At 72.3% G+C, this 54809-nt stretch carries 60 protein-coding genes; 27 read left to right on the forward strand and 33 right to left on the reverse strand.

Annotated elements, in window-relative coordinates:
• A partial coding sequence (locus VH969_RS05025; RefSeq protein WP_331971087.1) for a hypothetical protein occupies nucleotides 1-408 on the reverse strand: 408 nt, incomplete at its 3' end.
• A 146-nt stretch (nucleotides 409-554) separates the two neighbouring features.
• Between VH969_RS05025 and VH969_RS05030 the strand changes: the two genes are divergently transcribed.
• From VH969_RS05030 to VH969_RS05040, 3 genes are read left to right on the forward strand one after another with little or no spacing between them, the layout of a single operon-like run.
• Entirely contained in the window at nucleotides 555-1175 is a 621-nt protein-coding gene (locus VH969_RS05030) for a hypothetical protein (RefSeq protein WP_331971090.1), read from the forward strand.
• Nucleotides 1172-1609 carry a hypothetical protein gene (locus VH969_RS05035; RefSeq protein WP_331971093.1) on the forward strand — a complete coding sequence of 146 codons (438 nt, stop codon included), beginning with the start codon at nucleotides 1172-1174 and terminating at the stop codon, nucleotides 1607-1609. The genes VH969_RS05030 and VH969_RS05035 overlap by 4 nt, the downstream gene beginning before the upstream one ends.
• A complete protein-coding gene (locus tag VH969_RS05040; RefSeq protein ID WP_331971096.1) occupies nucleotides 1606-3129 on the forward strand; it encodes a multicopper oxidase family protein in 1524 nt (507 codons plus the stop codon). The genes VH969_RS05035 and VH969_RS05040 overlap by 4 nt, the downstream gene beginning before the upstream one ends.
• A gap of 26 nt (nucleotides 3130-3155) precedes the next feature.
• Here the strand turns inward: VH969_RS05040 and VH969_RS05045 are convergent, their stop codons facing one another.
• Together VH969_RS05045 and VH969_RS05050 are read right to left on the reverse strand one after the other, a co-directional pair.
• Nucleotides 3156-3440 (reverse strand): hypothetical protein, encoded by a 285-nt coding sequence (locus VH969_RS05045; protein ID WP_331971099.1) that lies wholly within the window; start codon nucleotides 3438-3440, stop codon nucleotides 3156-3158.
• Between the two features lie 62 nt (nucleotides 3441-3502).
• The gene (locus VH969_RS05050; RefSeq protein WP_331971102.1) at nucleotides 3503-4675 is read right to left on the reverse strand and encodes a pyridoxal phosphate-dependent aminotransferase; all 1173 of its coding nucleotides are present in this window, start codon (nucleotides 4673-4675) and stop codon (nucleotides 3503-3505) included.
• A gap of 189 nt (nucleotides 4676-4864) precedes the next feature.
• On the opposite strand from VH969_RS05050, the gene VH969_RS05055 reads away from it, so the two are divergent.
• The 3 genes from VH969_RS05055 to VH969_RS05065 are packed head-to-tail and all read left to right on the forward strand — an operon-like array spanning nucleotide 4865 to nucleotide 6397.
• A complete protein-coding gene (locus VH969_RS05055; protein ID WP_331971105.1) occupies nucleotides 4865-5227 on the forward strand; it encodes an ArsR/SmtB family transcription factor in 363 nt (120 codons plus the stop codon).
• A complete protein-coding gene (locus tag VH969_RS05060; protein WP_331971108.1) occupies nucleotides 5211-5732 on the forward strand; it encodes an SRPBCC family protein in 522 nt (173 codons plus the stop codon). The genes VH969_RS05055 and VH969_RS05060 overlap by 17 nt, the downstream gene beginning before the upstream one ends.
• Nucleotides 5732-6397, forward strand: a complete 666-nt coding sequence (locus tag VH969_RS05065) for a dihydrofolate reductase family protein (protein WP_331971111.1) — start codon at nucleotides 5732-5734, stop codon at nucleotides 6395-6397. Before VH969_RS05060 ends, VH969_RS05065 begins: the two co-directional genes overlap by 1 nt.
• Nucleotides 6398-6432: 35 nt before the next feature.
• Here VH969_RS05065 and VH969_RS05070 read toward each other — a convergent pair whose 3' ends face one another.
• Together VH969_RS05070 and VH969_RS05075 are read right to left on the reverse strand one after the other, a co-directional pair.
• Complete coding sequence (locus VH969_RS05070) at nucleotides 6433-7182, reverse strand: isocitrate lyase/PEP mutase family protein (RefSeq protein ID WP_331971114.1); 750 nt, start codon at nucleotides 7180-7182, stop codon at nucleotides 6433-6435.
• Nucleotides 7183-7348: 166 nt separating this feature from the next.
• Nucleotides 7349-7786, reverse strand: coding sequence for a MarR family winged helix-turn-helix transcriptional regulator (locus tag VH969_RS05075; protein WP_331971117.1), 438 nt, complete (start codon nucleotides 7784-7786; stop codon nucleotides 7349-7351).
• Between the two features lie 48 nt (nucleotides 7787-7834).
• Between VH969_RS05075 and VH969_RS05080 the strand changes: the two genes are divergently transcribed.
• The gene (locus VH969_RS05080) at nucleotides 7835-8215 is read left to right on the forward strand and encodes a DUF5313 family protein (RefSeq protein WP_331971120.1); all 381 of its coding nucleotides are present in this window, start codon (nucleotides 7835-7837) and stop codon (nucleotides 8213-8215) included.
• Nucleotides 8216-8218: 3 nt separating this feature from the next.
• Here the strand turns inward: VH969_RS05080 and VH969_RS05085 are convergent, their stop codons facing one another.
• Both VH969_RS05085 and VH969_RS05090 read right to left on the reverse strand, forming a co-directional pair.
• Nucleotides 8219-9211: an inorganic phosphate transporter gene (locus VH969_RS05085; RefSeq protein WP_331971123.1), complete on the reverse strand. Its 993-nt coding sequence runs from the start codon at nucleotides 9209-9211 to the stop codon at nucleotides 8219-8221.
• A gap of 3 nt (nucleotides 9212-9214) precedes the next feature.
• Complete coding sequence (locus VH969_RS05090) at nucleotides 9215-9835, reverse strand: DUF47 domain-containing protein (protein WP_331971126.1); 621 nt, start codon at nucleotides 9833-9835, stop codon at nucleotides 9215-9217.
• Nucleotides 9836-9984: 149 nt separating this feature from the next.
• Here VH969_RS05090 and lnt point away from each other — a divergent pair, with 149 nt between their 5' ends.
• Genes lnt through VH969_RS05105 form a run of 3 tightly spaced genes read left to right on the forward strand, consistent with a single transcriptional unit; the run spans nucleotide 9985 to nucleotide 12752 of the window.
• On the forward strand, nucleotides 9985-11589 hold the full coding sequence (gene lnt, locus VH969_RS05095; protein WP_331971129.1) for an apolipoprotein N-acyltransferase: 1605 nt from the start codon (nucleotides 9985-9987) through the stop codon (nucleotides 11587-11589).
• A 48-nt stretch (nucleotides 11590-11637) separates the two neighbouring features.
• The gene (locus VH969_RS05100) at nucleotides 11638-12396 is read left to right on the forward strand and encodes a polyprenol monophosphomannose synthase (protein ID WP_331971132.1); all 759 of its coding nucleotides are present in this window, start codon (nucleotides 11638-11640) and stop codon (nucleotides 12394-12396) included.
• The gene (locus VH969_RS05105; protein WP_331971135.1) at nucleotides 12393-12752 is read left to right on the forward strand and encodes a hypothetical protein; all 360 of its coding nucleotides are present in this window, start codon (nucleotides 12393-12395) and stop codon (nucleotides 12750-12752) included. The genes VH969_RS05100 and VH969_RS05105 overlap by 4 nt, the downstream gene beginning before the upstream one ends.
• A 142-nt stretch (nucleotides 12753-12894) precedes the next feature.
• On the opposite strand, the gene VH969_RS05110 is transcribed toward VH969_RS05105, so the two are convergent.
• The 3 genes from VH969_RS05110 to VH969_RS05120 form a co-directional block, all read right to left on the reverse strand.
• Entirely contained in the window at nucleotides 12895-13239 is a 345-nt protein-coding gene (locus tag VH969_RS05110) for an RNA polymerase-binding protein RbpA (RefSeq protein ID WP_331971138.1), read from the reverse strand.
• 245 nt (nucleotides 13240-13484) lie between these two features.
• Nucleotides 13485-14222 (reverse strand): thymidine kinase, encoded by a 738-nt coding sequence (locus tag VH969_RS05115; protein ID WP_331971289.1) that lies wholly within the window; start codon nucleotides 14220-14222, stop codon nucleotides 13485-13487.
• A 36-nt stretch (nucleotides 14223-14258) separates the two neighbouring features.
• Entirely contained in the window at nucleotides 14259-15683 is a 1425-nt protein-coding gene (locus tag VH969_RS05120; RefSeq protein ID WP_331971141.1) for an MFS transporter, read from the reverse strand.
• Between the two features lie 225 nt (nucleotides 15684-15908).
• Between VH969_RS05120 and VH969_RS05125 the strand changes: the two genes are divergently transcribed.
• Nucleotides 15909-16553, forward strand: coding sequence for a transglycosylase family protein (locus VH969_RS05125; RefSeq protein ID WP_331971144.1), 645 nt, complete (start codon nucleotides 15909-15911; stop codon nucleotides 16551-16553).
• A 42-nt stretch (nucleotides 16554-16595) separates the two neighbouring features.
• Here the strand turns inward: VH969_RS05125 and VH969_RS05130 are convergent, their stop codons facing one another.
• Nucleotides 16596-17270 (reverse strand): hypothetical protein, encoded by a 675-nt coding sequence (locus tag VH969_RS05130; RefSeq protein WP_331971147.1) that lies wholly within the window; start codon nucleotides 17268-17270, stop codon nucleotides 16596-16598.
• Nucleotides 17271-17337: 67 nt separating this feature from the next.
• Between VH969_RS05130 and VH969_RS05135 the strand changes: the two genes are divergently transcribed.
• Together VH969_RS05135 and VH969_RS05140 are read left to right on the forward strand one after the other, a co-directional pair.
• Entirely contained in the window at nucleotides 17338-17934 is a 597-nt protein-coding gene (locus VH969_RS05135) for an RNA polymerase sigma factor (RefSeq protein ID WP_331971150.1), read from the forward strand.
• Nucleotides 17927-18655 (forward strand): hypothetical protein, encoded by a 729-nt coding sequence (locus VH969_RS05140; protein WP_331971153.1) that lies wholly within the window; start codon nucleotides 17927-17929, stop codon nucleotides 18653-18655. The genes VH969_RS05135 and VH969_RS05140 overlap by 8 nt, the downstream gene beginning before the upstream one ends.
• On the opposite strand, the gene VH969_RS05145 is transcribed toward VH969_RS05140, so the two are convergent.
• The gene (locus VH969_RS05145; protein WP_331971156.1) at nucleotides 18652-19434 is read right to left on the reverse strand and encodes a glycerophosphodiester phosphodiesterase family protein; all 783 of its coding nucleotides are present in this window, start codon (nucleotides 19432-19434) and stop codon (nucleotides 18652-18654) included. The genes VH969_RS05140 and VH969_RS05145 overlap by 4 nt on opposite strands.
• 102 nt (nucleotides 19435-19536) lie before the next feature.
• Here VH969_RS05145 and VH969_RS05150 point away from each other — a divergent pair, with 102 nt between their 5' ends.
• From VH969_RS05150 to VH969_RS05160, 3 genes are all read left to right on the forward strand, one after another.
• Complete coding sequence (locus VH969_RS05150) at nucleotides 19537-19887, forward strand: hypothetical protein (RefSeq protein WP_331971159.1); 351 nt, start codon at nucleotides 19537-19539, stop codon at nucleotides 19885-19887.
• 60 nt (nucleotides 19888-19947) lie between these two features.
• Complete coding sequence (locus VH969_RS05155) at nucleotides 19948-21654, forward strand: putative bifunctional diguanylate cyclase/phosphodiesterase (RefSeq protein ID WP_331971162.1); 1707 nt, start codon at nucleotides 19948-19950, stop codon at nucleotides 21652-21654.
• A 107-nt stretch (nucleotides 21655-21761) separates the two neighbouring features.
• Nucleotides 21762-21959 (forward strand): hypothetical protein, encoded by a 198-nt coding sequence (locus VH969_RS05160; protein WP_331971165.1) that lies wholly within the window; start codon nucleotides 21762-21764, stop codon nucleotides 21957-21959.
• A 229-nt stretch (nucleotides 21960-22188) separates the two neighbouring features.
• On the opposite strand, the gene VH969_RS05165 is transcribed toward VH969_RS05160, so the two are convergent.
• Nucleotides 22189-22593, reverse strand: coding sequence for a VOC family protein (locus VH969_RS05165; protein ID WP_331971168.1), 405 nt, complete (start codon nucleotides 22591-22593; stop codon nucleotides 22189-22191).
• 100 nt (nucleotides 22594-22693) lie between these two features.
• On the opposite strand from VH969_RS05165, the gene VH969_RS05170 reads away from it, so the two are divergent.
• Nucleotides 22694-23686, forward strand: a complete 993-nt coding sequence (locus VH969_RS05170; protein ID WP_331971171.1) for a helix-turn-helix transcriptional regulator — start codon at nucleotides 22694-22696, stop codon at nucleotides 23684-23686.
• Nucleotides 23687-23756: 70 nt separating this feature from the next.
• Here VH969_RS05170 and VH969_RS05175 read toward each other — a convergent pair whose 3' ends face one another.
• Entirely contained in the window at nucleotides 23757-25508 is a 1752-nt protein-coding gene (locus VH969_RS05175) for an ABC transporter ATP-binding protein (RefSeq protein WP_331971174.1), read from the reverse strand.
• A gap of 52 nt (nucleotides 25509-25560) precedes the next feature.
• Complete coding sequence (locus VH969_RS05180; protein ID WP_331971176.1) at nucleotides 25561-27276, reverse strand: ABC transporter transmembrane domain-containing protein; 1716 nt, start codon at nucleotides 27274-27276, stop codon at nucleotides 25561-25563.
• A gap of 236 nt (nucleotides 27277-27512) precedes the next feature.
• On the opposite strand from VH969_RS05180, the gene VH969_RS05185 reads away from it, so the two are divergent.
• Nucleotides 27513-28397: a ferredoxin family protein gene (locus VH969_RS05185; RefSeq protein ID WP_331971178.1), complete on the forward strand. Its 885-nt coding sequence runs from the start codon at nucleotides 27513-27515 to the stop codon at nucleotides 28395-28397.
• Here the strand turns inward: VH969_RS05185 and trxA are convergent.
• The 6 genes from trxA to VH969_RS05215 form a co-directional block, all read right to left on the reverse strand.
• Nucleotides 28394-28735, reverse strand: a complete 342-nt coding sequence (gene trxA, locus VH969_RS05190; RefSeq protein WP_331971181.1) for a thioredoxin — start codon at nucleotides 28733-28735, stop codon at nucleotides 28394-28396. The two genes, VH969_RS05185 and trxA, sit on opposite strands and share 4 nt — an antisense overlap.
• Nucleotides 28732-29151, reverse strand: a complete 420-nt coding sequence (locus VH969_RS05195; RefSeq protein ID WP_331971183.1) for a MerR family transcriptional regulator — start codon at nucleotides 29149-29151, stop codon at nucleotides 28732-28734. The genes trxA and VH969_RS05195 overlap by 4 nt, the downstream gene beginning before the upstream one ends.
• A gap of 92 nt (nucleotides 29152-29243) precedes the next feature.
• Nucleotides 29244-29579, reverse strand: coding sequence for a YciI family protein (locus VH969_RS05200; protein ID WP_331971185.1), 336 nt, complete (start codon nucleotides 29577-29579; stop codon nucleotides 29244-29246).
• Nucleotides 29580-29689: 110 nt separating this feature from the next.
• Nucleotides 29690-31057: an SPFH domain-containing protein gene (locus VH969_RS05205; RefSeq protein WP_331971187.1), complete on the reverse strand. Its 1368-nt coding sequence runs from the start codon at nucleotides 31055-31057 to the stop codon at nucleotides 29690-29692.
• A gap of 144 nt (nucleotides 31058-31201) precedes the next feature.
• A complete protein-coding gene (locus VH969_RS05210; protein WP_331971189.1) occupies nucleotides 31202-31630 on the reverse strand; it encodes an NfeD family protein in 429 nt (142 codons plus the stop codon).
• A 35-nt stretch (nucleotides 31631-31665) separates the two neighbouring features.
• Nucleotides 31666-32478: a DUF3097 domain-containing protein gene (locus VH969_RS05215; RefSeq protein ID WP_331971191.1), complete on the reverse strand. Its 813-nt coding sequence runs from the start codon at nucleotides 32476-32478 to the stop codon at nucleotides 31666-31668.
• 81 nt (nucleotides 32479-32559) lie between these two features.
• On the opposite strand from VH969_RS05215, the gene VH969_RS05220 reads away from it, so the two are divergent.
• Both VH969_RS05220 and VH969_RS05225 read left to right on the forward strand, forming a co-directional pair.
• Nucleotides 32560-33081 (forward strand): RNA polymerase sigma factor, encoded by a 522-nt coding sequence (locus tag VH969_RS05220; RefSeq protein WP_331971193.1) that lies wholly within the window; start codon nucleotides 32560-32562, stop codon nucleotides 33079-33081.
• On the forward strand, nucleotides 33078-33986 hold the full coding sequence (locus tag VH969_RS05225) for a VOC family protein (protein ID WP_331971196.1): 909 nt from the start codon (nucleotides 33078-33080) through the stop codon (nucleotides 33984-33986). The genes VH969_RS05220 and VH969_RS05225 overlap by 4 nt, the downstream gene beginning before the upstream one ends.
• Nucleotides 33987-34097: 111 nt before the next feature.
• Here the strand turns inward: VH969_RS05225 and VH969_RS05230 are convergent, their stop codons facing one another.
• Nucleotides 34098-35060, reverse strand: coding sequence for a helix-turn-helix transcriptional regulator (locus tag VH969_RS05230; protein WP_331971198.1), 963 nt, complete (start codon nucleotides 35058-35060; stop codon nucleotides 34098-34100).
• Nucleotides 35061-35123: 63 nt separating this feature from the next.
• On the opposite strand from VH969_RS05230, the gene VH969_RS05235 reads away from it, so the two are divergent.
• Both VH969_RS05235 and VH969_RS05240 read left to right on the forward strand, forming a co-directional pair.
• Entirely contained in the window at nucleotides 35124-36272 is a 1149-nt protein-coding gene (locus VH969_RS05235; protein WP_331971200.1) for an epoxide hydrolase family protein, read from the forward strand.
• A gap of 11 nt (nucleotides 36273-36283) precedes the next feature.
• Nucleotides 36284-37411, forward strand: a complete 1128-nt coding sequence (locus VH969_RS05240) for a winged helix DNA-binding domain-containing protein (protein WP_331971202.1) — start codon at nucleotides 36284-36286, stop codon at nucleotides 37409-37411.
• On the opposite strand, the gene VH969_RS05245 is transcribed toward VH969_RS05240, so the two are convergent.
• On the reverse strand, nucleotides 37381-38181 hold the full coding sequence (locus tag VH969_RS05245; protein WP_331971293.1) for an Rv2133c family protein: 801 nt from the start codon (nucleotides 38179-38181) through the stop codon (nucleotides 37381-37383). The genes VH969_RS05240 and VH969_RS05245 overlap by 31 nt on opposite strands.
• A complete protein-coding gene (locus VH969_RS05250) occupies nucleotides 38178-38753 on the reverse strand; it encodes an Rv2134c family protein (RefSeq protein ID WP_331971205.1) in 576 nt (191 codons plus the stop codon). The genes VH969_RS05245 and VH969_RS05250 overlap by 4 nt, the downstream gene beginning before the upstream one ends.
• A gap of 131 nt (nucleotides 38754-38884) precedes the next feature.
• Here VH969_RS05250 and VH969_RS05255 point away from each other — a divergent pair, with 131 nt between their 5' ends.
• Together VH969_RS05255 and VH969_RS05260 are read left to right on the forward strand one after the other, a co-directional pair.
• A complete protein-coding gene (locus VH969_RS05255) occupies nucleotides 38885-40810 on the forward strand; it encodes a dipeptidyl-peptidase 5 (protein ID WP_331971207.1) in 1926 nt (641 codons plus the stop codon).
• Entirely contained in the window at nucleotides 40807-41718 is a 912-nt protein-coding gene (locus tag VH969_RS05260) for a S66 peptidase family protein (protein WP_331971209.1), read from the forward strand. Before VH969_RS05255 ends, VH969_RS05260 begins: the two co-directional genes overlap by 4 nt.
• Here the strand turns inward: VH969_RS05260 and VH969_RS05265 are convergent.
• Nucleotides 41715-42431, reverse strand: a complete 717-nt coding sequence (locus VH969_RS05265) for an MBL fold metallo-hydrolase (protein WP_331971211.1) — start codon at nucleotides 42429-42431, stop codon at nucleotides 41715-41717. The two genes, VH969_RS05260 and VH969_RS05265, sit on opposite strands and share 4 nt — an antisense overlap.
• A gap of 68 nt (nucleotides 42432-42499) precedes the next feature.
• Between VH969_RS05265 and VH969_RS05270 the strand changes: the two genes are divergently transcribed.
• A complete protein-coding gene (locus VH969_RS05270) occupies nucleotides 42500-43759 on the forward strand; it encodes an aminotransferase class V-fold PLP-dependent enzyme (protein ID WP_331971213.1) in 1260 nt (419 codons plus the stop codon).
• 73 nt (nucleotides 43760-43832) lie between these two features.
• Here VH969_RS05270 and VH969_RS05275 read toward each other — a convergent pair whose 3' ends face one another.
• Together VH969_RS05275 and VH969_RS05280 are read right to left on the reverse strand one after the other, a co-directional pair.
• Nucleotides 43833-44900, reverse strand: a complete 1068-nt coding sequence (locus VH969_RS05275) for a winged helix DNA-binding domain-containing protein (RefSeq protein ID WP_331971215.1) — start codon at nucleotides 44898-44900, stop codon at nucleotides 43833-43835.
• Nucleotides 44887-46023 carry an epoxide hydrolase family protein gene (locus VH969_RS05280; RefSeq protein ID WP_331971218.1) on the reverse strand — a complete coding sequence of 379 codons (1137 nt, stop codon included), beginning with the start codon at nucleotides 46021-46023 and terminating at the stop codon, nucleotides 44887-44889. Before VH969_RS05280 ends, VH969_RS05275 begins: the two co-directional genes overlap by 14 nt.
• A gap of 62 nt (nucleotides 46024-46085) precedes the next feature.
• Between VH969_RS05280 and VH969_RS05285 the strand changes: the two genes are divergently transcribed.
• The gene (locus tag VH969_RS05285; RefSeq protein ID WP_331971220.1) at nucleotides 46086-47045 is read left to right on the forward strand and encodes a helix-turn-helix transcriptional regulator; all 960 of its coding nucleotides are present in this window, start codon (nucleotides 46086-46088) and stop codon (nucleotides 47043-47045) included.
• Entirely contained in the window at nucleotides 47042-47470 is a 429-nt protein-coding gene (locus VH969_RS05290) for a HEAT repeat domain-containing protein (protein ID WP_331971223.1), read from the forward strand. Before VH969_RS05285 ends, VH969_RS05290 begins: the two co-directional genes overlap by 4 nt.
• Here VH969_RS05290 and VH969_RS05295 read toward each other — a convergent pair.
• The 6 genes from VH969_RS05295 to VH969_RS05320 form a co-directional block, all read right to left on the reverse strand.
• On the reverse strand, nucleotides 47451-47984 hold the full coding sequence (locus VH969_RS05295) for a GNAT family N-acetyltransferase (protein ID WP_331971226.1): 534 nt from the start codon (nucleotides 47982-47984) through the stop codon (nucleotides 47451-47453). The genes VH969_RS05290 and VH969_RS05295 overlap by 20 nt on opposite strands.
• An 11-nt stretch (nucleotides 47985-47995) precedes the next feature.
• Nucleotides 47996-49510 carry a polyprenol phosphomannose-dependent alpha 1,6 mannosyltransferase MptB gene (gene mptB / locus VH969_RS05300; protein ID WP_331971229.1) on the reverse strand — a complete coding sequence of 505 codons (1515 nt, stop codon included), beginning with the start codon at nucleotides 49508-49510 and terminating at the stop codon, nucleotides 47996-47998.
• Entirely contained in the window at nucleotides 49507-51015 is a 1509-nt protein-coding gene (gene mptB / locus VH969_RS05305) for a polyprenol phosphomannose-dependent alpha 1,6 mannosyltransferase MptB (protein ID WP_331971232.1), read from the reverse strand. Before mptB (VH969_RS05305) ends, mptB (VH969_RS05300) begins: the two co-directional genes overlap by 4 nt.
• Nucleotides 51016-51160: 145 nt before the next feature.
• The gene (locus tag VH969_RS05310; protein ID WP_331971235.1) at nucleotides 51161-52828 is read right to left on the reverse strand and encodes a dipeptide ABC transporter ATP-binding protein; all 1668 of its coding nucleotides are present in this window, start codon (nucleotides 52826-52828) and stop codon (nucleotides 51161-51163) included.
• Nucleotides 52829-52832: 4 nt separating this feature from the next.
• Entirely contained in the window at nucleotides 52833-53711 is an 879-nt protein-coding gene (locus VH969_RS05315; RefSeq protein ID WP_331971296.1) for an ABC transporter permease, read from the reverse strand.
• A 32-nt stretch (nucleotides 53712-53743) separates the two neighbouring features.
• Nucleotides 53744-54769 (reverse strand): ABC transporter permease, encoded by a 1026-nt coding sequence (locus VH969_RS05320; protein ID WP_414638428.1) that lies wholly within the window; start codon nucleotides 54767-54769, stop codon nucleotides 53744-53746.
• Nucleotides 54770-54809: the final 40 nt, after the last annotated feature.

Raw genomic sequence — 54809 nt, forward strand, 5'->3', positions numbered from 1 at the left:
TCGCTGCCAGGTGCGCTCGACGACGCCGTCGGGGTAGGAGGCGATGAGCAGGATTCCGGCGATCGTCGACAGCACCCCGCTGTACTGGTAGGCCAGGTTGGGCAACCAGAGCCAGCCGCCCGTCCCGTACCGGTCGGCGGCCTCCCGTATCAGGCCTTCGAGCGCCACGTTGACCGCGAGGGAGCTGCCCATCAGCAGCAGCCGCCGCGCCTGCGGGTGCTCGGGGCGCCTGCACACCACCCACACGCTGACCCCGTAGACCGGGGCGACGCCGACCACGAGCCAGGACAGCCCGCCGAGCAGGCCGTCCGCTGACGGGAAGGCCAGCTGGTTCCAGAACGCGACGAGCAGCCCGGCGCCGCCGAGCACGATGCCGGCCACGCGCGCCAACCGGTGCCAGGTGGTCACACGGGAATTGTGACGCTCCGCGATCACCGCGTCCACGGGGCTGGCCACGTCCGCACCCCGCGGTCAGCCCCCAACCCGATCTGCGCCCTGACCACGTTCCGTCACGCCGGTCGGCTACCTAGCGTTGCGAGCCGGAGGTGAGTCCCATGAACGACGCGTCGCCCGCGGCCGCGCGCTGGGCCGTGCTGTCCGGGCTGGCCGGCCTGTTCGCCAACGGCCTGCTGATCCTGTTCTTCGCGCTCGCCCGGCCGTGGGCCCGCGAGGTGTCCGAGTTCGCCTGGCTGGGGCCGGCCAACGACGCGCTGGTCGTGGTGCAGTTCGCGGCGCTGGTCCCGGTGGCCCTCGCCGTGCACGCCCGGCTGGGCGGCCGGCTCGGCCGGAGCGCGACGACCGCCGCGGTGACGGCGATGGTCGCCGCCGTGGCGCTGCAGCTGGCGCTGATCGCCGACGTGGTCGCGTTCGAGGCGCAGGTGTGGGCCGTGCTTGTCTGCTTCGTGGTGGCGTTCGGCTGGGTGCTCGCGGCGAGCCGGGCCGGGCGCGACGTGCTGCCGCGGCCGGCGGTGCGGCTGGGCACGACGGTCGGCACCGGCTTCCTCGCGGCGATCGCGCTCGCCGGTCTCGGGACGCTCCTGCCGCCCGGTCTCGGCCGGTACGCGTTGTGGGGGCTGGCGGGAGTCCTCGGCATGGTGGGCTGGCTGGGGTTCCCGGTGTGGCCGTTGCTGCTGGCCCGGGTGCCGGCCGCGCGATCGATGGCGGTGGTGAGATGAGTGCGACGGCTGCCGTCCCGGCGCCTCCGGTCGTGACCGTTCCGGCCGGACCGCGGCGCACGCTGACGGCCTTGCGGGTGCTGGCCGTGCTGCACTCGCTGTCCATCATCGCGCAGCCGACGTTCGCCGGGATGTACCTGGACGGTGACGTCGACGCGCTCACGCTCCACGAGATCAACGGGATGGTCCTCGCCGCGCTGGGCCTGGCGCAGCTCGCGGCGGCGATCGTCTACGTGTCGGCCGGGCGCGGGCGGGCGTGGCCGCTGTGGGCGTCGCTGGGGCTGGTGCTGGCCGAGCAGGTGCAGTCGGGGCTGGGGTACTCGTCGCTGGTCGCGATCCACATCCCGCTCGGGGTGTCGATCATCGCGATGCAGATCCTGCTGACCGTGTGGCTGTTCCGGGCGTCCGCGCGGCGCACCCGGGGGTCGTCATGACGTTGTCGCGGCGCGGGTTCCTCGGTGTGGCGGGCCTGTCGGTGCTCGGGGCGGCGAGCCTGGGCTCGCTGGTGCTGCCCGGCGCGGCGGGGCAGACGGCGGAGCTGATGCGCAGCCGGGCGCGGCTGCCGGAGCCGTTCACCGTGCCGCTGCCGATCCCGCCGGTGGCCCGCCCGGTGCGCTCGGACGCGTCCGCGGACTACTACGCGATCACGCAGCGGGAGGCGTCGGTGGAGATCCTGCCGGGGCTGCGGACGCGGATCATGGGCTACGACGGGATGTTCCCGGGCCCGACGATCGTGAGCCACAGTGGACGGCGGACGGTCGTGACGCATCGCAACGAGCTGCCGGTGCCGAGCGTGGTGCACCTGCACGGCGGCCACACGCCGGCGTCGAGCGACGGGTTCCCGACCGATGTCCTCGTGCCACCGGACTGGGACATGGCGCACGGGATGGGCGGCAAGGTCACCGTCGGGCAGCAGGACTACGTGTACCCGTGCGCGCAGCGGGCCGCGACGCTGTGGTACCACGACCACCGGATGGACTTCACCGGCCCAGCCGTCTACAGAGGACTGGCCGGCTTCCACCTGATTCGCGACGACGAGGAGTCCGCGTTGCCGCTGCCCCGCGGGGAGCGGGACATCCCGTTGATGATCACGGACCGGTCGTTCGACGAGGATGGCTCCTTCCTTTACCCCGCGAGGGATGCCACGATGCGGGTGCTGCCGGGTGTCGAGGACGACTACATGGAGGGCGTGCTCGGCGACGTGCTGCTGGTGAACGGCGCGCCGTGGCCGGAGCTGGCGGTCGAGGCGGCGCGGTACCGGCTGCGGATCCTGAACGCGTCGAACGCGCGGCGCTACCGGCTGTCGGTGCCGGGCGTGCCGTTCGTCCACATCGGAGCCGACGGCGGGCTGCTGGCCCGGCCGGCGACGCTGGACACGCTGACGATCGCCCCGGGCGAGCGGTTCGACGTGGTGCTGGACTTCTCCGGCCAGCGGCCCGGCACTTCGCTGACGCTCCAAAATGGACTGGGCAGCGGCCCGACGGCGTCCGTGCTGCGGTTCCGGGTCACCCGCCGCGGGCCGGACGACAGCCGGGTACCGGCGCGCCTGTCGTCGGTGCCGCGGCTGGACCCGGCCCGCGCGGTGCGCACGCGGGAGTGGCGGTTCACCCGCGGGGAGCTCGGCGACCACAAGGGCTGGCTGATCAACGACGCCTCGTTCGACGCCGGGCGGATCGACGCGGACGTGTCACTGGGGGAGCTGGAGGTGTGGCGCATCGTGAGCGACCTGCACCATCCGGTCCACGTGCACCTCGACCCGTTTCAGGTGCTGTCCCGGCAGGGCGAGCCGCCGCGCCCCGAGGACGCGGGCTGGAAGGACACGGTCGACGTCCTGCCGAACGAGTACGTGGACGTGGCCGTGCGGTTCACCGACTACGCGGGCAAGTACCCGCTGCACTGCCACAACCTGGAGCACGAGGACATGGCGATGATGGCGACGTTCCGGACGTCGTGAGCGACCTTGCGAGCGAACCACGTGCGCTACTCGCCGCGCATCTGGCGGCGGATCTCCTCGAGCTTGTCGCGCCCGGCGCGTTCACGGGCCTCGAACTGGTCCTCGACGGCCTTGCCCTCCGGGGTCTCGCCGGCCAGCTCCTGCGAGCCTATCGACGTGGCGACCCGGTTCTCGATGCGGTCGCGGACGTAGTCGAACGTCGGCACGCCCGCCTGGTTATAGTCGCTCGGCGGCACCTGGGGGAGCGGCTTGTCGAGCGCGGTGCCGTCCTCGACGATCTCGCCGTCGATCGGTTCGTCCGTGGCTGCCATGCCACCATTGTGCCCCGCTGAGCGACCCGCGCGAACGCGGCCGCCGGAGGTGTCGGGGCAGGTCAGGCGGAGCGGTCCGTGGCGTTGCGGCGCACGGCGAGCTCGTCCTCGGCGGCCCAGTGGCGGCGGCTGTAGTCGTGGATCCCGGTGACCAGGCGGGCCACATCCTGCTGCGGGCGGACCACGAGGCGCAGGTACTGCTTGCTCATGCCGAGCTTGTTGCCGCACTCGCGGATGAAGACCTGGTGCTCGTTGACGAGGTAGTCGCGCAGGTCGGAGCCGTCGACGCCGGCGGACAGCTTCACCAGCAGGAAGTTCGCCTGCGAGGTGAACACGGTCAGCTCCGGCAGCTGCGCGAGCTGCATGGCCATGCTGTACCGGTCGCGCGCGAGCAGCTGCAGGCTGCGGTGGTACTCCGCGCCGTGGTCGCGGAGCATGAACACGATCGTCTCGGCGAGGGAGTTGAGGTTCCACTTCGGCAGCGTCCGGCGCATCTTGCCGGCGAGGCCGGGGTTGGCGACGAGGTAGCCGAACCGGATGCCGTGCAGGCCGAAGTTCTTGCCGAGGCTCTTGAGCACGACGACGTTGGGCCGGATCGCGGCCTCGTTCGCCACCGAGGGCTCGCGCTCGACCTCGACGAAGTCGATGAACGACTCGTCGATCACGACCAGGTCGAGGTCGGCGAGCTCGTCCATGAAGCGGATGACGTCACGGCGGGAGACGTACCCGCCGTCGGGGTTGTTGGGGTTGCAGAGCACGGCCACGCGCGAGCGTCTGGCCCGGATGAAGCGGATGTACTCGTCGACGTTGAGCTGGAAGCAGTCGGCCTCGCGCAGCGGGAACATGTCGACGCGCTTGCCGGTCTCGAGTGGCTGGTCGGTCCAGCGGCCGAAGGTGGGGATCGGGATGGCGACGCTGTCGTGGACCCAGAGGTGGTCCATCCACGTGATGAGCTCGGTGGACCCGTTCGACATGGCGATCGTCGCGGGGTTGAGCCCGACCACGCGGGCGAGCTGGCCGGTGATCGTGTCCGCGTCGCTGGGGTAGAACTTCAGCACGGTCTCGAGGTTCGCGGCGAGCGCGTCGAACATCTCGGGCGTGGGGAAGTACGGGTTGCAGGGGATGCAGAAGTCCACCAGCTGCCGGCCGTGCTCGCCCATCCGCCGGGCGAGCTCGAAGTACGAGGGGCTGTGTGCGGACTGCTGGAACAGCCCTGCATCCACGCTGTTGCCCACGCGATCACGTCCGTTCTCTCGGTTTCACCACCACCCCATACGTACGGAACCGGCCAAGAGTTCACAAACAGGTAACGGCGCCACTCCGGGGCACTTGTGGCGAGCAGCCGGACAGTCCGACTCGGCATCCGTCCCCTCGTGTGCCGCGCTGGGGTGTCTCACATGCCGATATGGGCATATGATGGCGCCATGGCACGAGCGGCGACGACCTCGGACGCGTTCAACGCGATCGCCGAACCGCAGCGACGGGAGATCCTGGTGCTGCTGCGGGGCGGCGAGCGGCCGGTGACCGGCCTGGCGCGAGACCTGGGAATGACCCAGCCGCAGGCCTCCAAGCACCTGCGGGTCCTCCGGGAGGTCGGTCTCGTGCGGGTCCGCGGGGCGGGCAAGCAGCGGCTGTACGGCCTGGACGCCCGCGGGCTGCGGCCGGTCCACGAGTGGGTGGGCGGTTTCGAGCGGTTCTGGAACGAGAGCTTCGACCGGCTGGACGAGTACGTGCGGGAGTTGACGCAGGCAAGGCAGGAGGGCCCACGCGATGGCGACGACCGGTAGCGGCGGCGAGCCCGCGCACGCGACCGCGGACCGCGAGGTCGTGGTCTCCCGGGTGATCGGCGCCCCGCGGGAGCTGGTGTTCGAGGCGTTCACGCGAGTCCGGCACCTGTCGCGGTGGTGGGGACCGGAAGGGTTCACGACGACGACGCGGTCCTTCGAGTTCCGCGCGGGCGGGGACTGGGACTTCGTGATGCACGGGCCGGACGGGACCGACTACCAGGAGTGGGTCACCTGGACGGAGATCGTGCCGCCGGAGCGGATCGCGCTGGTGCACGGCGAGTCCCGCGACGACCCGAACGCCTTCGAGTCCGTCCTGACTTTCGAGCCGGCCGGCGAGCAGACCCGGATCGTGATGCGCGCGGTGTTCCCCACCAAGGAACTCCGCGACGAGGCGGTGGAGAACTACCACGCGATCGAGGGCGGCGAGCAGACCCTGCGCAACCTGGCGGCCTACGTCGCCGAACTCACCGGGACCCAGACCGCACCGAAGGGAGCGGAGGGCTGATGGCCGGGAAGGTGTTCTTCAGCGTGACGATGTCGCTCGACGGCTTCATGGCGCCGGAGGCCGTGCCCGTCGAGCACGTCTTCTCGCCCGAGGGTCGGACCGACCCGAGGGCCCGGCGCTGGATGACGAAGTGGTCGCAGCTGCAGGCGTGGCTGTTCCCGCAGCGGTGGTTCCGGGAGAACCTCAAGCTCGGCGAGGGCGGCGAAGAAGGACTCGACAACGACATCGCACGGGCGACGTACGAGCGCACCGGCGTGAGCGTCATGGGCAAGCGGATGTTCGACGGCGGCGAGCTGGCATGGCCGGACGAGGCGCCGTTCCACACCCCGGTGTTCGTCGTCACCCACACCAGGCGTGGCCCGTGGGAGCGGCCGGGTGGCACCACCTTCCACTTCGTCAACGACGGCATCTCGAGCGCCCTCGACCAGGCTCGCGAGGCCGCCGGCGACCGTGACGTGCGCATCGCCGGCGGCGCCGAGACGATCCAGGAGTACCTGGACAGCGGCCTGATCGACGAGTTCTCGATCACCCTCGCGCCCGTGCTGTTCGGCACCGGCATCCGCCTGTTCGACCGCGTGGACCCCGACCGCCTCGCGCTGGACCAGGTCCGCGCGGACGCATCGGCGCGGGTGACCCACCTGACCTACACCGTCGGGCACCGGTAGCCCGCGGTCCCGCGTCGCCGTCGCGGCGCCGGGCGTCAGCTGCCGAACCTGGCCAGGCGCGCCTGCATGTCCGGATAGGGCGTGGCCGCGGGCGCCGGCCGGCCGTCGCGGATGGCGGCGGCCACCGCGACCGCGGTGTCGATGGCCGCCCGGTACGGCAGCGAGCCCGTGCTGACGCGCCGCGCGCCGAGCCCGGCAAGCTCGTCCAGCGGGAGCACCGGCAGCACGTTGACCGGCACGGGGACCGCCCGGGTGAGCTCGCGGAGGGCGTCCCGGCCGATCGCGCCCGGCACGAAGACACCGTCCGCGCCCGCGTCCACGTAGGACAAAGCGCGCTCCAGGGTGGCCGGGATGTCCTGGCCGAACCAGTACGTGTCGACGCGCGCGTTCACGAACACGTCCGGGTCGCGCTCCTTGACCGCCGCCACCTTCGCGGCATGCACCCGCGGATCGACCAGCATCCCGGCCGTGCTGTCCTCGAGGTTGACGCCGGCGACGCCGAGCCCGGCGACGTAATCGGCCACCTCGGCCGGGTCGTCGGAGTACCCGTCCTCGACGTCGGCCGTGATGAAGCACGGCAGCGCCACCAGCCGCGCCACGAGCGCCCGCGTCTCCGCTCGCGCGGACCGGCTCCCGTCGGTGTGCCCGGCGCTCGCCCCGACGCCGAAGCTCGTCGTGCCGATCGCCGGGTAGCCGGCCTCGAGGAAGGCCAGCGCCGAGCCCACGTCCCAGGCGTTGGGCAGCACCAGCGGCCGCTCGCCGTAGTGCAGGTCACGGAAGCTCATGTCTGTTCCGCCTCCCCGGAATCAGCCCTGGGTCACGCAGAACCGGGTTGCCCTCGCTCCAGAAGGCCATCGCCCGCCGGACGTCCGTCGCGCCGAGCACCACCGATCCGACTCCCATGCGCACTGTGTAGCACCCGGGTACGACATCCGACCTCGGCGCCGAGCGTCATCGGTCGGTGGCGGCGAGCACCCGGGACAGCGCCTTGTGCAGCGACTCCAGCTCCGCCAGCGACATGCCGAGGGTCTCGACCACCTCGTAGGGGATCTTCTCGGCCTCCGCGCGCAGGGCGCGGCCGGCCTCGGTGAGCTCGACCTCGAGCTGCCGCTCGTCCGCGCGGGCCCGGCGGCGCGTGACGTAGCCGAGCGCCTCGAGCCGCTTGAGCATGGGGGAGAGGGTGGCCGGTTCGTGGCGCAGTGTCCGGCCCAGCTCGCCGACCGAGCGCGGCGAGGACTCCCAGAGCGCCAGCAGCACCAGGTACTGCGGGTGGGTCAGCCCGTGCGGTTCCAGCAGCGGCCGGTAGATCGCGATCACGCTGCGCGAGGCGACCGAGAGCGCGAAGCACACCTGCCGGTCGAGCGCGAGCGGGTCGGGGCCGAGGTCCATGATGCTTATCACCCTAATAGTTAGCGTACTAAATGTTAGTGTACCGGCATGTCACGACGACCGAACGCGTTCCAGTGGCTCTGGTACACATTCGGCGGGCGGCTCCCCGCCGGGCTGCACGACTGGGTCCTGCGCGACGTCACCGCCCGCACGTGGGTGTGGCGCCACGTGGCCCGGATGTCCGTCCTGGTGGCCCCGCTTGCGGCGGCCTGCCTGCTGGTGCCCGGCCCGCTGGGGCTGCGCGCGGCGATGGCGCTGCTGGTGGTGATCGTCGGCGCGTACTTCTCGCTGTCGTACGTCGAGGAGAGCAGCGACATGCGCGCAGTCAAGCACGGCCACGCCCAGGGCGCGGCGAAGGCGGTTCGCGACGCGCGCAATGAGTCGGCGGAGGCGCGCATCCGGGCGCGGTACGACGCCAACTTCCGCTGATGGTCAGATGAACAGCGCGATCAGGCCGTAGAAGATCGCGGCGACCGTCCCGGCGGCGGGGGCGGTCAGCACCCAGCCGATCGCGATGTCGCCGGCCACCGACCAGCGCACGGCGGAGCGACGCCGGGTCGCGCCCGCGCCCATGATCGCCGAGGTGACCACGTGGGTCGTGGACACCGGCGCGGCGAACACGAACGCCGTCGTGTACAGCACGGCCGTCGCGGAGATCTCGGCCGCGAACCCGTGCGCGGGCGTCAGGTTGAAGATCCGCCTGCCGAGCGTGCGCATGATCCGCAGGCCGCCGGACCAGGTGCCGGCCGCGAGCGCCGAGGCGCACAGCAGGATCACCCAGAACGGCACCGTGTAGTCGTCCTGGTAGCCGGTGAGCACGAGCGCCAGCACGATCACCCCCATGCTCTTCTGCGCGTCCTGCAGGCCGTGGCCGAACGCGAGCGCCGACGCCGACCCCAGCTGCGCGCGGCGCAGCACCCGGCCGACGCGATGCGCGTTCATCCGCCGGAATGCCCACATCAGCCCGACCATCGTCAGGTAGCCGAGTGTCAGGCCGACGATCGGGGAGACGACCATCGGGATCGCGACCTTGGTGACCACGCCCATCCACTGCACCGACGTGGACGAGGCCAGCGCCGCACCCACGAGCCCGCCGATAAGCGCGTGCGAGGACGAGGACGGCAGCCCGAAGTACCAGGTCGTGATGTTCCACAGGATCGCGCCCAGCAGCGCCGCGGCGACCACCGTCAGCCCGCCCGTGTCATGGGGCGTGGCGATGACGCCCTTCGCGACGGTGACCGCGACCCCCGTGCCGGCGAGCGCGCCGAGCAGGTTCATCACCGCGGCCACCGCGAGCGCGCCACGCAGCGAGAGGGCACCGGTGGACACCGCGCTCGCGACCGCGTTGGCCGCGTCGTGGAAACCGTTCGTGAAGTCGAACCAGGTGACCAGCAGGATGATGAGGATGAGCCCGAGGAGCTCCACCGGTCAGGACTCTTTCACCGCGATGGCGTGCACGACGTCCGCGACGTGCTCGAACGCGTCGGCCGCCGACTCGAGCTGGTCGATGATCTCCTTGAGCTTCATCACGGTCAGCGTGTCGAACTCGCCGCTGAACAGCTTGGACAGCAGCCGCCGGTAGACCTGGTCGGCGTCGTTCTCCAGCTCGTTGGTCTTGACCCAGTAGTCGTCCAGGTTCTGCAGCGTCGCCAGGCGCGGCATCGCCTTCGCGGTCAGCCGCGCCATCTCGTCGAGGATGTCGACCTGTGCGCGCATGCCGTCGGGCAGGATCTCCGGGGCGTAGAGCGCCGCGAGGTCGACCGCGGCGTCGATGAAGTCGATGACGTCGTCGAGCCGCACCGCGAGCCGGTAGATGTCCTCGCGGTCGAACGGCGTGATGAACGAGCGGTTCAGGTGCTCGAAGATCTCGTGCGTCGCGTCGTCGCCCGCGTGCTCGCACTCGTGCATCCGCTTGGCCAGCTCGGGCCACGCCTCGGCCGGGGCGGACGCGAACTCGCGCAGCACCGCCACGGCGGCGACCACGTTCGTGCCTGCGACGCTGAAAAGCTCGAAGAACCGGGTGTTGCGCGGTTTGAGACGCAAGCGCATCGAACGTTCCCCTCCACGGTGTGCGTGGAGTATGGCCGTACGTCATCTGTGCGAAACCTCGGGTCCTCCCTACCTTCGTCTGGTGGCGGCATGGCCGGCCGCGCGGTGTGCCCACGGGGAGTGAACAGGGCACGCCGTACGCTGATCTGGTGGTCGCACCCGCTGTCTCGCCGGAGTCGTCGCCGGATTCCCCGGACTCGTCCGGCATTCCGGAGCCTCCCGGCAAACCGGACCGGCCGCCGCGCTGGCACGTCCTGGTCCGGACGCTCGCGGCCGCGGCGGCCGGGGTGCTGCTCTACCTCAGCGGTCCGCCGCGCACGCTCTGGTGGCTCGCGCCGATCGCGTTCGCGGTCCTCGGTTGGGTGCTGGCCGGACGCCGCGCGCGGGCCGGGTTCGGCTACGCGCTCTGCTTCGGGCTCGGCTACCTCGTCCCGCTGCTCGCGTGGACCGGCGAGTTCGTCGGGCTCGTCGCGTGGCTGCCGCTCGCGCTCGCCGAAGCCGTGCTCGTGGCGCTGTCCGGCGCGGCCATCGCGGTCGCCACCGTGCTCCCGGCCTGGCCGGTGTGGGCCGCGCTGCTGTGGGTCGCGGGCGAGGCGCTGCGGTCGGTCTTCCCGTTCGGCGGCTTCCCTTGGGGCAACATCGCCTTCACCCAGCCCGAGGGCAGCTACCTGCCGCTGGCGGCGGTCGGCGGCACCCCGCTGATCGCGTTGGCCGTGACGCTGACCGGGTTCGGCCTCGCCGCGCTCGCCCGCCGGCTGGTGCGCCGCGAGCTGGGCGTTCGGCGGCTCGTCACGCCCGTGCTCGCCACGGTCGTGCCCGTCGCCGCCGCGTTCGGCGCGCTGCCGCTCGTCGGCACCGACGCCAACGACGGCGAGGCGACGGTCGCCGTCGTGCAGGGCAACGTGCCCCGCGCCGGCCTCGACTTCAACGCCCAGCGTCGCGCCGTGCTGGACAACCACGTCGCCCGCACCGTGCGGCTCGCCGACGACATCGCCGCCGGCCGCGAGCCCCAGCCCGACCTCGTGATCTGGCCGGAGAACTCCTCGGACATCGACCCCTTCCGCAACCCCGACGCATACGCCGGCATCGAGCGCGCCGCCAAGGCCGTCAAGGCGCCGATCGCGGTCGGTTCCGTGCTGGTCGGCGACGACGGCCTGCCGCGCAACACGATGCTGCTGTGGGATCCCGAGCGCGGACCGGTGAACCAGTACACGAAGCGCCAGCTGCAGCCGTTCGGCGAGACGATGCCGTTCCGCTCGTTCTTCCGCCTGTTCACCTCGACCGTCGACCGGGCCGGCCGGTTCGTCCCCGGCGACAAGGCGACGATCTTCGACATGGCCGGCGCCCGGATCGGGCTCGCCACCTGCTACGAGGTCGCGTTCGACGGCGTCGTGCGCGACTCCGCGCGGGGCTCGAACCTCCTCGCGGTGCCAACGAACAACGCCACCTTCGGGTACACCGAGATGACCTACCAGCAGCTCGCCATGGACCGCGTCCGCGCCGTCGAGCACGGCCGCGAGGTGGCTGTCGCGGCGACGAGCGGGGTCAGCGCGTTCGTGCGGCCCGACGGCTCGGTGAGCCGGCAGACCGGCCTGTTCACCGACGCGGCCCTGGTCGAGCGGGTGCCGCTGCGGTCAACGACTACGCTGTCCGATCGACTCGGGTCGAGCACGGAGTGGGTCCTCACGATCCTCGGGCTCGGCGCGCTCGCGGCCGCGGTCGTCGTGCGGCGGCGCCGGCCAGTCAGCAAGTAGACCGATGAAGCCGGCGTGCAGGGGCGCCGACGAGGAGGAGAACGACGTATGGCGGACCAGCTCGAGCCGGTGCTGGTGGTGATCCCGACCTACAACGAGCGGGACAACATCGAGTCGATCGTGACCCGGCTGCACGCGGCCCTGCCGAAGGCGCACGTCCTCGTCGTCGACGACGGCAGCCCGGACGGCACCGGCGAGATCGCCGACGAGATGGCGAAGAACGACGCCGACGGCCGGGTGCACGTCCTGCACCGCACGGAGAAGAACGGCCTCGGCGCGGCGTACGTGGCCGGGTTCCGGTGGGGGCTGGACCGCGACTACGCGGTGCTGGTGGAGATGGACGCCGACGGCTCGCACGCGCCGGAGGACCTGCCGCGCATCCTCGACGCCCTGACCGACGCCGACCTCGCGATCGGCTCCCGGTACGTGCCCGGCGGCAAGGTCGTCAACTGGCCGTTCCGCCGGTACTTCCTGTCCTGGGGGGCGAACGTCTACTCGCGTGTCGCGCTGGGCGCCAAGGTCAAGGACATCACGGGTGGTTTCCGCGCCTACCGGCGGGCGGCGCTGGAGAAGATCCGCATCGACAACGTGGCCTCGCAGGGCTACTGCTTCCAGATCGACCTCGGCTGGCGCACGATCGAGGCCGGGTTCACGGTCGTCGAGGTGCCGATCACGTTCACCGAGCGGGTGCACGGGCAGTCGAAGATGTCTGGCGACATCATCCGGGAGGCGTTGATCCGGGTGACCAAGTGGGGCCTGCGGCGGCGTGGTAACCAGGTTCGCGGCCTGTTCCGGCGCGGCGTATGACGCACGTCGTCGAGGGGGAGTGGCTCTGGGGCGACGACCTGGACGCCGTCGTCGCCGCGCCGAACTCGCATCGCGTGGTGTTCGAGAACGAGCACGTGCGCGTGCTGGAGGTGACCCTGGAGCCGGGCGTCCACGAGCCGGAGCACACGCACCGCTGGCCGAGCGTGATGATGACCGACGGCCGCGCGCGGATCCGCTACTACATCGGCGACGAGGTCACGTTCGAGTCACCGGATCCCTTGCCGCCGCGGGACGCGCTCACGGGGTCGTGGACGCCGCCCGAGGGGCCGCACTCGGTGGAGAACATCGACACGGTTCGCATGCACGCGATCCGGGTGGAGTTCAAGTCGGTCTGACTCGCCCAGGCTCGTTCGCCGGATCGGATTCGCCGGATCGGGCACGACGCCGACGTGCCCGGCTGTCAAAAGCCGAATGCCACGTCGGGACGGGCGGGTCCCTTCGTGGCATTCGGCGTTTGCAGGTAAGCCGCGGGAGGGCTTACGCGGAACGGCTCCTGCGGACCTTCAGCTCCTGCAGGCGCTCGTCGAGCAGGTCCTCCAGCTCCGGAATCGTGCGCCGCTCGAGCAACATGTCCCAGTGCGTACGCGGTGGCTTGACCTTCTTGGCCTCGGGCTCGGTGCCGTCGATCAGCTTCGAGGCGGTACCGTGCAGGCGGCATTCCCACACCGCCGGGACCTCGGCGTCGTCCGAGAACGGGACCTCGAACTCGTGGTCCTTCGGGCACGCGTAGCGGATCGTGCGGCGTGGGGCCAGATCGTGGTTACGATCGGTCTCGTAGCTGACCGCGCCAAGTCGGCTTCCACGGAGTACACGGTCGGCCATCGTGACGTCCTTTCGTTAGGTTCGAGGCTCCCGGCTCGAACCAGGGTGGTGCTCACCAAGAGCAACGTCTTCGCGTGCCATTTCGTTCCCGCCTGCCACACGCGGTTGCTCAGGGTGATCTCCGGCTTCCCCGCACCTCAAGTTTCCACTGTGAAGACCACCCTTAAACATGTTCGTGACGCACCTGTCTCAGGATTGGGTCAAGCATCACCCATCTGGTCGAGAGTGCTGCGCCTGATGGGCCCTTAGGCGAGACTGAGCTGTCCCTGGGCGGCGACCGTGGGGCCGAGATCGCCGATGCGGAAATGCCGCCGGCAGAGGACTTGATAACGCACGGTAGCCGTCATGGCGGAATGTGGAGACTCACGTTCCGTGTCGGCCACGAGCACCGTGTCGCCGGCCCGGATCACCTCGCCGTCGACCACCCGGGCGTTGAACCGCGCCGGCAGCCCGCACCAGCACAGCACGTCGACCTGCACCGGTTCCAGTTCGTCTGCCAGCTCGAACAACCGGCGCGAGCCCGGGAACAGGTGGCTGCGGAAGTCCGTCGCGATGCCGAAGCAGTACACGTCCACCTGCACGTCGTCGGCCAGCTCGGCGAGCTGGTCGACCTGCTCCGGCGCGAGGAACTGGGCCTCGTCGACGATCAGGTAGTCGACCCGCACGCCCTCCGCCCACCGCGCGCGGACCAGGTCGCGGACGTCGATGCCGGCGTGCACCTCGATGGCCGTGCGGGTGATACCGATCCGGCTCGTGATCTGCGCCTTGCCGGACCGGTCGTGGTGCACCAGCAGCAGGCCTCGGCGGCCCTGCCGCGCCTGGTTGTGATCCACCTGCAGCGCGAGCGTCGACTTACCGCAGTCCATCGGCCCGTAGTAGAACCGCAGGTGCCCGACCACCGGGACGGCCCGGCGCGACCCCGCGGCGGGCACCGCGGACAGCGCGTCGGTCGGGTCGGTCAGATCGGAAAGATTCCGGGGCATCGGCTCCACGAGCCGCCACCCTATCGACCGCCGCGGCTACAGGACTGCGGGCTCCGGGTTGCCCACCGCCTGGATCGCCCTGCGCACCGGCACGAAGAACATCAACACCAGGCCGACGAAGAAGAAGATCACCAGTGAGATGATCGCCGGCCGGTACGAGCCGGTGGCCCCGGCCATGAACGCGAACAGCGCCGGGCCCATCCAGGAGGTCGCCCGCTCGCCGATCTCGTAGATCGAGAAGTACTGCGCCTCCTTGCCCTGCGGCACCATCTGGCTGAACAGCGACCGGGACAGCGCGTTCGTGCCGCCGAGCACCAGGCCGATGCCCACCGCGAGCAGGTAGAACTGGATCGCCTGGCCGGCCTGCACGAAGTACGCGAACGTGATGACGACGACCCAGACCACCAGGCTGCACATGATCGTGCGCTTGGCGCCGAGCCGGCGGGCGACGACGCCGTGCAGCACGCCGCCGAAGAAAGCCACGAACTGCACGATGAGGATCGTGCCGATCAGCACCGTGTCGGAGAAGTGCAGCTCCTCGCTGCCGTACTGCGCGGACACGTTGGCCACCGTCGAGATGCCGTCGGTGTAGATCAGGTACGTGCCGAGGAAGGCGAGCGTCAGCGGGTACGCGCGGGCCAGCTTGATCGTGGACGCGAGCTCGCGGAAGCCGCCGCCGAGCACGCCGGTGCCGTGCTCGGCGCCGTGCGGGCGCTGGTGGTTGCGCAGCCGGCGCAGCGGGATCAGCGTGAACCCGGCCCACCACAGGCCGGACATCAGGAAGGCGATCTGCGCGGCGTTGCCCTCGGTCAGGCCGAGCGAGTCGTGCGCGAGGTAGATCGCGAGCTGCAACAGCAACGCGCAGCCGCTGCCGAGGTAGCCGAACGCCCAGCCGCGGGTGGACAGCGCGTCGCGCTCGTCGGCGGTCGCGATGTCGGGGATGAACGAGTAGTAGATGACCACCGACGTGCCGAAGCCGATGTTGCCGAGGACGAACAGGACGACGCCGAGCTGCCAGTCGGTGCCGCTCACCAGCGACATGAGCGCGGTCGCCCCCGCGCCGCCGAAGGCGAAGATCGCGAGCATGCGCTTCTTGTTCTGCGTCCGGTCGGCGATCGCGCCCATCAGCGGGACGATCAGCACCTGGATCACGGTCGCCACGGCCAGCAGGTAGCCCCACAGCGAGCCGGCCTGGAAATGCCAGCCGAACGCGTCGATCTGGCAGTTGACCAGCTTGTTCGCGCTGCCGTCGGCATCTTCCGGGCACGGGTTCGGGCCGTTGGTCGCGGTGTCCGCGATCGCGGCCTCGGCGGCCACCGCGGTGAGGTACAGCGCGCCGAACACGGTGATCACGGAGGTCGGGAACACCGAGTTGGCCCAGTCGTAGAACACCCAGCCGCGCTGTTCGCGGCGCCGGTCGGGCGCGTTGCCGACCGCCTCCTCGTCACCCACGACGCTCATCGCATCTTCCTCCGTCCCGGAACTGGCACGGGACCTTAGCGGTCGGCGAAGCACCGGTGATCGACTCGTGTGAGGTGATGCCAAACGGTGCTCTGCCGGCCGGGGAATGTTCGGCGTGTCGCTACCGAGTGCGACCGAAGAGGCGTGCGATGCTGATGAGTTGAAAGTTGCAGTTGTGACTTCTGTGAAAGATGTTTACCGTCGGCAGGCATGAACGGAAGACGCATGCTTGTCCGTTCCCTGCTGATCACCCTTCTGACGGCGATTGCCGCCTTCGGCGTGCAGGCCGTCCTCACCAACCCGGCGGCGGCCGACCCGCCCGCCGGCTCCTGGGCCCGGCTGCGGATGTGCGAATCCAGCGGCCGCTACGACGTCGCCGCCGCCCACGGCCACTACGGCGCCTACCAGTTCGACCTGCCGACGTGGCGCAGCGTCGGCGGCACGGGCTACCCGCACCGGGCCAGCCCGCGCGAGCAGGACTATCGCGCGCTCTACCTGTACCGGATGCGTGGCTGGCAGCCGTGGACCTGCGCCCGCATGCTCGGCCTGCGTGAGGACGCCTCGGCCCGCAGCAAGCGCGTGCCGACCTGGGCCGAGGCCGCCTACATCGGCAGCGGACACGCGCCGCCGCCGTCCGGCATGCCCGCGTGGCCGGGCAAGGTCTACGCCTACGGCGACTGCGACGCCCCGCTGCGGATCTGGCAGCTGCGGATGAACAGGTTCGGCTACGACTTCCAGGGCACCGGCTGCTACTACGCCGAGACCCGCGCGGCCGTACTCGCCCTGCAGCGCGCCAACGGCATCAAGACCTCCGGCCGCCTCGGGCCGAAGACGTGGCGCGCCGCCTGGAAGGGGAAGCCACCGGCATGAGTGCCGGGCGGCCCGTCCACGACAGCGGACCGCCCGGCGCCGCTACCGGTTGGCCTTCCCGTTCGAGCCGGCGTAGCGGCGGCCGAGCCAGACCGCGAAGCCGACCGTCGCCAGGCCCGCGAGCGCGACCACGGGCCACGGGAGCGACACGCCCGGCTCGTCCACAGTGGCCTGACTCTTCGTCGCCACCCGCGGCGCGGTCGTGGGCTCGACCACCGCGGGCACCCCGCCGGGCGCGGCACCTGCCGCGTCCGGCGCGGCTGGCGGGAACGACGGGTGGACGTCGCCCCACCCGTACGGCGCGCGCTCCTTCATCTCGCTCGGCGCGACGTGGACCGGCCCCGGCACGGTCACGGTCGCGACGAGCGGGTCGGTCATGAGCACCTCGTGGTCCGACCCGATCGTCCAGTCGCCGGCGAACGGGAACACGACCTCCGCGAAGTAGTGCCCGCGCGTCCTGGCGGGCGTCCCGGCGAAGGTCACCTTCGTGCCGTTCTTCGACGTGGCCACGAGCGCGGTCGGCCCGAGGTCACCGCCCAGGTACGGGTAGGACCCGTGCTGCAGGATCCAGTACCCGAAGGTGTACGTCACGCCCGGCTCGATGCGCGCGGGCGGCGGGTCGAGCAGCGTCTCCTCCCAGTTGCCGGCCTGCGCGGCCGACGTCACGAAGAGCCCACTGGTCAGCACGAGGACCAGCACCACGAGGATCCTTCTCATGCCCTGACTACACCGCGCGGCCCGGCGCGGTTCCGGTGGAACCCGCCGCGGCCCGGCGGTGTACCAGGTGTGGTCGAGGAGGACGCCCACGGACAACGAGACGACCGACGGGCCGGCAGACGCCGAGGCAGTGGCCCGGACCCGCGCCGGCGAGCAGGACGCGTACGCGATCCTGGTCGCCCGGTACGGCGCGCTCGCACACCGGACCGCCCACCTGCTCGGCGCCGGCGCCGACACCGAGGACGTCGTGCAGGAGGCGTTCGTGAAGGCGTACCGCTCGCTCGGCTCGTTCCGCGAGGGTGCGTCGTTCCGGCCGTGGCTGCTGCGCATCGTCGCCAACGAGACCAGCAACGCCCGCCGCGGCTACCGGCGCCGCCACGCGCTGGAGCTGCGGCTCGCCGAGCCGGACGTGGAACCCGTCGAGCCGGAGCGCGCCGCGGTCGCCGCCGACGACCGGGCCCGGCTGCTGGCCGCGGTCAACCGGCTGTCCTACCGGGACCGTCAGGTGCTGACCTGCCGGTACTTCCTCGACCTGAGCGAGGCCGAGACGGCGGAGGTGCTCGCCTGGCCGCGCGGCTCGGTGAAGTCGCGCCTGTCCCGGGCGATCGTCAAACTGCGCCGCGCGCTGCCGGCCCGGCTCGCGGAGGAGGTGGCCGGTGACTAGCGACGAGCGCGTCGAGGCCGCCCTGCGTGAGCTCGGCGGCCGGCTGGAGGTGCCCGAGCCGCCGGCCGGCCTGGCCGCCGCCGTCCTCGCCCGGCTGGACGAACCCGTACGCCGCCCGGCCCCGCGCGTGCTGCCGCGCCTCGTCGCGGCCGCCGTCGCCCTGCTCGTGGCGCTCGCCCTCGCGATGGCCGTCTCGCCGGCCGTGCGCGCGGCGGTGCTGGACTTCCTCGTCGGCGGCGTGGAGATCCACTACTCGCCGCCGCCGGTCGCGCCGACGACCTCGGACGTGCCGCAGCCGGGGGAGCGGGACATGTCGCTGGAGGACGCGCGGGCCGCGGTCCGGTTCGACATCCGGGTGCCGGCGCTGCTCGGCGACCCCGACTCGGTGCGGGTGATCGACAGCGCCGACGGCGTGCCGCGGGTCGTGTCGCTGCGCTACCCGGGCGCACGGGTGGACGAGTTCGGCGGCCGGATCTCCCCGGTCTTCGAGAAGTTCCTCCACGCCGGCGAGGCGGTCCGCACCGACGTCGACGGCGCGCCCGCGATCTGGATCCCCGCCCCGCACCCGGTCATCTACGTGGACGAGCACGGCGTCGTCCACGAGGAGGCCGCCCGCCTCGCGGCGAGGACACTCATCTGGGAGGAGCGCGGGCTGACCTACCGCATCGAAGGCGACCTCACGAGGGAACAGGCGATTGTCGTCGCCCGGTCACTGCGTTAGGCGACCGCCCACAGTCCGCGCTCGCGCAGCACGTCCCGCAGCACCGCCGGCCGGTCGGTCATCAGGCCGTCCACGCCGAGGTCGATCAGCTCGTGCATCTGGTCGGGCTCGTCGATGGTCCACACGTGGACCTCGATGCCCCGCTGCCGGGCCGCGGCGATCAGCCGCTTGTCGACGACCGTGAGCCGGCCGTGGCGCACCGGGACCTGCGCGATGTACTGCTCACCGCGCCGGCTCTGCACCCACGACGGCAGCCGGCCGCTCGCCCACAGCCGGGCGATCGCCTTGGTGCCCATGGACGTCAGCAGCCCGTCGCCCGCGCTCCGCCGCACCTTCGCCAGCCGCGCCTCGGAGAACGACGCCACGCACACCCGGCGGAACGCGTTGGCCTGCCGCAACGTGTCGATCAGCGGCTGGATCGCCGACTCCGCCTTCACGTCGATGTTGAAGAACGCGTCCGGTAACTCCTCGAGAAGATCCGACAGCCGGCTCACCGGCTCGCGGCCGCCGATCTTCGCCTTGCCGACGACCGACCAGGGCAGCCGCGCCACCACGCCGCTCGCGTCGGTCGTGCGGTCCAGCACCGGGTCGTGTTGCACGACGACGACCCCGTCGCTCGTCGCGTGCACGTCCGTCTCCAGGTAGTGGTAGCCCTCGTCGACCGCCCGGCGGAACGCCGACAGCGAGTTCTCCATTCCGGCCAGGTCGTCGTAGTGCCAGCCGCGGTGGACGAACGCACGCGGGTAGGGCCCGGAGAAGAACGCATGGCTGTCCTGCACAGCACCGAGTCTGCCTCAGCGGCGTGGCGGGTGGGTGCACGAACCACGGCGAGATAGCGTCTGGCACATGGCCCAGCGTCCGATTACTCCATACGGCCCACGATGATCACACCGGAACGGATCAAATCTCGGACCGATTCCAAACACTGTGGGTGGTGCGGAGTACCCCTTCCGGAGGATGGTCGCGTAGGTCGCCCGCGTCGTTACTGTTCGCAATCCTGCAGGCAGCGGGCTTACGAGCGACGGTCAGCCGTCCAACGCGGTGGCCTGCCGGAGGACGCCGTGGTGCTCTCGGCGGCCGAGCTGACCGATTTGCAGGACCGGCTGTTCCAGCTACGCTGCGCAGCCGAGGACGTGGTCACGGCAGCGGAAGACGGGGCCGCGCCCGGCGAGCTGAAGGACCTGGCGGCACAGGTGGTGCGCAGTGCTCATAGTTTGGAGCGGCTGCGCTGAGGGGTAAACGTCGTCTACTCTTTCGCGCACAGTTGCCGACTCAACAAATGAGGCGCCGGAATGAGCACCGAAAGCACCGTGGGTGCCGACGTGCTGGCCGCTGTGCTCGACGCGGCGGACACCGCGTTCGCCGTCACCGATCCACGTGGTCGGGTCCGCTGGGTGAACAAGCGCATGGCCGACCTGCTGGACCTCACCGTCGAGCAGCTCGCCAGCCGCTCCCTGCCGGCGCTCCTCGCCGGCATCCCGACCGAGCCCGGCCCCGACGGCGTCGTCATCTCGCTCGCCGCGGGGGAGGACGGGCACCGCTGGCTCGAGGCCCGCTGCACCGAGCTCCCCGGTGACCGCCTGCTGTACCGCGTCACCGACGTCAGCCGCTGGCGCGAGCTCAGCGTCGACCCCAAGCAGCGCGGCACCTGGCAGACCGAGCTCGTCCGCCTCGCCGACGAGGACCCGCTCACCGGTCTGCTCAACCGCCGCGCGCTGACCCGCGAGCTCGAACGCCGCCTCGCCCTCGGCGGCAACGGCGCCCTGCTCGTCCTGGACCTCGACAACTTCAAGGACATCAACGACCTGCGCGGCCACCCGGCGGGGGACCGGGTCATGTGCATGCTCGCCGACGTGCTGCGCGACCGCCTCGACAACGGACATGCGCTGGGCCGGCTCGGCGGCGACGAGTTCGCCGTCGTGCTCGCCGACAGCGACGAGCAGGAGGCGGTCGACCTCGCCGAAAGGCTGCGCAACGCGGTCGCCGCCGTCCCGCTCAGCGGCAACAACGGCGCCACCAGCCGCACCACGGTCAGCGCCGGCGTCGCCCAGTTCCGCTCCGGCGACAGCTGGCAGGCCGTCCTCGCCAACGCCGACCTCGCGCTGCACGCCTCGAAGTCCGCCGGCCGCAACCGGGTCACCGTCTACGAGCACGGCCACTACACCGACACCGCGCTGCGCGTGACCGTGCTCGACCGCGTCCGCGACGCCCTCGCCAACGGCGGGCTGGCCCTGCACGCGATGCCGATGGTCAAGCTCGGCAGCAACCGCGTCGTCGGCCACGAACTGTTGCTGCGCCTGGAAGACGGCCGCGAGCCCTACCTCGGGCCGGGAGAGTTCCTGCCCGCGGTCGAGCGGGGTGACCTCGTCTTCGACATCGACCGCTGGGTCGTCGGCACCGCCATCGACGCGCTCGTCTCGCACCCGTACCCGGGCCTGCGGTTCAACGTCAACGTGTCCGGCCGGACACTCGAGGACGAGCAGTTCGGCGACTTCGTCCTCGGCCGCATCGCCGCCGCCGGCGTGGCGCCCGGGCGGCTGGGCTTCGAGATCACCGAGACCGCGGCCGTGACGAACCTGGCCGCCGCACGCTCGCTGGCGCAGCGGCTGCGGGCCAGCGGCTGCCGGATCTCGCTGGACGACTTCGGCGCCGGCTTCGGCTCGTTCGTCCACTTGAAACAGCTGCCGATCACCGGCGTCAAGATCGACGGGGAGTTCGTCCGCGGCATCGACTACGGCAGCCGCGACACCGTGCTCGTGCAGGGCATCGTCGACATCGCCCGCGGGCTCGGCATCTCCGTGGTCGCCGAGTGGGTCGAGCGCTCGACGCAGGTCGACGCGCTGGCGCGGCTCGGCGTACGCGTCGCGCAGGGTTTCCACCTCGGCAAGCCCGAGCCGCTGACCGAGCTGCTGTCCCGGCCGCACGCGTCCTGGGTACGGCGGCCGCGGATGATCCCGTCGCCCGTCACCGAGGAGCGGCTCTCCGAGAACCGCGGCTGAGCGCACGCGTCCTCGTGCCGCTCGCCAGTCAGGCTCCACCGCTTGTCGAGTAGCCGGGGCGACGATGGGGAGCACGACGATGCTCAGTGGTTTTGGCGGTGCGCTATATGTCCCAGTCGATTGCGAAGTCCGACAGCAGCGCGGAGATCAGTGGCCTGCAGATCTGCATCCAGAACACCGACGTGCAGATCGACGCGGCCCTCGACGCGAACGACCGGCGCGCATTCCGCGTCTGGTGCCTTCGCCGCGCGTCGCTGATCGCCCGCGTGGAACGGGTCCTGGTCGAGGCGGCGAGGGCCGCCTGACGGCCCTATTTCGTCAAGTGACGAAATAGGGCGCTGGTGGCCGGATCCCGGTGGGGGGTCTTCAGGCGGCGGGTTCGCCGTGCCGGGCAGGAAAAGTCGTGCCGTGGCGGCGTTGCAGGGGCGCCGTCACGGACTCCGTTGGCCACGTTGGCCACGCCGTCCACAGAGGACTCGGCCGCGCTCGGAGATCATCTGCCACCGGTAAGTTCGATAATCTACATTATGTCAACTAACGGGAGGCGGCCGTCTCCCGCAGCACGTCCAGATAGTGCTGGTTGTACATGAAGCCCAGTACGTTGCCGAACGGGTCGGTCACCGACGCCGTCACGAACCCGCCGCCCCGCTTCGTCACCGGCTGGTGTTCCATGGCGCCCATGGCGAGCAGCCGGTCCAGTGTCGCCTGCACGTCGTCCACGGCCCAGTACATGATCTGCCCGGCCGGCTCGCCCGTCGGGTGTGGTTGGTAAGCCCGGTTGACGATGCCCAGTTCGTCCGCCGAGTCGCCTACGCGGAACTCGACATACCCCCCGGACACCTCGAAGTACGCGTCCACGCCCAGGAACTCCGCGTACCAGTCGCGCGCCGCGGCCAGGTCGTCGGCGTAGTAGTTGATCGTCGCGAAGCCTCGCAGCATCGGTCCGTTCCCTTCTCTCAGCGTCCTTCAGAGCCATTGAGAGCAATCATCCGGACAAAACTGCTCACGTACCGAGCACTTTCTCTGCGAGGATCGTTGCGTGCGCGCCGACCGCCTCGTGGCCACCCTGTTGCTGATGCAGTCGCGTGGCCGGGTCACCGCCGCGGAGGTCGCCGGCGAGCTCGAGGTCTCCGTGGCCACGGCCCGCCGCGATCTCGAGGCTCTCTCGGCCGCCGGCATCCCCGTGTACCCGCAGGCCGGGCGTGGCGGCGGCTGGTCGCTCATCGGTGGCGCGCGTACCGACCTCAGTGGACTGACCGCGGCCGAGGCACAGGCGCTGTTCCTGCTCGTCGGCCCGGCGGCAGCGGTCGCGCCGGAGGTCAAGGCCGCGCTACGCAAGCTCGTGCGGGCGCTCCCGCAGACGTTCCGGGCCGACGCCGAGGCGGCCGCCGGGGCGGTCGTGATCGACCCGGCGCGGTGGGGCGGCCAGGACCGCGACCGTCCCGTCACCGTGGAGGTGCTGCAGCGCGCGGTCGTGCGCCGCCGGCAGGTCCGGTTCGCCTACCAGGGGCGGGGGCAGGCCCGGACGTCGCGCGTCGTGGATCCGTGGGGCCTGGTCGACAAGGGCGGCGTCTGGTACCTCGTGGCCGGCACCGACCGCGGCCGCCGCACGTTCCGCGTCGACCGCGTCTCCGACGCCGAGATGCTCGACGAGCCGGCCGAGCGGCCGGACGACTTCGAGCTCGCCGAGGCGTGGCAGGAGGTGGTCGGTGAGGTCGAGCGGCGCCGCTCCCCCGTGTCGGCGATGATCTTGATCGAGCCGCGGTTCGTGCCAGTCCTGCAACGACAGTTCGGCCGGCACTGCGAGGTTCTCGGCGAGGAACCCGACGGGCGCGCCCGCGTCCGGCTCGCCGCGCACATGCCGCTCTCGATTGCCGAACGGATCGCGGGGTGGGGCCACACGGTCGAGGTCGTCGAGTCCGACCCCGTCCGTGACGAGCTCGCCCGTATCGGTGCCGAGCTCACGGCACGGTACGGCGAAAAGGCGACAAGTAGACACGACGACATGTCGCCGAATGGACAAAGGGACTGACCGGCCCGCGCTCGGTCGCTTTGATCAACTGACCATAGAACACCTTGCGGGATCGCGCATCCCCCACGCGTCACGCGCCGTGCCAGGACCGCCACAGCCTGGCGTACTCTCCCCCGGCCTCGACGAGCTGGTGGTGGTTGCCGAGCTCGGTGATCCGGCCGTCGGCCATCACCGCGACGCGGTCGGCGTAGTGCGCGGTGTGCAGCCGGTGGGCGATCGCGATCACCGTGCGGCCGGCGAGGACCGCGCCCATCGCACGCTCGGCCTGGCGAGCGGTGGCCGGGTCGAGCAGTGCGGTGGCCTCGTCGAGGATCACCGTGTGCGGGTCGACGAGGACGACCCGGGCGAGCGCGAGCTGCTGGGCCTGGGCGGCGTCGAGGGCGAGGCCGCCCGCGCCGAGCTCGGTGCCCAGGCCGGCGGGCAGCGTGTGCACCCACTCGGCGTCGACGGCGGCGAGCGCGCCGAGCAGGTCGGCGTCGGTCGCGGCCGGTGCGGCGATGGCGAGGTTGTCCCGGACGGTGCCGATGAACACGTGGTGCTCCTGGGTGACCAGGACGATCCGGCGGCGCAGCTCCTCCGGGGCGAGGTCGGCGACCGGCACGCCGCCGACGGACACCGTGCCGGCACGCGGCCGGTCGACGCCGGCGAGCAGCCGGCCGAGGGTGGACTTGCCGGCGCCGGACGGGCCGACGATCGCGAGCCGCTCCCCCGGCCGCACGGAGAGGTCGACGCCGTGGAGCACGTCGCGGTAGCTCGCGTGGTAGGCGTAGTGGACGCCCGTGACCTCGAGCCGGTCGTCGCGCGGGTGCCCGCCCGGCGGGACTTCCGTACCGGCCTCGGCCACGCCCTTGAGGCGGGCCAGTGAGGCGCTGCTCCGCTGCAGGTTCTCAACCCACATCAGCACCCGGTTGACCGGGTCGACGAGCTGCATCGAGTACAGCGCGGCCGACACGACCGCGCCGAGCGTCGCCTGGCCGTTCGTGTACAGCAGCCCGCCGGCGACGAGGACGACGCACGTCGACAGCATGTAGGAGAAGTCGACCTGCGGGAACAGCACGCAGCGCAGGAAGAGCGTGTACACGCGGGTGCGGTGCGCCTCGGCGACGCTGCGGTCGCCGGCCCGCACGCGGCGGCGCTGCAGGCCGAACGCCTCGACCGTGCGGGCGCCGTCGGCGGTGGCGGCGAGGGTCTCGGACATCTCCGAGTTCGCCGACCCCTCGGCGAGGTAGCCATCGCGGGCGCGGCGGACGTACCAGCGGCCGGTGAACCAGAGCGCGCCGACGCCGGTGGCCGCGCACAGCCCGAGCACGGGGTCGAGGAGGAAGACCGCGCCGAGGATGAACAGCGTCTGCAACGCGCCGACGAACACCTCGGGTGCCGCGTCGCGCAGCGCGCCGCCGACGACGGCGATGTCACCGGTGGTGCGGGCCATCAGGTCACCGGTGCCGGCGCGCTCCACCACCGAGGTGGGCAGCGCGAGCGTGCGATCGACGAACTCCTCGCGCAGCCGGGCCAGCGAGCGCTCGGCGAAGCGGTGTGCGAGGTAGTGCGCGAAGCGGGTGAGCACCACGTGCGCGATCGCGGCGCCGACGATCGCGAACGCCAGCATGTCCACAGTGGACGTGTCGGCTCCGTCGGCCTCGACGTGGTTGACGATGCGGCCGATCAGCCACGGCGCGGCGAGGCCGGTGGCGGCCGCGAGCGAGGTGGTGAGCAGGACGAGGACGGTGCCGCGCGGGTCGGTGGTGATCAGCTCCCGGTTGGCGCGGCGGACGGCGGCACGGCTCGCGACCGGCAGCTGCCAGGTGTGCTTCTGGGTCACCGTCTCACCCCGCGGCGACGCACGGAGCCGGCATTTCGGGGCGGCGGAACTGTCATACCAGCTCCTCCTCGCTGCCGCGGTACGCGAGGGCGCGGTAGCCGGGCTCGGTGGCGAGCAGGTCGCCGTGCGTGCCGGTGGCGGCGACCCGGCCGTCGACGAGGAAGACGACGCGGTCGGCGAGGTCGAGCAGCAGCGGCGAGGTGGCGATGAGCACGGTGGTGCGGTCGCGGCGGGTCTCGCGCAGCCGGGTGGCGATGACGGACTCGGTGTGCGCGTCGACCGCGGAGGTCGGCTCCACGAGGATCAGCACCTCGGGGTCGGCGAGCAGGGCGCGGGTGAGCCGCAGCCGCTGGCGCTGGCCGCCGGACAGGTCACGGCCCTGCGCCTCGATGTAGGACGCGAGGCCGTCGGGCAGGCCGGTCACGACGTCCTCGGCGACCGCGGTGTGGACGGCGGCGTGGATCTCGTGGTCGTCGTGGTCGGTCTCGGTGGCGACCGCGTGCCGCAGCGGGCCGGCGAACAGGTAGGCGTCGTTGTCGGCGACGAGGATGCGGCGGCGGACCTCGTCGACGGGCATGGTCGCGAGCGGCCGGCCGGCCCAGGTGGCGTCGGAGTCGACGTAGCGGCCGAGCCGGTCGGCGACGGCGAGCGCGTCGGCGGGCGACGCGGCGGCGACCGCGAGCAGCTCCCCCGGGCGGACGGTGAGCCCGGAGGCCGGGTCGTGGAGCTCGGCGGCCCGGGTCGGGCAGGGCGTGGCGGCGTGGTCGGCGACGGTGGGCCGCAGGGTCAGGACGCGGACGACGCGGCGGGCGGCGACGAGCCCGCGGTTGATGTCCTGGGCGCCTTCGATGAGGAAGTACACCGGCGTGGCGAGCATGGCGACGTAGCCGTAGACGGCGACCATCTCGCCGATGGTGATCTCTCCGGCGGCGGTCATCCGTGCCGCGAGCCAGGTGACGGCGGCGAGGAACAGGCTGGGCATGCCAACCGTGACGGCCTCGATCCAGCTGGACACCGCGCCGACCCGGTAGCCCTCGTCGCGCAGCGCGCCGGACTCGCGGCGGTAGCGCTCGGCGAATCGGTCCTTGCCGCCGATGCCGCACAGCACGCGCAGGCCCGCGACGATGTCGCCGGCGCGGGCGGCGAGCGCGCCCTGCTGCTCGCGGTAGGCGGTCTCGGTCTCCCGCATGCGGTTGAGCAGCGGGCCGAGTGAGAGCAGCAGGGCCGGGACGCCGAGCAGCACGACGAGGGCGAGCAGCGGCGAGATGCCGACGAGCAGCACGGCCACCGCGGCGTAGGCGACGACCGCGCCGACGCCGGGGCCGGTGGTGGTCATCGTGCGCATGATGCGGTCGAGGTCGGCGGCGCCGATGGAGACGACCTCGCCGGTGCTGACCCGGCGCGGCAGCTCGGCGCCGACGCGGACGGCGTGGCGGATCACGACCTCGACGGTGCGGAAGCCGGCGTCGAGCCGCACGAACGTCATCGTGCGGTGGCGCATGATCCCGATGACGGAGTTGACCATGCCGGTGAGCGCGATGAGGCCGGTCCACAGCCCGAGCCGGCCCATGTCGCGGGCCCGCAGCCCGTCGTCGACGGCGTGGGCGATGAGGTAGGGCGGCACGACGAGCACGAGCATCCACGTACTGCCGAACAGGACGCCGAGGCACACCCGGCCCGGTTGCTTTCTCACCAACCACAGCAGGTACCGCAGCGCGCTCTGAGTGTCCGGAACGCCGGGATCGGCGTGGGGAGCCTTGAGGCGCATGCTCTCCACCATATGGATCAGCGCCGGGACCGGTAATTCATTAACGGATCCGGCCGTTCGCGCGTAGCGACATCGAGCCGCGGTGCCGGTGGGCCACCGGACAGATAATCCGGATGGACGGGGGTACCTTGCTTGGGCGCGGACGGTGGCACGGACGCCGGACGTCCGGTTGGTTTCGCTGGGAACGACAACGAGCGCGCGGCCGCGACCGTGGCTCGCGTGAGAGTCTGGTGTGGATGGATACGGTGCGTTGCTCGGCTCTGGCCGAGGCGATCGGGGAGCCGCTGGCCGGGACCGCCGCGACGGCCCGGTCGTGGCTGTGCGTGGAGCAGACAGGCCCGTGGGGGCGCGACGCGCTCGCCACGAGCCATCTGGACTCCGGCGTCTCCCGTGACCTCGCGGCGCTCGCCGCCGGCACGGGCGTGCGGATCGTCCTGATCCGCCGGCCCGGCAGCCACCCCGACCGGCACCGCCCGGTCCCCCGGCACGTGTACCTCGCGCACACCGCGCCCGGCAACACGTGGCTGGAACGCACGATGGTCACCGACCCGAAGGCGCTGCTGGACCTCGACTTCACGCGTGCCGGTAACGGCGAGCCGGGCCTGCTCGGCGAGCGGGTCGCCGCTCCCCTGCTGCTGGTGTGCACCAACGGCCGCCGCGACGTGTGCTGCGCGCTGCGCGGCCGTCCGGTCGCGGCGGCGCTGGCCCGGCGGCACGGCGACGCGGTGTGGGAGAGCACGCACCTCGGCGGGCACCGCTTCGCGCCGACCGCGGTCCGCCTACCGACGGGCTACTCCTACGGCCGGCTCGACGTGGACTTCGCCGCGGGTTTGCTCGGCCGAGCAAGTGTGGTCACCGACAACTGCCGTGGCCGGTCGACGTGGCCGGCGGCCGGCCAGGTGGCCGAGCTCGCGGTGCGTGCGCGCACCGGCGAGCAGGACCCGGACGCGCTGCGAGTCGCGGCGGTCGAGGGCGAGGTGGTCACCGTCGACCACGTGGACGGCCGGCAGTGGCGGGTCACCGTCACCGAACGGGAGATCGGCCCGCCACGGCCGGCGAGCTGCACCAAGGCCCCTACCCCGGCGATCGCGCTCGAGGCTCTGGAGGTCCGGGCGAGCTAGCGCAGTCCGAGCGCCTCGTCGAGGTCGGCGAGCACGCGGGACTTCGGACGCGCGCCGACGAACGTGCGGACCGGCTCGCCGTCGCGGAAGAGGATCATCGTGGGCAGCGAGAGCACCTGGTAGGCGGTCCCGGTGCGCGGGTTCTCGTCGTAGTTGATCTTGCGGATGGCCAGGACGTCCGCGCGCTCCTCCGCGATCTCGGCGAGCACGGGTTCGATCATCTTGCACGGCGGGCACCACGTGGCCCAGAAGTCGACCAGGACGGGCTTGCCGCTGCGCAGCACCTCCTCGGCGAACGTCTCGTCGGTGACGGCGGCCAGGCTGGACGTGGTGGTCACGGAAGCTCCTTGCTCGGGTAGGCAACTGTGCACGGGTCGGCGACGAAACCCGGCCCGTCGTCGTGCCGGGCGAGCGCGTCGGCGAGCTTGCCGTGCAGTTCGGCGCGAATGGCACCGAGCCGCTCCAGGCAGGCGTCGACCTCGGCCAGCTTGCGCCGGTACACCTCGATCGAGTCGCCGCAGGCGTCGCCCGTCGAGTGCCCGGCACGCAGGCACTCGACGAACGGCCGGGTGTCGTCGAGGGTCAGGCCGATGTCCTGCAGCGTCCGGATCTCGGCGACCAGGCGCAGGTCGTCCTCGCCGTACTCGCGATAGCCGTTCGCCGAGCGCTGTGCCGTGAGCAGTCCCTGGGACTCGTAGAACCGCAGCGCGCGGGTGGTGGTGCCGGCGCGGCGGGCGAGCTCACCGATTCGCATACACCCGAGCGTAAACATTGACGCGCGCGTCAAGGCAAACCTCGTGCGCGGGGCGACCGTCGAACACGGTGAGCGGGCGCCGGCGGCAGCGGTCAGCCGGTCCAGAACGGGCGGACCTCGACCATGCCGAGCCTGGCCATCGGGTGCTTGGCGGCGACCTCGACCGCCTCGTCGAGGTTCGCGCACTCGACGATGTCGAAGCCGCCCATTTGTTCCTTGGTCTCGGCGAACGGACCGTCGGTCACGAGCGTCTCGTCACCGCGCACGCGCACGGTCGTCGCGTCGCTCGCCGCCCGGACGCGGTTGCCGGTCAGCCGGATCCCGCGGCGGGTCATCTCGTCAACCCACGGCCGGGCGTCGAGCTCCGCCGGGTCGTAATCGTCCGGGTCGAAGTGGCCTTCGGTGCAGATCAGCAGCAGGTACTTCATGGTTCCTCCGCTTCCTCGTCTACACCTACCCGACGAACGGCGACCACGCGTATCTACCGGTACGAAAAATCGGCGCCCCCGCGAACACGGGGCGCCGATCGTGGTGTCGCTCAGTACCGGGGCGGGTCCTCGTCCGACAGTTCGGTCGACTCCGACCCACCCGACCGGCCCGGACCGGCCGGCCGCGGCGGGGCCGGCGGCCGGGTCGGCGGAGGCGTCGACGTGTCGGGCGCGGGTGCCGGTGGAGTGACCGAAGGTGGCACGGACGGCGGACCCGGCGGCACCGACGGTGGCACCGTGGGCGGAGCCGGGGTCGGCGGTACGTCGGGCGTGGCCGACGGCGCGATGGCCGGCCGCACCGGCGAGGCCGACGGCGCGAACGGGCTCGGCACCTCCTGGCGTGCGACCGCCTCGGCCTCGCGCACCGCCTCGGCGACCTTCGGGTCGCTCGCGGTGTCGAACCAGCTCTTGATCTCGTCCTCGTCCTCGTCCTTGTACGCGGGTGGCTCGTAGGCGGGTGGCTCGTAGCGGAACACGCCGTCGTCACCAGGCGCGCCCAGCGCCTTGGCGAAGCCCTCGAGGGCCTTGCCGAAGTCGTTGGGCAGCATCCACACCTTGTTCGCGTCGCCCTGCGCCATCTGCGGGAGCGTCTGCAGGTACTGGTAGGCCAGCACCTCCGGGGTCGGCTTGCCGGCCTTGATCGCGTCGAACACCTTCTCGATGGCCTTCGCCTGGCCCTGCGCCTGCAGGTACCGGGCCGCACGCTCACCCTGGGCGCGCAGGATCCGGGACTGCCGCTCCCCCTCGGAGGCGAGGATCGCGGCCTGCTTCGCGCCCTCGGCGGACAGGATCTGGCTCTGCTTCTGCCCCTCGGCGGTCTTGATGGCCGCCTCCCTGGTGCCCTCCGCGGTGAGGATCATGGCGCGCTTCTCGCGGTCCGCGCGCATCTGCTTCTCCATGGAGTCCTGAATGGACGGTGGCGGGTCGATGGCCTTCAGCTCGACGCGGGCGACCCGGATGCCCCACCGGCCGGTCGCCTCGTCGAGCACGCCGCGCAGCTGCCCGTTGATCGAGTCGCGGGAGGTCAGGGTCTCCTCCAGGCTCATGCCACCGACCACGTTGCGCAGCGTGGTGGTGGTCAGCTGCTCGACGCCCACGATGTAGTCGGAGATCTCGTACACCGCGTCGCGCGGGTTGGTCACCTGGAAGTACACGACGGTGTCGATCGACACGGTCAGGTTGTCCTGGGTGATCACCGGCTGCGGCGGGAACGAGACCACCTGCTCGCGGCGGTCGATGCGAGCCCGTACCCGGTCGAGGAACGGCACGAGGAAGTTCAGGCCGGGCTCGGCCACCGAACGGAACCTGCCCAGCCGCTCGATCACCGCGGACTGCGCCTGCGGGATCACCAGGATCGACTTCACCACGATCGTGACGACGAACAGCACCACGATCACGACGATGATGAGGATGGTCAACGTGCCTCCACTCCGGCTCGGGTCGGCGCCTCCTGGTCGGCGCGCTGGAAGTAGATCACAAGATCGTCCCGAACCTGCTCATGCGAGCGCCGCGTCCACCGAGAAGATGGCCGCGATCACCTGAATGCCGTCTCACTCGCGCGATCACTCGCCTTCCGAGAGCACGACGGCGGTGGCGCCCGAGATCTCCACGATCGTCACCTCGGCGCCGGGCGAGATCTCCTTCTTGTCGTCGAACGCACGGGCCGACCAGAGGTCGCCGTCGAGCCGTACCTGGCCGCCGTGCTGGTTGACCGTCGAGACCGCGACGGCCTTGCGGCCGATCAGCGCGTCCGCGTTGGTGTGCACGAGGTCGCCGTGCAGCCTGCGCTTGAGCCATGGTCTGGCGAAGGTGACGAGCCCGATGGACACGACGGCGAAGACCACCGCGGCGATGATCGTGTTCCCGAAGATCCAGTCGGCGGCCGCAGCGAACAGCGCGCCGACGCCGACCATCAGCAGGAAGAAGTCTCCGGACAGGACCTCGGCGGCGATCAGCGCGATGCCCCCGATGAGCCATAGCAGCGCGGCCATGCCCCAATGATCTCAGAGTCCGGGCCTTACGGTCACTACTCCTCACCGGTCGTGACGAAGTCGATGAGCCGCTCGACGGCGCCGATGAGGGGTGTCTCCAGGTCTTTGTAGCTGCGCACGCGGGAGAGCACGCGGCGCCAGCCGTCGGCCGGATCGCCCCAGCCCAGCGCCTCGCACACGCCTTCCTTCCACGGCAGTCCGCGCGGCACGACCGGCCACGCGGCGATGCCGACGGCCGCCGGCCGGACCGCCTGCCAGATGTCCACGTACGGGTGACCCGTGACGAGCACGTGCGGGTCGCGCACGCCGTCGACGATGCGGGACTCCTTGCTGCCGGCGACGAGGTGGTCGACGAGCACGCCGAGCCGGCGGCCCGGCCCGGTGCCGAACTCCGCGACACGGCCGGGCAGGTCGTCGACGCCGTGCAGCGGCTCGACCACGACGCCCTCGACGCGCAGGTCGTGTCCCCACACCCGCTCGACGAGCTCGGCGTCGTGGATGCCCTCGACCCACAGCCTGCTGTCCCGCGCGGTGCGTGCCTGGTGGCCCTCGACGCGGACCGAGCCGGACGCGGAGACCGCCGTCTTCCGCGCCGGGGCGGGCGCGGGCCGGGTGAGGGTGACGGGCTTGCCGTCGACGAGGAACCCTGCCGGGGTGAGCGGGAACAGCCGGTGCCGGCCGTGCCGGTCCTCGAGGACGACGTGACCGTGCTCGAAGCGGGTGACCGCGCCGCAGAAGCCGCTCGCCGGGTCCTCCACGACGAGGCCTAGTTCGGCCACCACCTCGGGCACCGCCCGCCGGTTCGGCTTGCGGGCGAGGACGTCGTGGCCGTACCGGTCGAAGCTCACGGCCGCGACCCTACTGATCTTTCGCGGGAAACTTCGGCACGCGCCCGTCGGAGTGTCGGTCTCCCGGACGACTATGTCGGTGTGAGCACCCCAGGGGTGGCGCCCGATCCGGCACTCGGGTTGCTGGAGCTGTACGACGAGGCGTTGCCGCACGTCTACGGCTACCTGCTGGCCCGCTGCGGGGACGTGCCGCTCGCCGAGGACCTCACCGCCGAGGCGTTCCTCGCCGCCGTGCACGCGGTACGCAAGCCGGACGCGGCCGAGCCGTCCGTCGCGTGGCTGATCGGCGTCGCCCGGCACAAGCTCGCCGACCACTGGCGCCGCGTCGAGCGCGAGCAGCGCGGCATGCGGCTGCTGGACGGCGAGCTGGACACGGTCGAGGACCCGTGGGACGTCGCGGTGGACAAGATCCGCGCCCGCCAGGTCCTCGACGAGCTCGGCCCGCACCACCGGGCCGCGCTCACCCTGCGCTACCTCGACGGGCTGCCGGTCCCCGAGGTTGCCCGTCACCTCGACCGCACCGTGCACGCCACCGAGGCGCTGCTGGTGCGTGCCCGCGGCGCGTTCCGCCGCCGCTACGCCGGAGAGGAGGGCTCGTCATGACCGATCCGTTCGACGTGCTGCGCGAGCCCGTCACGCCGGCCGACCCCGACCCGGCCTTCGCCGCGCGGCTGCGGGAGCGGCTGACCCGCGCCGTGTTCGACCAGACAGGAGCAGACATGACTTCCCAGCTCACCCCGTCCGTCCAGCGCCAGGCGGCCTGGCCCGCGGCCCTCACCCCGTACATCGTCGTCGCCGACGCCCGCCGCGCGCTCGACTGGTATGTCGAGGTGCTCGGCGCCGAGCCGCGCGGCGAGATGTGGGTCAACGACGACAACACGGTCGGGCACGCCGAGGTCGGCATCGGCGACGGCGTGCTGATGTTCTCCGAGCGGTCCGAGCTGTGGCCCGACGTGCCCGTGCGCGCGCCGGACTCCCCGACCGAGTTCAGCCACACGCTGCACCTGCAGGTCGCCGACGTGGACGCGACGACCGAGCTGGCCCGCGCGCGCGGGGCGACCGTGGAACGCGAGCCGGCCGACCAGCCGTACGGGCGCGGCTCGGTGATCGTCGACCCGTTCGGTCACCGCTGGATCCTGCTGCGCCCGCCGGCCTGGGCCACCCGGTTCCGCCAGGGCGACGTCGCCCGCGTGACGATGATCGCCGAGGACTCCGACCGCGCGCGGGCGTTCTACGAGGCCGTCCTGCAGGTGCCGTTCACGCCGGGCAGCCAGCCGGGCGCGTGGCGGTCGGACGACACGACCCCGCCGATGGGCGTGTGGTCGCCCGAGGACGTCGAGCCGCAGATCCAGCTCTGCTACCGGGTCGACGACCTCGACGCCGCGCTCGACCGGGTGCGGGCCGCGGGCGGGATCGCCGGCACCGCCGAGCGGCGGCCGTACGGGCTGAAGGCGGAGTGCGAGGACGACCAGGGCGTGCGGTTCGAGCTCTGGCAGCCCGCGAACTGAACCGGCACCGGCACCGCGGCGCGGCCGCAGAGGCCGAGGGGCATCGCGGCCGGGCCCGTCCCGCCCGGGGTGGGGGTCGCGGGACGGGCCCGGCCCGTGCGCACGGCGACGTCACGAGGACGACGCGGCCGCCCGGCCGAACAACCCGGCCAGGACGTGGACCTGCTCGACGAGCTCAGGTGGCGAGAGCACCTCGAACTCGAAGCCGATCTGGGCGACGTAGACGGGGAACTCGGCCAGCGACGGGCCGCCGACGTGCAGCAGGCAGCTGCGCTCGTCGACGGCCTCCACCAGGCCGGCCGCCGGCGGGACCCGCTCGGCGGCGACCTCGGCGGGCGCGTGCAGGCGGATCGTGGCCTGATAGCGGTAGGGCGAGCTGGAGATCGCGCGGGAGATGTAGCCGGCGACGTCCTCGTCGGGTGGGTCGCGGGGCGGGAACCGCGGGCCGGGCGAGGGCGTGCCGGCGATCCGGTCCACCCGGAACGTGCGCCACCCGGCCGGCTCGCGGTCCCACGCGAGCAGGTACCAGCGGCGGCCCGTGCACGCGAGGCGTACCGGCTCGACCAGCCGCCTGCTCTGCGTCCCGTCCGCGCGGACGTAGCGCAGCCGCAGCGACTCGCGGTCGCGGCACGCGCCGGCCAGCACCGCCAGCAGACCCGGGTCGACGGTCGGGCCGCGGGCGGCGAGCGACACGGTCGCCGATCCCAGCGCGGCCACCCGGCGGCGCAGGCGCGAGGGCAGCACCTGCTCGAGCTTCGCGAGCGCGCGGACCGACGTCTCCTCGATGCCGGCCACCGTGCCGTTCGCCGCGGTGCGCAGGCCGACGGCGACCGCGACGGCCTCGTCGTCGTCCAGCAGCAGCGGGGGCATCGCCGCGCCGGCCTCGAGCCGGTAGCCGCCCGCGGCGCCGGGCGTCGCGGTGACCGGGTAGCCGAGGTCGCGCAGCCGGTCGACGTCGCGGCGCACGGTCCGCAGCGTGACGCCGAGCCGGTCGGCGAGCTCGCCGCCGGTCCAGTCGCGGTGAGCCTGCAGCAACGACAGCAGCTTCAGCAGCCGTCCGGAGGTCTCCCACACGTCTCGAATTCTCGCACGCATTGGTGACAACATCTGTCACCAATGGTCCGTAGCGTCGGGAGCATGACGAACACCGACATCCGCCCTTTCCGCGTCGACGTCCCGCAGTCCGAACTGGACGACCTGAACCGCCGCCTCGCCGCCACCCGCTGGCCCGACCAGCTGCCCGGCACCGAGTGGACCCGCGGCGTCCCGCTCGGGTACCTGCGCGAGCTGGCCGAGCACTGGCGCACGAGCTACGACTGGCGCGTCCACGAGAAGCAGCTGAACGACCTGCCGCAGTACGTCACCGAGATCGACGGCGCGACCGTCCACTTCGTCCACGTCCGCTCGCCGGAGCCAGGTGCGCTGCCGCTGGTCCTCACCCACGGCTGGCCCGGCTCGGTCGTCGAGTTCCTCGACGTGCTCGGCCCGCTGACCGACCCTGTCGCGCACGGCGGCGACGCCGCGGACGCCTTCCACGTGGTGATCCCGTCCCTGCCCGGCTTCGGCTTCTCCGGTCCGACCCGCGACGCCGGCTGGGACACCCGGCGGATCGCCCGCGCGTTGGCGGAGCTGATGGCGCGGCTGGGCTACGAGCGATACGGCGCCCAGGGCGGCGACTTCGGCGCGCTGGTCTCCCCCGACCTCGGCCGGGTCGACGGCGAACACGTGGTCGGCGTCCACGTCAACGCCGCGACCGTCGGGTTCATCCCGTTCGGCGGCGTCGACGAGGACACGCTGACCGACGTCGAGAAGGCGCGCTGGGCCCGCCAGCAGAAGTTCCAGCACGAGGGCAACGGCTACTTCCAGGTGCAGGCCACCCGCCCGCAGACGATCGCGTACTCGCTCACCGACTCGCCCGTGGGCCAGCTCGCCTGGATCGTGGAGAAGTTCAAGGAGTGGACCCACCCGGCCACGGACCTGCCCGAGGCATCGGTCGACCGGGACCGGATGCTCACCAACGTGATGCTGTACTGGCTGACCGGCACGGCCGGGTCGGCCGCTCGGCTGTACTACGAGAACATGCACGTCGGCGAGTGGCCCTACCGCACCGAGGTGCCGACCGGGGTCGCCGCGTTCGCCGAAGACATCCCGATCCGCCGGTACGCCGAGGAGACCAACACGATCACGCACTGGACCGACTTCGACACCGGCGGCCACTTCGCCGCCATGGAGGCGCCCGGCCTGCTGGTCGGCGACGTGCGAGAGTTCTTCCGCGGGCTGCGCTGAGGAGGGTTGCGGTGGAGGTCCTGAGCCTGCGGGCGATCAACCGGGCGACGCTCGCCCGCCAGCTGCTGATCGAGCGGGACGCGCGGTCGGCCGAGGCGGCGATCGAGCACCTGGTCGGCCTGCAGGCGCAGGCGCCGTTCCCGCCCTACACCGGGCTCTGGACCCGGCTCGCCGGCTTCCGTGCGGACGAGCTCGCGGACGCGCTCCTCGAGCGGCGCGTGGTGCGGGTCGTGCTCATGCGCGGCACCGTCCACCTGGTCACCGCCGCGGACGCGTGCTTCCTGCGCCCGCTGGTCCAGGTGATCATGGACCGGGACCTGCGGACGAACGCGCTGCACGCCCGCCACCTCACCGACCTCGACGTCGGCGAGGTCGCGGACGCGGCCCGGTCCGTCCTCGATGGCGAGGCGCTGACCGGGAAGGAGCTCGGCGACGCGCTCGCCGCGCGGTGGCCGGACGTGCCGCCCGGTTCGCTCGCCCACGCCGCGCGCGGGTTGCTGGCGTTGGTGCAGGTGCCGCCGCGGGCGGTGTGGGGCCGCTCGGGCCAGACGCGGTACCGCACCGCCGAGCACTGGCTGGGCCGGTCCCTCGACACCGCGCCGGACCCCGCCCGGCTCGTGCTGCGCTACCTGGGCGCGTTCGGCCCCGCGTCGATCGCCGACATCCAGACCTGGGCCGGCCTGACCCGCCTGCGCGAGGTGGTCGACCCGCTCCGGCCCCGGCTGAGGGTGTTCGCCGACCCGTCCGGTCGCGAGCTGTTCGACCTGCCCGACGCACCCCGCCCGCCGGAGGACCTGCCGGTGCCGGTGCGGTTCCTGCCGGAGTTCGACAACCTCCTGCTGTCCCACGCGGACCGGTCGCGGGTGATGAGCGAGGAGTTCCGCAAGCGGCTGTTCGGGGTGCGGAACGGCGTCTTCCCGGGCACGTTCCTGGTGGACGGGTTCCTGCGCGGCGAATGGCGCGTCACGAAGGAGCGGAAGTCGGCGACGCTGACGATCACGCCGTGGGCCAAGGTGTCCAAGAAGGACACCGCCGCGCTGGTGCGCGAGGGCCGGCGGATGCTGGAGTTCGCCGCCGCGGGCGCGGAGACCCGGGACGTGGTCCTGGGTCAGAACGCGGGCCAGGGAATGGCGCGGTAGTCCGCGTCCGGGGTCGGGAACTCCGCCTTGTGCTGGAACTGCTCGGTGCGTCTTTTCAACGAGCGGATCTCCGCTCTCGTCAGGTGCTCGCCGAGGTCGGCGGCCAGGGAGTCGTCCAGCGCCTCGCGCAGCGTCGCGAGCATCTCCAGCACGTCCCCGGGCAGCGGCTCGCCCACCCAGCCCCACAGCACGGTTCGCAGCTTGTGCTCGGTGTGCAGGCAGATGCCGTGGTCGACGCCGTAGACGTTGCCGTCCGTGCCGTGCAGGACGTGGCCGCCCTTGCGGTCCGCGTTGTTGAGCACCACGTCCAGCGCCGCCATCAGCCGCACGCTCGGGTGGTCGGAGTGCGCGAGCACCGCCGGATCGCCGAACCGGTCATGGGCGCGCAGCACCCGCCGCCAGCCGTTCGGCACGTCGTCGGGAGCCAGCACGTCGACGAGGTCGTCGCCTTCCTTCGTGTCCACCCAGAGCTGAACCATGCCCGGGCCGAACGGGCCCGCACGCAGCACGGTCGGTGGGATCAGGTGCAGGCCCGCGGCCTCGGACACCAGGTACGCGCCCACCTCGCGGCCGGCCAGCGTCCCGTCCGGGAAGTCCCACAGCGCCCGCTCGCCCGACACCGGCTTGTACACGCAGTGCGCGACCGCGTCCCCGCCGCTGATCTCGCAGAACAGCGTCGCGTTGGACGCGTCCACGAGGCGGCCCTCGACCTCGATTCGACCCCGGGTGAGCAGCTCGGCGACGGCCGGATCGGTCGGGAACAAGCTCAGTCCGTCTCGTCCTCGTCGGTGCGCCGGTACCCGTTCTGCCGCGGGCACACGTGCCCGGCCGGGTCCAGCGGCTCACCGCATAGTGGGCACGGCTTGCGTCCCGCGTTGATCACCCGGTCCGCGCGCTCGGCGAACGCCCGCGCCTCGGCCGGTGTCAGGAACACCCGCACCGCGTCCGGGCCCTCCTCGGTGTCGTCGAGCACCACCGACTCGTCGACCTCGCCCTCGGTGATCGCGAGCAGCTCGATCACGACCGCGCGCGTCTCGGAGTCCCAGCCGAGGCCCATGGTGCCGACCCGGAACTCCTCCTCGACCGGCACCCGGAGCGGGTCCGCGTCGACGAGATCGTCCGGCGTCTCGTCGGGCAGGTCGGCCCCGAACCGCCGGTGGACCTCCTCGAGCAGCGAGCCGATACGTTCGGCGAGCACCGCCACCTGCTGCTTCTCCAGCGTCACGCTGATGGTCCGGGCACTCTCGGAGGCCTGCAGGTAGAACGTGCGGTCGCCGGGCTGCCCGACTGTGCCGGCGACGAACCGATCGGGCTGGCGGAAGACGTGAATGACACGAGCCATGGCACCTCCGACACTACGGCAAACGACACGGTCGAGCAGGCCTGTTCCCCCGCCGCCGCCCGCACCAAGCTGGATCTTCGGCAACGTTATCGAAGGCCGTCCGGCGGGGCTGACCGGTTAGGGTTGCGCGCGTGGTGAAGATCGCACAGTACGGTGCCTGGGAGTCCCCGCTCACGGCCGATCTCGTGGCCGCCTCCGACGCCCAGCCCAAGTGGGTTGACCTGCACGACGGACGCGTCTGGTGGGCCGAGACGAGGCCGACCGAGGGCGGGCGCGTCGCGCTGCTGCGCGAGGGTGACGGCGGTGCACCCGTCGAGGTCCTGCCCGCGCCGTGGAATGTCCGCAACCGCGTGCACGAGTACGGCGGCCGCCCATGGACCGTGCTCGACGGGCGACTGCTCGTGTTCACCGAGTGGTCCGACCAGCGCCTCTACGTCCTCGACAGCAACGGCGACGGCGAGCCGCGGCCGATCACGCCGGAACCGGAGCGCCACCACGGCCTGCGCTACGCCGACCTCTCCCCCGGTCCCGACGGCGCATCCGTGCTGTGCGTCCGCGAGCGGGTCACCGGCGACGGGCCCACCGACATCGAGCACGACCTGGTCCAGGTCCCGGTCGGCGGCGGCGAGGTCCGCGTGCTCGGCGCGAGCCACCACTTCATGTCCGGGCCGCGGTGCAGCCCCGACGGCACCAAGATCGCCTGGATCGGCTGGGACCACCCCCGAATGCCGTGGGACGGCGCCGAACTGTGCGTCGCCACGCTCGGCGAGCCCGGCCACCGCGTGCTCGCCGGCGGCGAGCGGGAGAGCGTCTGCCAGGTCGAGTGGGAGTCGCCCGACACGCTGCTCGCGCTCACCGACCCCGACGGCTGGTGGAACCTGCACCGCATCGGGCTCGACGGCACCAGCCGCAACCTCCTGCCGTGCGCGGAGGAACTCGGCGGGGCATTGTGGACACCCGGGATGCGCTGGTTCGCCACGCTCGGCGGTGGCCGGCACGCGGTCCTGCGTTCCTCCGCGCACCTCGCCGTCCTCGACGAGCACACCGGCGACCTGACCGATGTGGACGCCGGCTTCACGTCATGGACGGCCGACGTGAAGGTGCACGAGGGCAAGGTGGTCACCGCGGCCGGCGGGCCGCACGCCGCGCTCGCCGTCGTCTCCGTCGACCTCGCCACCGGTGCGGCGACGTCGGTGGCGGCCGCGGCGCCCCCGCCGGTCGACACCGCGTACCTGCCCGAACCGCAGGAGCGCCGGTTCACCAGCCCGGACGGGCGCACGATCCCCGCGATCGTCTACCCGCCGCGCAACCCGGACTTCGCCGGGCCGGACGGCGCCGCGCCGCCGCTGCTCGTCCACGCCCACGGTGGCCCGACGGGCAAGGTCCGCTCCAGCCTCGACCTCGACGCCGCCTTCTTCACCAGCCGCGGCTTCGCCTACGTCTCGGTGAACTACGGCGGCTCGTCCGGCTACGGCCGCCCGTTCCGCGAGTCGCTCAACGGCCAGTGGGGCGTGGTCGACGTCGACGACTGCGCCACCGTCGCCGCCGCCCTGGCCGCCGAGGGCTCCGCCGACCCCGAGCGGCTCGCCATCCGCGGCGGCAGCGCCGGCGGCTGGACCTCCGCCGTGTCGATGACCACAGTGGACACCTACCGGTGCGCCACCATCATGTACCCGATCCTGGACATGCTCGCGTTCGTCGGCGAGACGCACGACTTCGAGTCCCGCTACCTCGACACGCTCGTCGGCACGCTGCCCGAACACCGCGACCGCTACTTCGACCGCTCGCCGATCAACCACATGGACTCCCTCGCCGGCCCGGTGCTGCTGCTGCAGGGCCTCGACGACCCGGTGTGCCTGCCCGCGCAGGCCGACCGGTTCGTCGCGGCGTTGGACGGCAGCGGCCTGCCGCACGCGTACCTGACCTTCGAGGGCGAGCAGCACGGGTTCCGCCGCGCGGAGACCATGGTCGCCGCGCTGCGCGGCGAGCTGTCCTTCTACGGCCAGGTGTTCGGCTTCGACACCCCGGGCGTGCCGAAGCTGGAGCTGCGTACATGACCCGTACCCGCCCCCGGCGGCTCGAGCCGGGTGACATGGTCGCGATCGTCGCGCCATCCGGCCCGCCCCCGCCCGAGCTCGTCGACTCCAGCGTCGCCGTGCTGCAGGACTGGGGGCTGCGGGTGCGGGTCGGCAAGCACGTCCTCGACCGCCACCCCGACCTGCCCTACCTCGCCGGCCAGGACGCGCACCGCGCCGCGGACCTGCAGGACGCGTGGTGCGACCCGGACATCGCAGCGGTGATCAGCGCGCGCGGCGGGTACGGCGCCATGCGCATGGCCGACCTGCTCGACTGGGACGCGATGGCGCAGGCGGGCCCGAAGGTGTTCACCGGCTCCAGCGACATCACCGCGCTGCACGCCGCGATCGGCGAGCGGCTCGACGTCGTCACGGTGTTCTCCGCCATCACCGCCGGCCCGTCGTTCGACCAGACCGCCCAGAAGTACCTGCGCGCAACGCTCTTCGAGCCGGAGTCGATGCTCGAGCTCACCGGCCCGGCCGTCGCCACGATGAACCACGGCTCGGCGACCGGCCTGCTCGTCGGCGGCAACCTCAGCCTGCTCTCCTCGTGCGTCGGCGCGGCCGGGCCCGCGCCGGACGGCTCGATCGTGCTGCTCGAGGACGTCAACGAGGAGCCCTACCAGCTCGACCGGATGCTCACCCAGTTGCTGCGCGCCGGCTGGTTCACCGGCGTCGCCGGCATCGCGCTCGGCTCGTGGTCCGGGTGCGGCGAACCGTCCGATGTGTACGCCGTGATGGCGGATCTCCTGGGCGGGCTGGGCATCCCGATGGTGTGGGAGCTCGGGTTCGGTCACGTCCCCGCACAGCTCACGATCCCGCTCGGCGTCGAGGCAACGCTCGACGCGGACGCCGGCACGCTGACCCTCGCCGAGCCGGCGCTGCGTTAGACGAGCGCGCGCGGGCGATGGGCCGCCACCGCGGCTCGCATCGCGTCGCCGGCACCCGCGACGACCGGTTCGCCGTGACCGAAGCACGCGATCTCCACGGCCAGCTCGGCGAGCCGCCGGAAGCTCGCGAGCTGCTGGTCCTCGTCCTGGTTGAACACGCCCAGCATGACCTCCCCCGCGGGCGTCGTGCCGATCGTGTCGCCGGTGAACAGCACCCGGTGCGCGGGCAGGTACACCGCCACGCTGCCCGGCGTGTGGCCCGGGATTCCGAGGATCCGCGCGCCGCCGCCGAAGTCCAGCTCGTCACCGTCGTGGAGCTCGATGTCCACCGGACACGGCGGCGTCGGCGGCAGGCCCAGCGCGCTGATCGTCTCCCAGAGGTGCGCGTCGAACTCGGTGAGCACCGGATCCGGCCGCACCGCGGTGCCGCGGACGAACGCGGCGTCGGCCTCGTGCACGTGGACCGGCGCGCGGTGCCAGTCGCGCACCTCGGCCGCCGAGCCGGCATGGTCCTCGTGCCCGTGCGTGATCACGATCCGGCGGATGGCCGACGTCCCGAGCCCCAGGCTCGCGACCGCCTCGGCGATCTCCGGGCCGGAGCCCGCGACGCCGGTGTCGACCAACGTCAGCTCGTCACCGTCCCGCCACAGGTACAGCTGGCCGAACTCCACGCGCACCAGGTACAGCGACGGCCGCAGCTCGATGATCTCCATGCGCCCCACGCTAGGCACGCCCGCACGGGCCGGCCCGCTTTTTCGCTGTGGGCGCATACGATCTCGGGATGGACGTGATGCGCCGCCGCAGCCTGCTCACCGCCGGACTCGTCACCGGCGCCGCGCTGGCCGGCTGCACCGCCGCCGAGCCCGTTCGCACCGCTGCCCCACTCGACCCGGCCGACTGGGACTCCGTGCGTGCCCAGTTCCCGCTCGACCCGGCCTTGGTCCACCTCGCCGCATTCGTGCTCGCCGCGCACCCCAAGCCCGTCCGCGACGCGATCGACCGGCACCGCGCCGGGCTCGACCGCGACACCGAGCACTACGTCCAGCAGCACGGCGACGGCGAGGACCTGGTCCGCAAGGCGGCTGCCCACTACCTCGACACCGACCCGGGCAGCATCGCGCTCACCGACAGCACCACGATGGGACTCGGGATCCTCTACTCGGGGCTGAAGCTCCGCCGTGGCCAGGAGATCCTGACGACCGAGCACGACTTCTACGCCACCACCGAGGCGGTGCGCCTGGCCGCCGAGCGATCCGGGGCCACCGTGCGCCGCATCGCGCTCTACGACGAGCCGTCCGCCGCCGGCGAGGCAGAGATCGTCGATCGCATCCGCGCCGCCATCCGGCCGCGGACCAGGGTCGTGGCGGTCACGTGGGTGCACTCGGGCACGGGCGTACGGCTGCCGATCCCGGCGATCGGCGAGGTGGTCGCCGAGGCCAACGCGGGGCGCGCGGCCGCCGACCGCGCGCTGCTGTGCGTGGACGGGGTGCACGGCTTCGGCGCGGTGGACACCGACATCGGCGACCTGCGCTGCGACTTCCTCGCCAGCGGCACGCACAAGTGGCTGTTCGGCCCGCGCGGCACCGGGCTGCTCTGGGGCCGCGACTGGGCCGCGCTCGCCGCGCTGATCCCGACGTTCTCCGGCGCAGACGACCCGGGGTCGGCGTTCACCCCCGGCGGCTACCACTCCTTCGAGCACCGCTGGGCCGTGCGCGAGGCGTTCGAGTTCCACGAGCGGATCGGCCGCGACCGGATCGCCGCCCGCATCACCGAGCAGGCCACCCAGCTCAAGGAGGGCCTCGCGAAGATCGACGGTGTCCGGCTGATCACGCCGGTCTCCCCCGACCTGTCCGCGGGCATCGTCTGTTGTGAACTGTCCACTATGGATGCCGTCGCGGCGACCGTGCGGTTGCGCGGCGAGCACAAGATCTCCGCGAGCGTGACGCCCTACGCCCAGCGGTACCTGCGCTTCGGCCCGAGCATCGTGACCACCCCGGAACAGATCGGCAGGACGATCAAAGCGGTCGCGGCGATCGTCTAGCGCGCCGCACCTCGCTGCCCGGTAAACCACGGCGACGCCGATCGGGCCACGACCCGGGCGAGCAGCGGGTGGCTCACGGCCACAGCAGCTCCCGCTCGAGGTCCGGCGCCGCGAACTCCAGCAGCCGCAACGCCTCCGCCTCGACGTCGTCCCGGTCGGCGGCCGGCAGGCGCTCGAACAGCTCCACCGAGATCGTCAGCCGCGTGCGCGCCCACCGCAGCCGCCACGCGCCGCGCACGGTGCCGTCGACCAGGACCGTCGGCCAGGTCGCCGAGCCCTCGCAGATCCGCTTGCGGTACTCGTCCGGCAGCACCCGGGTGCGGTCGACGTAGGCGAGGATCAGGTTGTCGAACTCCGGCAGGAACCGGACCGGCGCTGGCGTGTCCGGGTCGGGATACGTCATGTCGGGCAGGTCCAGCAGGTCGCCGTCGAGCCGCACCAGGTCCGGCAGTTCCGCCACCACCTCGCCGAGCCCCGGCACGCCCGACCACGCCTGCACGTCCCGCACCGTCGCCGGGCCGAACCCCGCCAGGTACCGGCGCACCAGCTGCGTCGGGTCCGGCGCGGCGAGCGGCCGGCCCAGCCACTCGGCCGCCAGGGCGAACGGCGTCGCCCCACCCCGGCGCCACGTCCCGTTCGGCGGCGGGTGCACCACCGGGACGAGACACTGCACCGACCACGCGAGCGCGTCCGGCGGTACGCCCGGCCAGCGCGGCGCCAGCAGGTCGCGCAGCTGCGGGCGGGTCAGCGTCCGGCCGGCCAGCAGCGCCTCCCCCGCGGCCGCCAGCTCGGCCAGGTCCACGCCCTCGGTCACCCGCCCGAACGCGGCCTGCCGCCCCCGCGCGAGCGTCGCCGCCACGAGCGGGCGCAGCCACAGGTAGTCAGCGGCCGCCAGCAGGTGCTGGGTCCCGCGCAGCGTCGACGACCGCACGACCGACCGGTCCTCCAGCAGCCCCGTCAGGTCGCCGAGCGCGAACCCGTCGAGCCGCGACCACAGGCCGAGGTAGGGCGCGTTGGACTCCTGCGCCTGCACGGCCACCAGCCGCCCGAAGGCGTCCAGGGTGGACACGCCGGACCGGCGGAGCAGCAGCTGCCGGTCCAGCGTCGTCCGGTTGAGGCGGCGAAGCTCAGCGGTGCGCACGGAAGAAGCCTCGCAGGTCTCCGGCGAGCAGGTCCGGCGCCTCCATGGCCGGGAAGTGCCCGCCCCGATCGTGCTCGGTCCAGCTCGTGACCGCGCCGTCCGGGTCGAGCATCGAGCGGACCGAGTGGTCGGCGGCGAACACGGACACGCCGAGCGGCACGCCGCCCGCGTTCAACGGCGCGGCCCCGGTCTCGCCGACGAACGCCTTGAACGCCTGCATGCCCTCGTAGCCGAACTGCGCCGACGACGCGCCCGAGCCGGTGAACCAGTACACGCTGACGTTGGTCAGCAGCCGGTCGACGTCCACCGCGTCCTGTGGCAGCGGTTTGGCCGGGTCCGTCCACGCCGCGAACTTCTCCGCGATCCACGCCAGCTGCCCGGCCGGCGAGTCGTTGAGCGCGAACGCCAGCGTGGACGGCCGGGTCGCCTGCAGGTGCAGGTAGCCGAGCCCCTCCTCCTGGAACGTGTTGAACCGCTCCGCCCGCGCCTTGTCCACATCGGACAGGCCGCCGGTCGGCAGCGGCGGACCGAACGGGACCGGCCCGGGCCCGGTGATGTGCGCAGCCACGACCCGGCCCGGCGCGACCATCGGCAGCATGCCGGTCACGCCGGCTCCGATGTCACCGCCGTGCGCCCCGAACCGCTCGTACCCGAGCTCGCCCATCACCGCGGCGAACGCGCTCGCGACACGGAACAGGTTGCCCCAGCCCGGCTCGCGCATCGGTGTGGAGAAGCCGAACCCGGGCAGCGACGGGAACACGAGGTGGAACTCGTCGGTCAGCAGCGGCACGAGGTCGAGCAGCTCGACGAACGAGCTCGGCCAGCCGTGGGTGACGAGCAGCGGCAGCGCGTCCGGGTTCGCCGAGCGCACGTGCACGAAGTGCAGGCGCTGACCGTCCACTGTAGTCGTGTACTGCGGGAACGTGTTGAGCCAGGCCTCCTGGGAGCGCCAGTCGTGGCCGGTGCGCCAGTAGCCGGCGAGGTCGCGGAGGTAGCCGACCGGCACGCCGCGTTCCCAGCCGACGCCGGACATGTCGGTCGGCCACCGGGTGGCGGCGAGGCGGGCGTCGAGGTCGTCGAGGTCGGCCTGCGGGATGTCGATGCGGAAGTTCTCGATGTCCATGTGCCGAGGTTAGGAGCTATCGCGGAAGGGTTCGTTCCGCGATTGGTGGCAGAATGTCACCCATGTTGGACACCTCGGCGCGGCTTCTGCGCCTGCTCTCGCTGCTGCAGGCGCGGCGCGACTGGACCGGCCCGGCGCTGGCAGAGCGGCTCAGCGTCTCCACCCGGACCGTGCGCAACGACGTCGAGCGGCTGCGCAACCTCGGCTACCCCGTGCACGCCACCCCGGGCGTGGCCGGCGGGTACCGGCTCGGCGCCGGCGCGCAGCTGCCGCCGCTGCTGCTCGACGACGAGGAGGCCGTCGCCGTCGCGGTCGGGCTGCGCACCGCTGCCGGCGGCACGGTCACCGGCATCGAGGAGACCTCGGTTCGCGCGCTCACCAAGCTCGAGCAGGTCCTGCCCGCGCGGCTGCGGCACCGGGTCAACGCCCTGCACACCGCGACGGTCCCGGTGCCCGGCGGTGGACCGACCGTCGCCGCCGAGGTGCTGACCACGCTCGCCGCCGTGTGCCGCGACCACGAGCGGCTGCGCTTCGACTACACCACCCACGACGGCCACGAGATCGTGCGGCACGTGGAGCCGCACCGGCTCGCGCACGCACGCGGCCGCTGGTACCTCGTCGCCTACGACGTCGACCGGGCCGACTGGCGCACCTTCCGCGTCGACCGGCTGCGCCCGAAGGTCCCGACGGGCCCGCGGTTCGCGCCGCGCGAGCCGCCCGGAGGCGACCTCGCCGCGTACGTGGCGGCGAAGCTCGGCACCGCGATGTGGCGGTTCCGGGCCACCGTCCGCGTGTTCGCCCCACCCGACGAGCTCGCGAAGCGGCTGCCGCCGGGCATCGAGCTGCTCGAGACGGCCGCCTCGTCGTGCGTGGTCGCGGTCGGCTCGGACACGCCGCAGATGCTGGCCGTCTACATCGGACTCCTGGACGCCGACTTCGAGGTGACCGGGCCACCGGAGCTCCTCGAGCAGTTCGGGATCCTTGCCGGGCGGTACGCCCGGGCGGCGAGAATCGGGTCATGACCGAACCGAGCCCGCGCACGCGGATCCTCGCCGAGTGCGCCCGGCAGGGCCGGCCCGCGGTGGTCGCCGGCTGCGTGCGCCTGCTGTCGGGCGGCGACGCCGACGACGCGTTCATCCGCGTGCTCGCCGGCCGGACCGCGCCGTGGTGGTTCGCGAACCGCGAGGACGAGGAGCTGCGGTACTGGCCGCGGGTGTGGGGCGCGCGAGGGCTGTTGTGGGCGTGGGAGGACAGCGCGCTGCCGGCGTTGCGCGGCGCGCTGCGCGATCCGGCGTGGCGGGTCCGCGAGATGGCCGCGAAGGTCGTCGCCCGCAACCTGGTGGGTGACGCCCTCGACGACGTGGCGTCCCTGCGCGAGGACCCCGTCCGCCGGGTGCGCGTCGCCGCCGGCCGCGCGGTGGCCACCCTCACCGCGAAGGGCGCGTGAGCTCCCAGATCACGTCGATGCCGACCTCGCCGCCGAACGCGGGCTCCCGCGGCGGCGTGCGCCGGGCGATCTCCGTGAACCCCAGCCGCCGCGGCACGCCGGCGCTCGCCGCGTTCGCCGCGTCGTGCCAGATCTGCACGCGGGCGACCCAGGGCAGCGCGAACGCCTCCTCGACGAGCAGGCCGGCCGCCGTCGTCGCGTAGCCGTGGCCGGTGTGCGCGGGGTGCAGCCAGTAGCCGATCTCCAGCGCGTCCGGCACCTCGTTGCGTTCCATCCCGGCGGTGCCGACCGGCGCGCCGGCCACGAAGATCCCGTACGAGTAGACCTCGCCGGCGGCGCGGTTCTCCGCGCTCCGGACGATGAAGGCGGCCGCGTCCTCGCGGGTGTACTCGTCGTCCGCCCACGACATCCACGGGCGCAGCGACTCCTGCGCCTCCGCCACCAGCCGGTGCAGCACGTCGACCTCGCCGGAGTCCCACGGACGCAACGTGACGTGCCCGCGCGACAGCGGCATCGGACGGCCGTTCAGGCGACCGGGCGAGCCGACCAGTGCAACGGATCCGGGCGGACCAGCGACACCGCGGCCAGCACCGACGCGGCGACCGCGAGCGCGATCCAGGCCCAGTTGTACATCATCTGCTGACCGTCGGCGGAGTACGGCGCCACCATGAACACCGACACCCCGACGAACACGGCCAGCTGGCGCGGCTTCCACGGCAGCCCGACCGCGAGCACCAGGCCCCACATCAGGTACCACGGCAGCAGCGTCGGCGACAGCAGCGCCACCGCGAACAGCGCGTACGCCGCCTTCCGCACCACGTCCGGGCCCTCGGCGGCGCGGGAGCGCCACCACAGCCGGACGAGGACGAGCACCAGGATGGCCTGGCCGACGAGCCTGGTGACCGTGATGACCACGGTCTCCGGCACCTGCACGGCGATGCCGATGATCGCGTGGACCAGCTCGCCCGCCGCGGTCGGCGCGCCCAGCCAGTTCACCAGCTTCGAGGACGCGTCGATGTGGTGGATCCAGCCCACGTTGACGCCGGCGGCCAGCGACACGGCCGCGAGCACCACAGCGAACACCACCACGGCGCACGCGCACGCCCGGGCGAAGTTGCGCCAGCGCGTCGACGACAGGTGCCCGGCCCACACCCACACGAGGAACGGCACGGCCACGAGCGCGCTCGCCTTGGTCGCGACCGCCAGCGTCACCAGCGCGAACCCGGCCACGTGCTTGCGGTCGAGCAACAGCAGCGTGCCGGCCGCCAGGAACCCGACCATCAGCAGGTCGTTGTGCGGCCCGCCCACCAGGTGCACCACCATCAGCGGCCCGGCGAACAGCGCCCACGCCGCCACCGGCAGCCGCCCGCCCAGGTGGCGCACCAGCCCCGGCAGCGCCCACAGCAGCAGGGCGAGGCCCGGCAGCAGCAGCACACGCATCAGCAGCGAGCCGACCAGGATGTTCGTCCCGGTCAGCCACACGGCGAACTTGGCGAGCAGGATGAACACCGGCCCGTACGGCGACGGCTGGTCGAGCCAGAACGGGTGCACGTTCTCCAGGAGCTCCGGCGAGGTCAGGATGCCCGGTCCGGCGGAGAACGGGTCGATGCCCGCCAGCGCCACCGCGCCCTGCGCCAGGTAGGAGTACACGTCGCTGGTGAACATCGCGGGCGCGAGCAGCATCGGGGCGATCCAGCACGCGGCCGCGATCAGCACCGGGCGGGTGCCGACCCGGCCGGCGAGCACCTGGCGGCCCAGCCGGATCCACGCCCAGATCAGCAGCACGTAGCCCGCGTAGACGACGATCGTGCAGAGCATCTTGCCGTGCCCGTAGCGCATCCACGAGAACACGCCGTCGGACATGATCGGGTCGTTCACGACGCCCGCGGCGGCGCCCAGGCCGCCGATCAGCATCAGCAGCGAGCCGATCGTCCCGAGGACGATCGTGCGTCTCGGAACGATGGTCTCGACCGTCGCGGGCGCCTCGGTAGCGGGCACGGTCTCGGCTCCCCCGGGAGCGGTCTCGGTGTCAGCGCTCAACGCGTCATCCCTACCGGCGTGAGTGGTTCGTCGTCCGGCCCGAACAGGTTCAGGGGGTCCGGCCGGAGCAGGGACACCCCGGCGAGCACCGACACGCCCGCGGCGAGTGCGATGAACAGCCAGTTGTAGAGGAGGTCGTCGCCCGCCGGCGTGTAGGTCAGCACGAGGAACACCGCCAGCGTCACCTGCACGGCGAGCTGACGGCGCTTCCAGGGCAGCGCGGCGGCGAGCATGAACCCCCAAGTCAGGTACCAGGGCAAGGTGGCCGGCGACAGGATCGCCACGGCCAGCAGCGCGATCGCGGCCCGCTTGACCGCGTCCGGGCCGCCGTCGCGGGCGCGCCACCACTGTTTGAACAGGATAACCGCCAGCAGGATGCCGCCGATGACGCGGAGTCCGTTGACGAAGTAGACCTTCGGCAGGTCGATCACCAGGCCGACGATGCGGTGGATGAACTCGCCGATCCCGGTGGGCAGCGACAGCCAGTTCACGATCGCGGTCGGCGCATCGAGCGCGGCGATCCAGCCGAGGTCCACTCCGGACACGAAGGTCGCCGCGGCGAACGTGACGACGAAGATCCCGATGGAGCAGGCGCACGCGCGCGCGAAGTTGCGCCAGCGGGTCGACGAGAGGTGCCCGGCCCACACCCACACGAGGAAGGGCAGGGCGATCGCGGCGGTCGCCTTCACCGCGACGGCGAGCGTCAGCAGCACCATGCCCAGGACGTGCCGCCGGTCCAGCATCAGCGCGGTCCCCGCCGCGAGGAAACCGACCATCAGCAGGTCGTTGTGCGGCCCGCCGATCAGGTGCACGACCGTCATCGGCCCGGCGATCGCGAGCCACAGCGCCACCGGCAGGCGCCCGCCCAGGTGGCGCACCAGCCGCGGCATGGCCCACAGCAGCAGGCCCACGCCGGTCACCAGGCCGAGCCGCATCAGCAGCACGCCGGCGATCATGTTCGTGCCGGTGATCGAGATGACGCCCTTGGCGAGCAGGATGAAGAGCGGCCCGTACGGCGCCGGGGTGCTCTGCCAGAACGAGTCGACGTTGTCCACCACCGGGTCGACGTCGAGGTTGCCGGGGCCGACCGTGAACGGGTCGAACCCGTGCAGCGGCAGGGTTCCGTAGGCGATGTAGAGGTACGCGTCGCGGCTGAACACCGGCGGCGAGAACAGCATCGGCACGATCCAGCACGCCGCCGCGACGAGCACCGGCCGGGACCCGACGCGACCGGCCAGCACGTGCCGGCCGAGCCGCACCCACGCCCACACCACCAGCAGGAACCCGGTGTACAGGACAAGCGTGGCGGCCATCCGCCCGTGGCCGTACCGGATCCACGACACCGCGCTGCGGCCGAGTAGCGGGTCCGACGCCAGGATCGCGCCCGCGCCGAGCGCGCTGACCAGGATCAGGACGCTGCCGGCCGTCCCGAGTGCGATCGTGCGCACCGGCATTGGGTGCGTGCGCACGGTGGGGTGCGCGTCGGTCGCGTCAACGGTGGTCACAGGAGGCGCCTTGGTGGTGGTGAACATGGCGGTCTGAGATTACACAGGGGCGCTGGTCTGTTTGCCGCAACGGCCCATTTGGGCGCACCCGGCGTGCCGGCCGCGACACCCCGGGTAATGATCATCCCGGGGAAGAGCCTAGCCCTCAGGCCTGGGTCGGCTGCGTGGTGGGCAGCGCGGCGAGCAGCGAGCGGGTGTAGTCGTGCTTCGGCTCGCGCAACACCTCGTCCACCGGGCCCACCTCGACCAGCTCGCCGCGGTACATCACGGCCACCCGGTCGGCGATGTTCCAGGCCAGGCCGAGGTCGTGCGTGATCACCAGCGCGGCCAGGTCCAGCTTGGCGCGCAACCGCAGCAGCAGCGCCAGGATCTCGCCGCGCACCGACGCGTCCAGCGACGCCACGGGCTCGTCGGCGACCAGGAGGTTCGGCTCCAGCGCGAGCGCCCCCGCGATCACCACGCGCTGCCGCTGGCCACCGGAGAGCTGGTGCGGCAGCAGCGGCATGAACTCCTCGGACGGGCGCAGCTCGGCGGCCTCCAGGGCGGCGGCGACGCGCTCCCGCTCGGTGCCGTTCTCACCGCCGGCCAGCCCGTGGATGCGCAGGCCCTCGGCGACCGACTCGTACACCGAGTGCCGCGGGTTCAGCGCGCTCGTCGGATCCTGCAGCACGAGCTGGACCTGCCGGCGGTATGCCCGCAGCGCGCGGCTGGTCGCCGGCACCGGCACGCCGTCGTAGACGACCCGGCCGCTCGTCGGCGGCTGCAGGCCCAGGATCGCGCGCGCCAGCGTGGTCTTGCCCGACCCAGACTGCCCCACCAGCGCGACGATCTCGCCGCGGCGCACTTCGAGGTCGACGCCCGCGACGGCGTGGGTGACCACCCGGCCGCGGCCGGTGAACGTCACCCGCAGGTCTTCGGTGCGCAGCAGCGGCTCGCCGTCCGTCGCCGCCGGCTCGGCCGCGGGCGGGTCGGGCAGGCCCAGCGGGCTGTTCGTCGCGGGCGCGTACCGGTACTCCGGGTCGCCGACCGTCGGGAACGCGGCGGCGAGCGCCTTCGTGTGCGGGTGCGTGGGCTCGGCGATGATCGACGCGGCCGCGCCCTCCTCCACGACCCGGCCCTCGTACATCACCGCGAGCCGCTGGCAGGTCGACGCGAGCACGGCCAGGTCGTGGGAGATCATGACGAGCCCGATGTCGCGCTGTGCCACCAGGTTCGTCATCAGGTCGAGCACCTGGGCCTGCACGATCACGTCGAGCGCGGTGGTCGGCTCGTCCGCGATGATCAGCCGCGGCTCGCAGGCAAGGGCCATCGCGATCATCACGCGCTGCTTCTGGCCGCCGGAGAGCTCGTGCGGGTAGGCGTCGCCCTTCGCCGCGGGCAGCTCGACCTGCGCGAGCAGCTCGGTGACCCGCTTGCGCAGCTCGCCCGCGGGCGGCTGGGTCTTGCTGTGCAGCACGATCGGCTCGGCGATCTGGTCGCGTACCCGCCGCACGGGGTTCAGCGCGTGCATCGCGCCCTGGAACACGATCGCCGCGCTCGTCCAGCGGACCGCGCGCAGCCGGCCCCACTTCATCCGCCGGACGTCCTCGCCGTCGAGCAGGATCTCGCCGCCGATCTCCGCCGACGTGGGCAGCAGCCGCAGCACCGACATCGCGAGCGTCGACTTGCCGCAGCCCGACTCCCCCGCGAGGCCCAGCGTCTCGCCCGCGTCGAGCGTCAGGTCGACGCCGCGCACGGCCTCTACCTCCCGCGTGCCGCTGCGGTAGCGGACGCTCAGGTCCCTCAGCTCCAGCAGCGCCGTCTTCTCGCCCACCCGCTCAGCCCTCCCGCAGCCGTGGGTTCAGGACGCTCTCGAGCGCCCGCCCGCACATCGTGAACGCCAGCACCACGATGCCGATCGCGATGCCCGGCGGCAGCAGGTACCACCAGGCGCCGGCGATGACCGCGCTGTCCAGCCACGCCGAGCGCAGCATGGTGCCCCACGACGGCCGCATCGGGTCCGGGTCGCCGAGGCCGAGGAACGACAGCGTCGACTCCGCCACGATCGCGCTGCCGACCGCGAGCGTGGTGTTCACGAACACCAGCGGCAGCACCGCGGGCAGCACGTGCTTGGTGATCACGTGCGCGTGCCCGCCGCCGAGCGCCTTGGACCGCTCGATGTACGGCCGCGCCTCGATCGTCAGCGTCTGCGCCCGGACCAGCCGCGCGCCCGACGCCCACGACGTGAGCCCGATCGCGAGGATGATCGTGCCGATGCCCTGCTGCAGGACGGTCGACAGCGCGATCGCCAGCACCAGGGACGGCAGCACGAGGAAGAAGTCGGTGATCCGCATGAGCGTGGCCGACACCCACCGGCCGTAGTGCGCGGCCAGGATCCCGATGACCGTGCCGATCGCGATCGACAACAGCGTGGCCACGAGCCCGACGGTCAGCGACATCCGCGAGCCCCACAGCGTGAGCAGCAGGACCGACCGGCCGGACCGGTCGGTGCCGAGCGGGAACTCCGCGCTCGGCGGCTCCATCGTGCCGCCGGTCGCCTTCGTGACGTCCAGGCCCTCCTGGTCGGTGATCACCGGCGCGAGCACCGCCAGCAGCACGATCACCACGAGCAGGCCGAGCCCGGCCAGGCCGGTGCGCTGCTTGGCGAACTCCCGCCAGCCGGCGGCGAACGCGGCGCCGCGGCGCCGCCACACCATGGCGCGGGCGCTCGTGCGGGTCCTGGGGGCGCTCACGCGGCACGCACCCTCGGGTCGAGGACGCGGTAGAGCACGTCCGCGATCACGTTCATGGCGATCACCGCGGCGGCCAGCACGATGAAGGTGCCCTGCAGCAGCGGCAGGTCGCGGTTGCTCAGCGCGTCGTAGGTGAGCAACCCCAGGCCCGGCCAGGAGAACACCGTCTCCACGGTGACCGCGCCGGCGATCACGAACCCGAGGTGCAGGAACACCAGGGTCACCGTCGGCAGCAGCGCGTTGGGCACCGCGTGCCGGCGGCGGACGAGGTCGTCGCGCAGGCCCTTCGCCCGCGCGGTGGTGAGGTAGTCAGCGTCCATCTCCTCGATGAGCGACGACCGCATGACGAGCTGGTACTGCGCGTAGATCACCGCGACGAGCGTGATCGTCGGCAGCACCATGTGGTGGGCGATGTCGACCGCCTGCGACAGGAAGTCCGGCGGCGTGTCGGAGTCGACCAGCCCGGCGGTCGGGAACAGCCCGCTCGACGCGGCGAGTAGCAGCATGCCCAGCCAGAAGGTCGGCGTGGACCACAGGGTCAGTGCCACCCCCGTGGCGACCCGGTCGAACCGGTTGCCCCGCCGCCACGCCGACCGCGTACCGAGCCACAGGCCCAGCGCCACCGCGATGAGCGTGGACACCCCGACGAGCAGCAGGGTCGGTCCCAGCCGCTCGCCGATCTTCTGCAGCACCGGCACCCGGTAGACGTAGGACTCGCCGAGGTCGCCGTGCAGCAGCCGCCCGACGTAGTCGAAGAACTGCTGGTACAGCGGGTCGTCGAGGCCGAGCTGACGCCGCAGCGCCGCCATCTGCTCCGGGGCGGCGGGCCGGCCGCGGAACATGGTCTGGATGACGTCTCCGGGCAGCACCCGGAACAGCAGGAACCCGAGCACGATCACCAGTGCCAGGCTGATCAGGCCGCCGCCGATCTTGGTCAGCACATAGCGGAGGGCTCCGCCACCACGGGTGGGTGGCGGAGCCTCCGCGAGTGCTTCCTCGGTCGGGATGAGGATGTCCGACACAGAGCCGCCTCTCCGGAATTCACGGTGTTGGTCACGTGCC

The sequence above is a fragment of the Actinophytocola sp. genome, from assembly GCF_036555685.1.
GTDB lineage: Bacteria > Actinomycetota > Actinomycetes > Mycobacteriales > Pseudonocardiaceae > Actinophytocola.

What these genes read in the sequence shown, in the direction of transcription:
- VH969_RS05030 (WP_331971090.1), top strand. Translation starts at nt 555, where the DNA reads ATGAACGACGCGTCGCCCGCGGCCGCGCGCTGGGCCGTGCTGTCCGGG.
- VH969_RS05035 (WP_331971093.1), top strand. Translation starts at nt 1,172, where the DNA reads ATGAGTGCGACGGCTGCCGTCCCGGCGCCTCCGGTCGTGACCGTTCCG.
- VH969_RS05040 (WP_331971096.1), top strand. Translation starts at nt 1,606, where the DNA reads ATGACGTTGTCGCGGCGCGGGTTCCTCGGTGTGGCGGGCCTGTCGGTG.
- VH969_RS05045 (WP_331971099.1), bottom strand. Translation starts at nt 3,440, where the DNA reads ATGGCAGCCACGGACGAACCGATCGACGGCGAGATCGTCGAGGACGGC.
- VH969_RS05055 (WP_331971105.1), top strand. Translation starts at nt 4,865, where the DNA reads ATGGCACGAGCGGCGACGACCTCGGACGCGTTCAACGCGATCGCCGAA.
- VH969_RS05060 (WP_331971108.1), top strand. Translation starts at nt 5,211, where the DNA reads ATGGCGACGACCGGTAGCGGCGGCGAGCCCGCGCACGCGACCGCGGAC.
- VH969_RS05065 (WP_331971111.1), top strand. Translation starts at nt 5,732, where the DNA reads ATGGCCGGGAAGGTGTTCTTCAGCGTGACGATGTCGCTCGACGGCTTC.
- VH969_RS05070 (WP_331971114.1), bottom strand. Translation starts at nt 7,182, where the DNA reads ATGAGCTTCCGTGACCTGCACTACGGCGAGCGGCCGCTGGTGCTGCCC.
- VH969_RS05075 (WP_331971117.1), bottom strand. Translation starts at nt 7,786, where the DNA reads ATGGACCTCGGCCCCGACCCGCTCGCGCTCGACCGGCAGGTGTGCTTC.
- VH969_RS05080 (WP_331971120.1), top strand. Translation starts at nt 7,835, where the DNA reads ATGTCACGACGACCGAACGCGTTCCAGTGGCTCTGGTACACATTCGGC.
- VH969_RS05090 (WP_331971126.1), bottom strand. Translation starts at nt 9,835, where the DNA reads ATGCGCTTGCGTCTCAAACCGCGCAACACCCGGTTCTTCGAGCTTTTC.
- VH969_RS05100 (WP_331971132.1), top strand. Translation starts at nt 11,638, where the DNA reads ATGGCGGACCAGCTCGAGCCGGTGCTGGTGGTGATCCCGACCTACAAC.
- VH969_RS05105 (WP_331971135.1), top strand. Translation starts at nt 12,393, where the DNA reads ATGACGCACGTCGTCGAGGGGGAGTGGCTCTGGGGCGACGACCTGGAC.
- VH969_RS05110 (WP_331971138.1), bottom strand. Translation starts at nt 13,239, where the DNA reads ATGGCCGACCGTGTACTCCGTGGAAGCCGACTTGGCGCGGTCAGCTAC.
- VH969_RS05115 (WP_331971289.1), bottom strand. Translation starts at nt 14,222, where the DNA reads ATGCCCCGGAATCTTTCCGATCTGACCGACCCGACCGACGCGCTGTCC.
- VH969_RS05120 (WP_331971141.1), bottom strand. Translation starts at nt 15,683, where the DNA reads ATGAGCGTCGTGGGTGACGAGGAGGCGGTCGGCAACGCGCCCGACCGG.
- VH969_RS05125 (WP_331971144.1), top strand. Translation starts at nt 15,909, where the DNA reads ATGCTTGTCCGTTCCCTGCTGATCACCCTTCTGACGGCGATTGCCGCC.
- VH969_RS05130 (WP_331971147.1), bottom strand. Translation starts at nt 17,270, where the DNA reads ATGAGAAGGATCCTCGTGGTGCTGGTCCTCGTGCTGACCAGTGGGCTC.
- VH969_RS05150 (WP_331971159.1), top strand. Translation starts at nt 19,537, where the DNA reads ATGATCACACCGGAACGGATCAAATCTCGGACCGATTCCAAACACTGT.
- VH969_RS05155 (WP_331971162.1), top strand. Translation starts at nt 19,948, where the DNA reads ATGAGCACCGAAAGCACCGTGGGTGCCGACGTGCTGGCCGCTGTGCTC.
- VH969_RS05160 (WP_331971165.1), top strand. Translation starts at nt 21,762, where the DNA reads ATGTCCCAGTCGATTGCGAAGTCCGACAGCAGCGCGGAGATCAGTGGC.
- VH969_RS05165 (WP_331971168.1), bottom strand. Translation starts at nt 22,593, where the DNA reads ATGCTGCGAGGCTTCGCGACGATCAACTACTACGCCGACGACCTGGCC.
- VH969_RS05180 (WP_331971176.1), bottom strand. Translation starts at nt 27,276, where the DNA reads ATGCGCCTCAAGGCTCCCCACGCCGATCCCGGCGTTCCGGACACTCAG.
- VH969_RS05185 (WP_331971178.1), top strand. Translation starts at nt 27,513, where the DNA reads ATGGATACGGTGCGTTGCTCGGCTCTGGCCGAGGCGATCGGGGAGCCG.
- VH969_RS05195 (WP_331971183.1), bottom strand. Translation starts at nt 29,151, where the DNA reads ATGCGAATCGGTGAGCTCGCCCGCCGCGCCGGCACCACCACCCGCGCG.
- VH969_RS05200 (WP_331971185.1), bottom strand. Translation starts at nt 29,579, where the DNA reads ATGAAGTACCTGCTGCTGATCTGCACCGAAGGCCACTTCGACCCGGAC.
- VH969_RS05210 (WP_331971189.1), bottom strand. Translation starts at nt 31,630, where the DNA reads ATGGCCGCGCTGCTATGGCTCATCGGGGGCATCGCGCTGATCGCCGCC.
- VH969_RS05225 (WP_331971196.1), top strand. Translation starts at nt 33,078, where the DNA reads ATGACCGATCCGTTCGACGTGCTGCGCGAGCCCGTCACGCCGGCCGAC.
- VH969_RS05235 (WP_331971200.1), top strand. Translation starts at nt 35,124, where the DNA reads ATGACGAACACCGACATCCGCCCTTTCCGCGTCGACGTCCCGCAGTCC.
- VH969_RS05250 (WP_331971205.1), bottom strand. Translation starts at nt 38,753, where the DNA reads ATGGCTCGTGTCATTCACGTCTTCCGCCAGCCCGATCGGTTCGTCGCC.
- VH969_RS05260 (WP_331971209.1), top strand. Translation starts at nt 40,807, where the DNA reads ATGACCCGTACCCGCCCCCGGCGGCTCGAGCCGGGTGACATGGTCGCG.
- VH969_RS05265 (WP_331971211.1), bottom strand. Translation starts at nt 42,431, where the DNA reads ATGGAGATCATCGAGCTGCGGCCGTCGCTGTACCTGGTGCGCGTGGAG.
- VH969_RS05270 (WP_331971213.1), top strand. Translation starts at nt 42,500, where the DNA reads ATGGACGTGATGCGCCGCCGCAGCCTGCTCACCGCCGGACTCGTCACC.
- VH969_RS05280 (WP_331971218.1), bottom strand. Translation starts at nt 46,023, where the DNA reads ATGGACATCGAGAACTTCCGCATCGACATCCCGCAGGCCGACCTCGAC.
- VH969_RS05285 (WP_331971220.1), top strand. Translation starts at nt 46,086, where the DNA reads ATGTTGGACACCTCGGCGCGGCTTCTGCGCCTGCTCTCGCTGCTGCAG.
- VH969_RS05290 (WP_331971223.1), top strand. Translation starts at nt 47,042, where the DNA reads ATGACCGAACCGAGCCCGCGCACGCGGATCCTCGCCGAGTGCGCCCGG.
- VH969_RS05295 (WP_331971226.1), bottom strand. Translation starts at nt 47,984, where the DNA reads ATGCCGCTGTCGCGCGGGCACGTCACGTTGCGTCCGTGGGACTCCGGC.
- VH969_RS05315 (WP_331971296.1), bottom strand. Translation starts at nt 53,711, where the DNA reads ATGGTGTGGCGGCGCCGCGGCGCCGCGTTCGCCGCCGGCTGGCGGGAG.